Raw genomic sequence first — 57,527 nt, 5'->3', positions numbered from 1 at the left:
CGTTGCCCATCTCCATCTGGGCCAATGCGGCAGCTTGAGTGCCGACCTCCATGATCATGGCCTGGGAGCAGCCCTGCGCCCCGCCCATGTTGGCGTTGTTGCAGGCGGTCTCCAGGATGATGAGGATCTCCAGATCGGACAGCTCGCGATTGCCACCGCCGTCCTTGCGGCTCTTGAGCCATCCGGCCTTGGCCTTGTCGTACTCCTTGGCCAGCCGGAAAGGATCGTGCACGTCCTGGTTGAGCAGGCAGTAACCGTCGATACAGTAGGTGAAGTCCGTGTTCTCCCGAATGATCGTCAGCTCGGTCCCGTTGTCGAGGACGATGGTGTTGATCGAGGTGCCAGTCGTGTCGGGGTAGTTCATGTCATCGGCTTGCTTCTCGACCAGGCCGGTCGCGTCGCTCTTGATGATGGGGCTGTTGCTGGCGTAGGCGTAGCCGTGCCACTGCTGCGGCTCGGTCGGGTTCAGCAGCGGGTCGACGCTGATGAACCGCCCGAGTCGGGGATCGTACTCACGGGCTCCGAGGTGGGTCAGGCCGGTCGGGTCCTCCTCCGCGCCGAGAAAGCCCTTGCGGTCGGGCCAGAAGGCGGGCGCGGTCGGCTGGCGGGAGGTGCCGTAGGGCGTCGTGCGGCGCCAGGAGATCGCACCGTCGCTTGCCTTGATCGAGGCGCTGGCGGTGCCGTGGTGATCGGCGCCCTGGAAGTAGATCCCGGTGGAGTTGCGCACCGCGACCGTATGGCCGCCGAACCCATAGGAGCGGGTGCCGGTGACGACCGTGCCGGTCTGGGTCAGTTCCATGCCCGGCAGGAACAGCGTGGTGTTGCCACCCGGGTCCTTGCGGGCGATCCGGGTGCCCTCGGCGTTGTAGATGTAGGTGGTCGGCTGGCCGCCCGTCGGGGTGCTCGAGGCGAGGTGCCCCTCGGCGTCCCAGGTGAGGGACTGCTGCGCGACCTGGCTGCCGATTGTGCAGTCGTTGGTGGTCGTCGTCGTGTTCGGGCGGCAGATGGTGTTGCCGCCGGCGTCGTAGTCGTAACGGAAGGTGCGGTCGCCCCCGGGCCCGGTCTCGTCGACCCGGGTCAGGCTGTGCGGCCGATTCTGTCCTTCGCCCTGCGCCGGGTAGACGTAGGTGCGCTCGGTGTCGGTGCCGCCGGTGAGCGAGTGGATGGTCTCGGTCTTGCGGTTGCCGACCTTGTCGAAGGTCCAGCTGTGGTGGTAGGGGGCCGGACCTCCCACGCCGGTCTGCGTGACGCCGTCGTCGCAGGTCTTGGTGCTGCTCGCGGTCGACCACGCCGCCGTGATGCGGTTCAGGTAGTCGTACTCGAAACACTGGATGTCACGGGTGCCGCCGACCGGAAGGTCGGCGATGGACAGGACGTTGCCTGACTCGTCGTAGGTGTACTTCGCGTCCATGTCGAACACGGGCACGTTCTGACGGTTGATCTTCGTGCTGGTGAGGCGGCCGGTGCCGCGCTCGTAATTCCAGGTCAGCCAGGCCTTCTTGCCGCTGCCGGTGTAGAGCTCGGTCTGCAGCAGCTCTCCGACGTTGCTGTAGAGGGTCGAGGTCACATAGGTGGTGGCCCCGGTCAGTGCGGTCGGCCGAAGCAGGTCGTCGTAGGTCGCCGCCAACGCCTCGGCAGGAAGACCGCCCGCGGCGGGCACGCCGAACGACTGCAGCGTGCCGTCGGTGTTGTACGCGGCGGAGTAGTCGTAGTTCTTGCCCAACAGGGAGCCGACCCCGGCCGCGGCGCTGGGGAAGGAGTAGCGGGTCTTCGTCGGCCGGTACAGCTCGTCACGGGTCAGGTAGATGGTGTAGTAGTTCTGACCCTGGTTGATGCGCCTGCTGTAGTAGAGCTCGCCAAGGTTGCCGGGCGCGTCGTAGACCCAGGCCGACAGCTGTAGCCCGGAATCGAGTTCGCCCTGCCAGGTCTCGGTCTTGCGGCCGAGCGCGTCGTAGCGGTAGGACACCTTGACGTCGCGACCGTCGGTCACCGAGGTCACCCGGCCCGCGTCGTCGTACACGTAGCGGGTGTCGCCGGAGTCGGGGTGCTCGATGGTCTCCTGGAGCTGGCGCTGGTTGTAGTGGTAGCGCCAGACGTTGTCCTGCGGGTCGGTCAGCGTCGCGAGCTGACCAGCCGGGGTGTAGGTGTATTCGGTGACGTCGGCGGGGCCGGTCGGGCTCTCGCCGTGGTACTGGTGCAGCTCCGTCATCTGGCCTCGGGCGTCCCAGACCGTGGTGGTCGGCACGCCGCCGACCGGCGGGTCGACGTGCGTGCGGTCGCCCGCGTACGTCGTGGACGCCGACCACTTCTCGTCCCCGGCGATGGAGAACGTGTCGAGGATCGCTCGGCCCACGCCGTCGAAGGTGAACGTGTGCTGGCCGTTGACCGCGCCTTCCGCCGTCACCAGCGGTATGTCCCCGGCCACGCCGGTCGCCAGGTAGACGTCGTTGGATTTGTACGCCTGGCCGTTGCCATCGTGGAAGGTGTCGGTCAGCAGCCAGCCGCCCGGCCCTGGCATCTGCTTCTGCCTGGGTCGCAGCAGGCCGTCGTAGAGCTCGTAGCCGACCTGGTAGGTGCCGTCGTTCTTGATCGTGTAAGTGCTCACGACCGAGGTCTTGTCGTTGCGCACCTGGTAGCCGAACTTGCGGTTGGGGGTGGCACCGGAGGCCTTGCTGCGGTTGGGCAGCCAGACGTCGGTCAGCCGGCCGAGCGCGTCATAGGCCAGGTCGGTGCGCTTGCCGTTGACGTCGATCAGGTACAGCGGCTGCCCGGTCGGCGGGTCGACGACGGTCGTGGTGCTGAAACCGGGCAGGGCACGCGTCGTCGCGATCTGGGCGGCCAGCCCGTTGACGTCGACGTACTGAGTCGTGGTGGTGTGCCCGAGCGCGTCCTTCATCGCCTCCGGCCGACCGAAGTCGTCGACGTCGGTCACCTCGCTCTCGGTGGTGTACACGATGTTCGTGCCGTCGAAGTGGTGAAGGTTCTCCGACCGGGTGACGACGCCCTTGGTGGGGGCCTCGTCCCAGGCCTTCAGGTCGTAGCTGGTGCGCGTGGCGGAGATCAGCTGGGTGGCCAGGTTCGGGTTGGCGACGTCGCAGTTGACCGACACCGTCTGGGTGCGGTTGGCGTAGCTGTACAGATACGTGGTGGGATTGTCGCGGTAATAGGTCCGGGTGCACCGGTCGTCGCCGCTCTTGCCGGCACCGGTCTCGCCGAGGTCGTCAACGGCCACCGGGCGGCCCCACGTGGGGTCGTACTCGGTCTCGGTCCTGGTCTCCCGCCACACCGGGTTGCCCTGGGCGTCGACGGGCATCGCGGTGAAGTTGCGCACCACGTCGGTGCGGACGAACGCGGAGATGTTGGAGCCCCAGCTCTCGGTCTGGGTCCGAGTGACGTGCCGCCACGGCTGGTTGATCGTCTTGGTGACGATGTCGGCCCCGTTGTAGAGGACCGTCTCCAATTCGTGCCCGGACCACTCGTCGTGGTCGGTGTAGGAGGTGCCGGCGGAGTCCGTCACCGTGACCGTCGGCTTGCTGCCGTCGGCCTTCTCACCGCCGCTCAGGCCGCGCAGGAAGTAGTGGTCGGCCCGACCCGGCATGGACTGCCCGTCACCGGTGCGGACGATGACCTTCGCGTAGCCGCGCCAGTTGTTCCAGCTCAGGTCCTCGTTCTTGGTGATGCCGTCCGGCTCGCCCTTGCGCCAGGCCGCGTCGCCGACGTACTCGTAGGCGCTGACCATGTCCAGGTTGTTCGAGCCGCCGAGCAGGTCGTCGACGACCACGTTGTCCACGACGTACTTGTGGAACCAGTCGGTGACCTCGTCGTCCTCACCGCCGCCGAGCGGGTTCCAGATGATCGGGTAGCAGCGCCTGGTGGACGTCTCCGGGTCGGGCAGGTTGTCCTTGGCGCAGTCCGGCGCCTTGTAGTTGATCGTGATCTGGGCACCGGTGTCGGTCTTGACCGTGGCGAGTCGGTAGCGGATCAGCGGGCCGAAGTTGTCGTCGTCCAGGTCGATCCGGTTGGGCAGCTGGATGCCGTCGAGCTCGGTGGCGGGCATGGTCAGCGTGACGCCGTCGCGGTGCCCTGACTTGGTGATCTTCTTGAGCCACAGCGTACGGGACGCGTCGTCGTTGACCTTGAAAGCGTGCTCCAGAGCCCATGAGGCGACCGGGGTCCAGGAGGCGCCGTTGCTGATCTCCGTCTGGATCTTCACCAAGCGCTTGCGGGTGAAGAACGAGGCCGATGCCTGACCGATCTCGCAGTGCGTGCCCGCGGCGCAGATCAGGTCCTCCGGGACATCGGGCCAGGAGGCGGCGGTGTCCTCGTTCAGGTCCTCGGCATCGCAGTCCACCCCGGCGGCCGGGATGCAGCGCTCAACCGTGTCGAACACCACCCGGGCCGGCGCCTTCGTGCTGTAGACCTGCTGATCGCGCTGGCCGTAGTCGATCCGCGCGAGGTATCCGCCGCGGTGGTACTTCGTCCCGTCGATGGTGATCCGCGCGCCGCGGGCGTAGTAGTTGACCTCCCGGTCATAGAAGTAGGAGATCACGCTGCCGCGCGGGTTGACGACGTAGTCGAGGTTCCATCGCCACGCCTGGTCGCAGTAGGAGTCGTCGAAGCCGGAGGACTTGTTGCACGGTTCGCCGGAGTCGTCGCCGAAGACCGGCACCGTCCAGACCGACTCGGTCTCCTCCTTGTTCGCCGACCAGCCCGGCAGCCGGTTCTTGCCGAAGTAGTACTGCGTGCCGTCGGTCGTGGTGACCCGCCAGTGCTCCCCGTCGTCGTCGCCGTTGACGGCGCCGGTCAGGCGCTCGATCCTCGAGCCGTCGTCGGAGGAGAGCTTCCACAGGTTGTCGTTGACCTTGACCAGGGTCCCGGACCTGCCGCCGAGCATGATCGTCGCGTTGTGGAACGCCCAGCACTGATCCGCGGCGTTCTCGTGGCCGTCGTCGGCACACGGCTTGTACCTGCGCTCGATGTAGCCCGGCTCGTAGGTGAAGCCCTCACCGATCCATGAACCCTGGTTGTTGGTCATCGAAGTGCGCCCGTCCACCGCCTGCGACGAATAGGACAGCCCGACCTGCGGCTGAAGGCCACCCGGGACGGCCGGCACCTCGATCGGGTAGCTCCAGGAGAAGCCGCCCGACGCCAGCGCCGTGCTCCACGACGACGACGGCGCCAGCTTGGTCGCCGCAAAGTCCCCTTGCGTCGAGGAGGCACCGGCCGACATCGCCAGGACCGTCGCGCCGGTCGCGCCGGCTGCCGCATCGACCTCGGCGGTCACCGTACGAGCCGACGTGTCGTTCACCGAGGCCAGCGGTGTGGCCCTCCGGCACTCCGCCCGATCCGGCGAGGTCAGCGCGCAGGCCGGCAGCTTCACCAGCCGCAGCCGCGCCCCCCAGTCACCGCCGATCGCGTGCTCGAAGCCGGCGTACCGCACCGAGAGGCTCACCTGCCCGACCGCATCGACGCCGTCGGCACGCGACACCTGCAGCACCGGGCCGTCCACCCCGAGCCGTTTCGACACCGGCCGGTCGAAGACCTGCACCCGGGCCCGCTGCGGGGTGCCCTGAGCAGACCGCGAGACCGCACCGGACAGCCCTTCGGCCCGGGACACGTCCACAGCCAGACCGCCGACGGCGGCGAATTTCGCATCCACCGCTACCGCGTCGATCTCGACCGCCGCCGCCGTGGGCCATGCCACGGCATCCGCGCGCACCATGGTCTTGTCCGCCGTCGGATCCTGCGCAGGCGCCTCCGCCGGAAGGGCGGCGCCCCGCGCGGCAGCTGGTTGCGCCTGAACCGCGGGACGGCCCTCGTCAGCCGCCGCAGGCGCGGGTGCCGGCACCTGCGCCAGACCCGCCACCAGCGCCAAGGCTATGGCCGCGGCCAACGGACGCACAGGCCGCCCTGGTGAGAAATGTAGTCGGAATCGCCGTTGTGACGACACGCGTCAGCACCACCTTGATGGTCGATAAGGATGGGTGAAGCCAGTGGCCGACACCCCCGCAGGGGTGCCGGCCACTGGATGTCGGTGCTACAGGTCGGACTGGGCCGTGGTGCTAGCCAGTCGGATGACTGTGGTCTCGTCGAGCACGCCGCTGTAGACGCGGACCTCGTCGAGGACACCGGAGAAGTAGCCTCCGTATGTCGGCGTGGCCGTGGTGCCGTCCAGCAGGGCGCGGCCGACCTGGACGCCGTTGTCGGGGCCGTCCCACACCGGGGTGTGGCTGCCCATCGCGCTGGCGGCCAGCTCACCGTTGACATAGAGCAGCACGTCCTTGGTGAACGCGTTGTAGGTGACGACCAGGTGCTGTCCCAGCGGGTCGCTGGGATCGGGCAGGTGCGTGTCGTCGACCACGACCGTCGTCGCGGTGGCGGTGTCGTCGCCTGCGGCCACGCTTAGCTGCCAGCGCGGCTGTCCACCACCGATGTCGACGCACTTGACCTGGAACCGGCTGACCTCCGCGCCCGGCTGCGACAACACGACCTGGTCGGAGGCACACGCCGCGGCCAGCCGCGCCCGTGCCGCGACCGAGAAGCTGCCGGTCTGTCCGACCAGAGGCTTGGTGCTGGCGGCGTAATCGTCACCGCCGTCGAGGACCATGTGCCCGGCACCGGCCAGGGCCGGCTCGGCGAACGGGTCGTCGGGGTCGGGCACCATCAGCGCGGCACCGTTGTACAGCGTCAGTTCCTTCGTCTCGTCCGGGGTGGCGCCGTCGACGACGGTCTCGGCGCTGACGAACACGCCGGGGTTGTCGTCGGGCACGTCGGCGCTGTCCAGCGCCCAGTACACCTGGCGCTGCAGTCGCGGCGTGGCCAGCGCGCCGATCTCAGCAGGCGTAGCCAGCCGGTCGTATACGGCCACGTCGGCCAGCCCACCGTTCCAGCCCCACGCGTAACCGGTCTTCGTGACGCGGCGGCCGAGGTGGAAGTTGCCGTGCGAGGCCCACTGCGAGCGTGCCGCGGCGGTGTTGGACAGCCTGCCGTTGACGTACATCGACATGGTGTCCTTGACCGGGTCGAAGACCACAGCGAGGTGGGTCCAGCCGGTCTGGGCGGTGACGACCTCGGTGCTGGTGACCTGCCAGTCGCGGAAGGCGTTGACGTCCATGTCCGGGATGCCGAACAGCCACTTGCTGCTGGCCGGGCTGAACCCGAGGTAGAAGCCCGGCACACCGCTGCCGTCCTGCGACACCGCAGCCCGGTAGGCGGTCAGATCATCGAGCTTCACCCACGCCGCGACCGTGAACGGGCGGGCCGTGTCGACCAGCCCGGTCGCGGAGGTCGCCAGGTAGCTGTCGGTGCTGCTGCCCGTCAGCTGCACCGACGGGTGCGCCGCACCGCCCGGCCCGGGCTGGCCGAACGTGACCCCGGGCCCAGCCGACGCGGGGTTGGTGCCGCGCTCGTCGGCGGCCTGGGTCGAGCCGGGCGCGTCGGCGAGGTTCCACTGTGCGATCGATGGATCCCCGGCTGCGACGTTGAAGTTGCAGACGGAGGTGTCGCTCTCCTTGCCGGCCGCGTCGACCGCGATCACGGTGACGAAGTGCGGCGCCTCGGTCATCGGCGCCCAGCTCACGCTGACCGGCCCGCCGTTGGCGGTCGGGGTCAGCACGTTGCTCGGCGACGGGTTGGTGTCGAAGCCGTACTTGTACGACACGACGTCGGCGGCCGCGGAATCGAAGGTGAACGTGCCGTACCGACCCGCACCGTCAATCCACTCACCTGACTCCACACACGCCGGCGTGTTGTCGGCCGCGTCCGAGGCGAGGAACTCCGCCGAGTCGATGTCAGAACCCACCGGCTTGGTCTTGTCCAGGATGAACCCACAGGTCGCACTGACAAGGCTGGTGGCTGTGCCGTCGGATGCCTGTACCTTCCAGGACACGACCACGTTCTCCGGCAGGTTCGGCGCACCGGTGGCGGCGTCGGCCAGGTTGTAGTCGAACGTCGACTTGTTGGCCTTCTCCCCCGACGTCCACGTCTTGGTCTGCAGGCTGCCGCCCGGCGGGGTCCAGGTGACGGTGAACGTCGCGGTCAGCGGCTCAGCCGCGTCGGTCTCCGGGTCGGCCAGGTACGCCGACAGCTTCGGCACACTCGACACGTACCAGGTGTTGTCCGGGGTGCCGGTCTTGCAGGCGCCACCGGGGTTGGACGTCAGGTTGGTCGGCATGGCCGGCGGCCGGTTGTAGGTCACCGACAGCACCGCGTTGTCGCAGAACCGCTTGATGAAATACTTGCTGCCCTCGTCGTCGGCGCGGATGCCGAAGGTGGTCGTCGACCAGTTGTTGGCCGCCGCCTCCTGCGCGGCACCGGTGGCGGTGAAGGTGACGTTCTGGTTCGTCGTCGTGCACGAACCCTGGGAGACCGTCGGGTCCTGGGTGTCCTGCTTCTTGCTCCACGCCGGCTGGTTGTCCCAGTTGGTGGCCGAGGTGATACCCGCACCCATGCGATACAGCGAGGCGTTGCGCGCCGAGCCGTCGTAGGTAGCCACCATCGTGACTTTGAAGGTGGCGCTGGACACGACGATGGTGTCGTCCTGATACGGGGTCGGGATCGCATACAGCAGACGCTTGATGTATGAGTTGTTGCACTTGTTGCCGGAATCGGTCCGGTTGCACAGGCCGATGCGCTGGTCGCGGTCCCCGTCGAACTTCCAGTACTCCTCCTTCGGGTAACCGGAGTCGACCATCGCCCACGAGCTGTTGCTGTTCGGGGCGGTCATCGGGTCGATGTAGAGCGGGTAGCGCGCACTCGCATCCGCCAGCAGGCGCGCGTCCGAGGTCAACCGCAGCGTCCCGCCGTCGACCTCCACTCCGACCTCGGCGCGACGCGCCGACTCGGGAGCAGACCGCGTCGGCTCGACGTCGGCACCGGCCGTTGCGGCCTCGGCCGGGTCACCGGAGTCCCACATCTTCGGCGTCGGCGACGCGAACACCACACCGCCGGACCCTGTGTCCTTGGCGACCAGACGGCCCTCGGCGTCGGCCGAGAACGTCAGATTGGTCCCCTGCAGCCCGTAGGTCACCGACTTGATCTGCGGCAGGGCCGCCGCTTGCGGTGTCTTGACCACCAGCACGTGGGTGTAGCTGGTCGCCGTGGCATGCACGACTAGATCGACGTCCGGGAAGACGTTGCGGTAGGTCGCCGCGTCGCCCGACAGCACCGGCTCCGGCAACGCTGCCGGCCACGACAGCGACATCACGCGACCTGCGCGTGACATGGTGGCAAGGGGCATGGTGCCGCCGCCGGAGAACCGCATCGGCGTCTCGGCTGCCTTCGGCCCGACGCTGCCGTCCTTGTACCGGACCATGGTCGTGTCGACCGGCACCCACTTGCCGCGCTGCATGACACGGAACGGCGCGGCATGCGACTCGTGCGTGAACGAACCATCCGGATTCGCATACGTCACCTGACGGCCGGTGCCCTTGGCCGCCACCTCCACCTGCTTACCCGATTTGCGGGCGGCAGCCACCGCCTGCGGCTCGGTCCACGGCGCGCTCGCCGCCCCGACACCGTCCGGGCCCAATGCCTGTGGTCGGCTGCCTTGGTCGCGGCCGGGTGCCGCCGCCCAGAGTGTGGCAGCCACCAACCCGACCACCACCGCGGACGCCGCACCGCGTGCCCGCCACCGCGAACTCATACCAGCCATCCCCACCGTGCTCGTCGCCTTCACCTTCGTCTGATCCTGCTGCGTCATCGCCCGCTTCACCCGACCTGCGTGCCGAACGTGACCGCACCAGCCGGGATGCCTCCGGCACCAGGTGCCCATGTCGCCGACAGCGCCACGGTGCCGACGGCGAGCGACGACCAGGGCAGGGCCCAGACCGCCCGGTTCGCATACGGCGACGAGACATAGAGCTCGGTCGCCGAGGCGCCCATGCTCAGACCGACCAACTCCCGCATGCCGGGTGTGCCCGGCAGGTTCGCCGTCGCGGCCCGCTCCACCACCACATCACTGGTGATCGTCCCGACGCCACCGGCGAACACGCGGATCGAACCCGCGTCCAGAACGGTCCCCAGATCCTCGCCAGGCACCCCCACCGCCACCTGCAACGTCGCCGCGGTAGGCGCAACGCCCGGGTCCGTATTCACGACCAGCACCTTCTCGCCGAACAGGTCGCCCGCTTCGCTGCTGCCCGAGATCCCGGACGTCTCCTGATTCAGCGAAACGACCTGCGTCAGGGTCGTGCCCGACATGCGAAACTCGTGGATCATGCCCGCGTCCGCGCCCGGCACGGCGTCCTCGCCGGGCACGCCGACCACCAGCAGCGAGTCGCCCGCCGGCCAGAACGATGCCATCGCGATCGACTTGCCGAACGTGTCACCCGCCTCCATGGCGTCGGACACCCCCGAACTGTCCTGGTTGACCACACCGGTCTTGGTGGGCAGATTGCTGGTCAGCGTGTGGCTGTAAACATTGACCTGACCTGCGAACTGCGTGTTCACATCCATGCCCTCGCCTGGGGCCGAGGCCGCGATGTGGTACGGAGACGCCGCGACCGCGTAGCCGAACCTGTCATCCGTCTCGGCGTTGCCGCCGCCGCCATTGGTCTGGTCGAACGCGACCTTCACCGAGCCACGGAAGTAGTGCACCACTCCGGCGTCCTCGTAGCCGCCCACGTCATCGCCGGGCGCACCCACGACCAGGAACGGCTGGCCAGCCGCGGTCTGGCCCGCGGCCAGGGAGAAGCCGAAGTTGTCGTTGGCGGCCTTCGTGCCCGGCACACCGTTGGTGCCCTGCTCGTACAGGATCGCCGGCGCGCTGGTGCTCTTGTTCAACCCCGACGGCGAACCGAACAGCAGATGCACCTGGCCGGCGTCAATGATCGACCCGATGTCCTCGAACGGGACCCCGACCGCCACGTCCGCGCAGCCGTCGAGGTTCGCGTCATAGATCGCGAACGTCTGCCCGAACCTGTCCCCGGGCTCGGAGTCTCCGATCACCTCAGTGTCGTCCTCGGTGATGGCGCGGGTGGCGCCGTCGGAGCCGTTGACGATCCGCACCAAGCCCGCTTCCGCGTCGCCGTTCACCGTGGCCATCGGATCGGCGATGAGCACATCGCGCACCCCGTCACCGTTGAAGTCACCGGCCACGCCGCTCCCGCAACCCGGCACGGGCGGGGGCAGGACCATCACCTGGAACTCACAGTAGTCAGACCAGCTGCCGTTCAGGCTGCCGTCATTGCCGCGTACCCGCCACTGGTAGATGCCGCCCTCCGTGAAAGCGCCCGAGGGCACCGTCGTGGACAACGCCGTTCCAGAGGCTGCGGCACCGGTGACCGCCGAACCGATCTTGGCTCCGCCGCCGACGGCCCACCACTCGAACTCGGCCTTCACCGATGCGCCCGCATCGACATCGGATATCACCGCGGACAGCTGCGGCGTCACGGTGTTGATCACAGGCCGGCCGGTGCCGGTCACACACGCGGTGGCAGGGAGGGTCGACCGGCTCCCGACCGTCGGGTATGAGTTGTAGGTCACTGTCGCCTTCGGGGCGAAGTCCAGGTAGCTGGCGTGGTTGGCACGCACCTGCTTCCAATAGGACGAGTCCGTCTCATTCCCTGCCCGGATGCCCATGTCCGCGCTCGCATCGCCGGCAGTGGCAGCCGCTTGGAAGAAGTTCAAGGCGTCCACCGACACCCACCCGTCGCCACAGGAGGTGTCAAAACCCGTCGTCGCCGTCGAACTGCTCTGATTGGTGATCCAGAGGGGCTGGTTGTCCCACAAGACCCCGTTGGGGATCGAGCCGGTGGTCCACACCTGCCACGACCGGGGCGAACACGTCCCCGAGTAATAGTTGAACAGCTGCAGCGACGCCGACGTGATCGAAGCCCCCACCAGCACGCTGCTGTCCCAGCGGATGAACGCCCGCGCAGTCCCGGTAGAGATGTGCCCGAAGTGCATGTCGCTGTTGCCACCGTTGTGGGTGGTGTCGTTCTGCATGACGTAGATGTCGTAGGCGTTGGTGAGAGCGTTGATCGTCGGGTCGATCACCACCGGCCACGAGGTCGCCGCATCGGTCATCCACGCCACATCCGGGGTCATCCGCAATTCCAGACCAGGCTCGGCCTGCTGCGACCGCGCACGCTGCGCCACCGCCGACGCCCGCGAATTCACCACGCTCTTGCGTGCCGGGTCGTTGGCCGGTGTGCGGGCCGCATCCCACATCTCCGGCGCCGGCACCTCCGCCACCGCGCGACCCGCCCCGTCCACGATCGTCGCGTTACCGTGCAGGTCACGCCCGAACGACGCCGCGTTCTTGCCGGTGACCGGGAACACGACCTCACGCACCTGATTCACCGCAGCCGGGCTCTTCACGACCAGGAAGGTCTCCACACCCGTGCCAGTCGCCTCCACCACCAGGTCGACCCCAGGCCGCGCGTCGACGTAGGTCGCCTTGTTGGCCTGCAGCACCGGCTCTGGCAGCGCACCGTCCCAACCTACCGAGAGGCGGTCATCACCCTTCCCGAACGCGGCAAGCACGTGAGAACCCGCATGCTGTGCGCCCGCAAAGCGGGTGTCGTACGGGTCGGCCACCGTCCGGATCGAACCGTCGACGGGATCCTTGACCAGATTCAGGTCCATCGGCACCCAGCCCGCGTCCCGCCTGACCCGCACCGGGCCTGCGCTCAAGGTCGCCTCGAAGCCACCCTCCGGCAGCGCCCAGACCTCCGTCGTCTCCGACGTCAGCTCATCGACCTGCACCCGCCGCCCCGATGCGTGGGCAGCCGCCGACGCGTCTGCCTGCGCCCGTGCCACCAGGTCGACACCACCACCATCGGTCGACTCGACCACCATCGGCGTGGAGGGCGCGGACGGCTCTTCAGCCGACGCCGGCACCACCAGTAAGCCGATCGTCGTGACGATCGATGCCGACATGGCACCGAGCGACCGACTCATCCTCCGCCGCCCAACCGGGAGCAGACCCCGCATGACCAACCTCCAAGAACGCTTGGAGCGGCACGCTATGCCAAACAGCCCGCGCCCGCTGTCCCCTCGACTTCGACCAATCCGGACTCGACTTGATCCATATGTTCACAGCAACCAATGGTGGATACACCACGACCACGATCGATCACTTTCGGTAGGCGACGCAGGGACCGCCCCGAAAGTGCGGGAGCGCCATGTGAGATGTTTCACATGCGCCACCAGGGCCTGGCCATCGGCCACTGCGAGACGGGCCGCCACCACGACCGAAATCCATCAGCACCGTTCGGTATCGATGCCACACGAGCAGCAGGTCATCCGGCAGGATGCCACGGCAAGATCACCACAATCTGGTGCCCGTGACCACCTCCGCCTCGGACCATCTACCAGGTGAAACCTGGTGTGCGCCAGCAGAGAGCGGCTGGTCGCAGTGTCTGGAGTGCGGCCGGTGATTCATCCGGCTGGGCCACCACGTCGTCACCAAGCACATGCTCAGCTGTGACAAGTTCCGACAACGGCTTGGTGGCATACGACCTGGACACGGACAAGGCGACAGTCACCGAGAACGCGGACGTCGCGGACATCGCCGCCCGGGGCGCCGCTGCCGTCATGCATGACCCGAGCAGTGAAGTCATCGCCCCGCTCACGATCGTGTCGAGCGCGAGGTCGAGGCCGATCACGTCACGGTCCAGGGACGGGTGCGGCGGTTCACCCCACTGCTCGACTGCTGCACAGTCAGCGATCCCGGTCCGTCGTGTGGCGATAGGGGCAGCGAACGTGACCGTGTGCGGATGGAGCCGGCCGGGGCGACTACAGGGCGGCAGGCAGAAACCTCGGCCCCGCTTACGGTGGTTCGTGCCAGACCAATCGGGCATCACCCGCACATACGCCCCTACCGACATCGACGAACGAGCGAAGTCCCAGCTCACCGAGCTGGGACTTCGCAACGACGCAATATTCACCCGGACGAGGCAGGACGTCGGGAAACCGACGGGAGGTATCCGCGGGCACCGCGACGCCATCTGTCCCTTACGTAAGCCGTCACCGGACGGTGCAGCGACGAGGAGGACATCGTGACCAGCTCCAATGCCCAGCCCCCGAACACGTTCCAGGAGGTCTTCGCCGCCTGGGACGCCGCCCAGCCCACGCACAGCCTGCTGCACTACTACGACTCGCTGGACAAGAACTACAGCTTCGACGGCTCGTTCTGCTACAGCTACGAGGTGGTGCTCAGCGGGTGGCGCTACATCGTGCAGGCGCACGTGCACGTGGAGAGTGGCAAACCCAATTCCAGCGGCAAGGTCTTCGTCCCGGGCTTCAAGGGCACGGAGGCCCCGACGCCGGCGTGGCTGGTCGCCCTGGCACCCGCGTACAGCAAGCAGACGTACCCCAACAACTGGGACAGCAATGCGGCCTACCGCAAGCAACTCTACGACCAGGGCTACCGCTACCCGACCAAGCTCTGACCCATGTCGGACGCGCAGCGGCGCCAGTGGCCCCGGCCACTGGCGCCGGGTCGTCAAATCCGATCAGCGCTGACCACAAACAGTCTTGCTCATTGACATGGAACGATTGTGGAGCGGATTCGCCCACCGATGATCGAAGAAACTCGCTGGCGTTAATCGCTGACGAGCCTCTGTCACGCGGACAGGATCGTGAGGGCGGCGCATGCCACGCAACCCAGCTCGTGCCGGCCTCGCCACCCCGAACGGCCGTCCTGTAACTTGATCCACTCTCGCGTGCCCGCGCATGGTATGCGCCAGATGTGCGCATCCGGTCATGCCGCTGCGCGAGGTCGCCCAGCCAGTCTTGCCGGCGCCGATCGGGCTCGGACGGTGACAGGTCGCCGAACTCCGCCCCGAGCGCAGCTGTTCGCTGCGGCGGCCGGTGTGGTCCTGCCGGTCGTCACAGGCCCACGGCAGGAACGGTGTGGACGTCGAGCGCGGGCGACGGCGCGGGCACTTGACCGGAGCCGGGCAGTCCCGATTGAACATTGACACTTTTCGTTCCTCCAGTGATAGTAAGTGCACACTGTTCCCATCGGGTCTCTGACCTGAGGCCGGCGTAGCCGAGAGATCGACCTCTCCACCCCCGTCGCCGGCCGGCTCGGCCTGAGCCAGACCGCACGCCGACCACCGTCGCAGCCGTCGATGCGTCGCACCCGGGGAAGCGCCCCACCGCCACGCCCTTGGAGGGTGGAATGAGAAAACGGACAACGGTCAGCGCTGGGCTGGCGGCAGTCGTCATCGCAGCCACAACCGCGATCATGGCGTTCGATCCGACCCCGGCGGATGCCGCGGTCGGCGGATCCGGCCCGTACCCGGCCGACTACGAGACCTCCAGCACCCTGCCCAACCACACCATCTACCGCCCGCAGACCCTGCCGAGCGAACGCATGCCCGTGTTCGTCTGGGGAAATGGCGGCTGCTCCGGCAACGGCCTGGACCAGCAGAACTTCCTGCGCGAGATCGCCTCGCACGGATTCCTGGCCATCGCCAACGGCGCTCCCGGTGGATCGGGCAGCACCAACTCGTCGATGCACACGGCGTCCATGGATTGGGTCGTGTCGGAGAACAGTCGGCAGGGCAGCAAGTACTACGGAAAGATCGACACCTCGAAGATCGCCGTGGCCGGCTTCTCGTGCGGCGGCCTGGAAGCGTATGCCGTCGACAACGACCCACGGGTCACCACCGTCGCCATCTTCAGCAGCGGGTTGCTCAACGACGCCGATGACTACCAGCTGCGGCGACTGACCACGCCGATCGCCTACTTCATCGGCGGCCCCAGCGACATCGCCTACGGCAACGCCATGGACGACTGGGGCAAGTTGCCGTCCGGCCTGCCCGCGTTCATGGGCAATCTCAACGTCGGACACGGTGGTACCTACGGCCAGACCAACGGCGGCGAGTTCGGCCGCGTCGCGGTGCTCTACCTCAAGTGGCGCCTGAAGGGCGACATCTCCGCCGGCAGCAACTTCGTCGGCTCCAACTGCGGGCTGTGCCGCACCCAGTGGCAGGTGCTGCAGAAGAACCTCACCCTCGACACCCCACCGAGCAGCCCGCCGCCCAGCAGCCCGGCACCTGGCTCCACCGGTCCACTCCGCGGCGTCGCATCGAACCGTTGCCTGGATGTCAACGGGCGCAGTCAGTCCGACGGGGCGCTCACGCAGATCTGGGACTGCAATGGCGGCACCAACCAGACCTGGACGGCGACATCCGGCAACCAGCTGACCGTCTACGGCAACAAGTGCCTCGATGCCGCGGGCACCGCCACCGGGACCCGCCTCCAGATCTGGACCTGTCACGGCGGAGCCAACCAGCAGTGGCGGCTCAACTCCGACGGCACCATCACCGGCGTCCAGTCCGGCCTCTGCCTGGACGTGACCGGCGCGGGCACCGGCAACGGCACGGCCGTGGTGCTGTGGACATGCCACGGCGGCAGCAATCAGCGCTGGACTCGATCCTGACCCGCAACTGAGCGCACGAGTCTGCAATTACAGAATCCGGGGGTGGGAATTCCGACCAGGGATTCCCACCCCATTCCAGGCGGCGAGGATCGGGATCGCTGTCCCTACCTCGTCAGCGCGTGACCAGACGCACGAAGCGGCAGCGCACATGTGTGATACTCGGCCGCCCAGCGCGGTACCCGCCGCCGCGGGCGAAAGATTTCTCGACATCGTGACAGCACTCGCCCACGCACAGCGCGTCCTTCCCCGCGAGGGCTCACCCCGGGAGAAGTGAATGAATGCACAAGACGAGACCGGCTTTCGCGAATTCGTCGCCGGGCGCTCACCGGCATTGCTACGCACGGCGTACCTCCTCGTCGGCGACCGAGGACGGGCCGAAGACCTGCTGCAGACCGCGCTGGTGAAGACGTACCTGTCATGGGACCGGATCAGGGACGGCCAGGCGACAGAGGTGTACGTGCGCCGGATCCTGATCAACACCGCGACATCATGGTGGCGGCGGCGATGGAATGGTGAAACGGCCACCGACCGGCTGCCCGAGACGGCGGTCGCAGACGCCGCCGACCGGATAGCCCAGTCCGACGAGGTGCGCCGCGCACTGCTGCGCCTGCCCGCGCGGCAGCGCGCCGCAGTGGTCCTGCGCTACTACGAGGACCTCGGCGAAGCGGAGGTCGCCGAGGCGCTGGGCGTCTCCCGCGGCACCGTCAGCCGCTACCTCACCCGCGCTCTGCACACCCTGCGCACGAAACTGAACGAGGAGGTCATGGCATGAACACCCCGATCGAGGACCGCCTACAGGACGACCTCCGGCACAGCGTCGCCGACATGGGCGCACCGGTCTTCCAAGCCGACGACGTGATCCGGAAGGGCCGATCCGTGCGCTGGCACCGCACCATGTACACGGGCGGCGCGGCGGTCGCCGGTGTGGCCGCCGTCGCGGCACTGCTCGCCGCGACGCTCGACCGGCCGGTCACCCCACCAGAACCGGCGGCCAGCCAGACCGCGACCGCCGGACCGTCAGCGGGCGTCACCTGGCCGGGCCCGACCAGCCGCGGAATGTACCGGGACATGGTGGCCACGCTGGCCGCCGACGGCACCATCCGCCGGGGCGGCCACGTGGCCGCATACGTCCCGATACCCGAAGACGGCCGGGTCGTGAACGCCACCGGCGTGAGCGGAGGATGGGTCGTCGAGACGGCCGGCCCCGACGCGGCGGCCGGACACGTCACGTCATTCCTCACCGCCGCCGGCCAGCTGCGCGACTTCACGCCCCGGCTGGAAGGCGCCACCGTCGCCTTCGCGCCCGACGGCAAGGCAATGGCCGCCTACCAGTACCCGTACCTGCACATCTACGACCTGCCGTCGCTGACGGAGCACACGCGCATCGACGTACGGAAGAACTCGCACGGCAACCAACTGCAGGACATGTGGCTTCGCGAAGGACGGCTCGCGGTCAGCTGGAGGACGGCCGGCGGCGCACACCCTGGCGCGATCAACGGCTTGGTGGCATACGACCTGGACACGGACAAGGCGACAGTCACCGAGAACGCGGACGTCGCGGACATCGCCGCCCGGGGCGCCGCTGCCGTCATGCATGAAGGCGACAACTGCCTGCGGGTGGGCCGCTTCAACGGGCCGGTGAGCCTGGACGGAACGCAAACCTGCTTCCCCGGCTGGGAGATCCGGCACGTGTCACTGTCACCGGACGGAGTCGACGCCGCAGTGTTCCTGAACCGGCCGGGCGCCCCCGCCGACGGCGCGGAGCTTCGGATCATTCCCACCGGAAACCTGGCGCAAGGCAGATCCGACGCAGCCGCCACCCAAACCGGCAGGCTGCGGCCGGTCCAGTGGCCGCACATCGCCTACCTGGTCGCCGCCACCGACGGACCCGAGAACGGACCCTCCGTCGTATGCGGCATCGCCCCACCACAATGCGACGAAGTCACGCTGCTGACCATCCCGCAGACAGTCATCGCGGACTACGCACCTTGAACGAGGCCGTTGCGTTGACCTTTGGCGATCAAGGCAGACCCGAGCAGTGAAGTCATCGCCCCGCTCACGATCGTGGCTGTGTCGAGCACGAGGTCGAGGCCGATCACGTCACGGTCCAGGGACGGGTGCGGCGGCTCACCCCACTGCTCGACTACTGCACAGTCAGCGATCCCGGTCCGTCGTGTGGCGATAGGGGCAGCGAACGTGACCGTGTGCGGATGGAGCCGGCCCGGGCGACTACAGGGCGGCAGGCAGAAACCTCGGCCCCGCTTACGGTGGTTCGTGCCAGACCAATCGGGCATCACCCGCACATACGCCTCTACCGACATCAACGAACGAGCGAAGTCCCAGCTCACCGGGCTGGGACTTCGCAACGACGCAATATCCGTATTGTATTGGTGGACCATACCTGGCAGAATCCGAACCACATTGCAGCAGCTCACGGGCCGACCGTCACCGTACGGGCCGTCCGGACACGCCGAATGCAGCCAGTTCACGATGCGGGTGACGGGCGTCCGGGCACGACATTCGCCGTTGCCTGCCGGCCGCTCCTTCTCGGCCAGTGAGGCAGGCTACGGACCATCGTGGCGCTAGGACGAAGCCGGGGCTTCATGGACGCGACCCACTTCAGCAGGGCGTTCAAACACGCATACGTAATCTCCCCTCCGGCCTGGCGCGGCCGGAACCACCCCCGCCCCTCGGCGTAATGGTCTCTGCGCGGTCGCATTCCGGGACACGGACCGTCGATGCCGGTCTGGGCGCAGTCAGAGCGGCTGGACCATCAGTCGGTGGGGCAGTTCGACCGGCGCGACGTGTCAGCGAAAGGCGTCGATGTTGCGCGCAGCCCAGGCGGCGAAGGGGCGTGGCGATCGGCCCAGGACCCCGGCCACGTCTGGGCTGATCTGCTGCTCCCGTTCGGTCGGTGCGCTGAGGATCGCCAGCGTGCCCTCGACCACCGGCGGTGGCATGAACCGCAGCATCTGTTCGCGGGCCTGGTCGGGCGTCTGCTCGACGAAGCCGATCGGCTCGCCGAGCGCGGCGGCCAGGTCGGCAACCCGTTCGCGTGGCGTGCTCAGCGCCGGGCCGGTGAGCTCGTACGTGCGGCCGTCGTGCGCGCCGTCGCGAAGGGCGACGGCGGCCACCTCCGCGATGTCGTCCGGGTCGACCACAGGCAGGCCGACGTCGCCGAACGGTGCGGCCACCGTCCGTCCGGCCCGGATCGATTCAGCCCACGCGAAGGCGTTGGAGGCGAAGCCGCCGGGGCGCAGGATCGTCCAGCCGAGGCCGGATCGGCTCACGAGGTCCTCGATGGCGTGCAGGGGTGCGTGCGACGCCGAACCGGGCCGCGTGCCGACCGCTTGCGAGGACTGCAGCACGATGCGCTTCACGCCCCCGGCCGTGGCGACCCGCAGGATTTCGGGCATGTCGAGGTTCGCCCCGGCACCCTCCACGAGCAGGAACAGAGCCTCGGCCCCGGCGAGCGCCGGGCCCAGGCTCTCCGGCCGCTCAAGGTCCGCGCGGTAGTGGCGAAATCCGTCTGGCACGGCGACCGGGCGTCGGCCACGGGACACCGCCGTCACCGCGGCACCCGACCTCGCGAGGATCGACGAGAGCGAACGGCCGACGTTCCCGGTGGCGCCTGTCACGACAAACATGTCTTGTGTCTCCAGTTCGACCGCGTCGTCCGCGCGGCTGGAGAAGACGCTAGTAGCACGGATATAGTAGGTACCTAGAGGAAAGTAATGGAGATGTGATGGAGGGCACGTGGAACGGTCGACGGACCCTGAGCTGGCGTGCCCGGTCGCACCGGTCGTCGATATCGTGTTCAGTCGTTGGACCACGCCCATCCTGTGGGTTCTCCATGAGCACGGCCGGCAGCGTTTCGTGGAGTTGGAGCGCTGGCTGACCAGCATCACGCCGAAGGTGCTCACGCAGCGGCTGCGCCAGCTCGAACGCGACGGGCTCGTCGCACGCACCTACCACGCCGAAGTGCCGCCCCGAGTCGAATACGAGATCACCGAGCTCGGCGCCAGCCTCGGCCCGCTTTTCGCGCACCTGGCCACCTGGGCCGAGGCCCGCCTCGGAGACGTGGAGCGGGCACGGCGCACCTACGACGGTGGGCGATGAGTCTACCGATCTGATCATGCTGTTGAGCGGGCCGGACCTCCACGTCCACCAGCAGGCTTCGACTCCACGGTCTGCAAATCTGTGGTCGCCGAGGTGACCATGACCAGCGGTCGGCGCCACCTCCTCAGCATCCAGTTCTGATTCCGTCACCGGCGTTCAGTCCGGCCTCTGCCTGGACGTGACCGGCGCGGGCACCGGCAACGGCACGGCCGTGGTGCTGTGGACATGCCACGGCGGCAGCAATCAGCGCTGGACTCGATCCTGACCCGCAACTGAGCGCACGAGTCGGCAACAACAAAATCCGGGGATGGGATTCCGACCAGGGATTCCCACCCCATGCCTGTACCCATACTCCAGGCCCGCCCTGCCCGCTGGTCCGTGACGTAGCGGCCTACCTCGCCGCCAGCCGCCCGCACCAGCTCCCGGCTGGCAACCGGGGCCAAATCCTGATCACGTCCAGGGAGTGGATGACGGCATGGCTGAGTGCACCGGCTACACCGCCGCCCGGCGGCTGCCACGCGTGCAGTCTTGGCGATCGGAGCTGGTCGAGAAGGTCGACGAGCGGCAGCGATCGCGTCCTGCACCCCGCATGTGGTGCTCGCACACGGAGCGGACCGCCCGGACAACGCCCGCCGGATGCACGCCCTCGGACTTGCCGAGTGGCTGCCCGAGGCACGGTGGCAGGTCGACGCGGTAGCCGAGCTCATCATCCGCGTGCTGACCGAACCGGCATACCGCGACCGCGCGTACACATTGGCGACCGCATGGACCCGGACCGGACTGCCGCCGAGGCATGCATCCGCCTCGAGGCACTGCTCGGCCGGCAGGTCCACGGGAACTGATCGGGCTGCGGTGGGGTGGCCCACATCTTCCGGTGACCGCTGGCGCGCCGCCTCGGACCATCCGGCCCGACGTATCGGTGCAAGGGTCACCGGCCGGACGGGCCGCCGCGCCGCGACAACGCGGCACGGCAGACCCGAAACAGTCTGAAACTTTCGGAATCCCCAGGCCGTGCGTCGCCCCACTTTTTCGGGCTCGATATCGACATATCGACGTTTCCCAACACGACCGACCCCACGCCACTTCGATCTGTGAAACGTCCCGCCGGTCCAGCCAACCCGGGCATGATTTCCGAAATGTTTCCGGAAGTTGTTGACAGTCCGACAAGGTGGGATCCATATTTGCGATTGACAGACATCACTGTCGGTCCGGGCCAACCGCGGCCCGGCACTCCGGTCGTCGAACGCATGACGACTGGCCCCACCACCGCGTGGTACGGCCCGCGCACGGTGGCCCGACACCACGGCCACCGACAGTCCTACCGGGTCGTATCACCCCACACCTTTTCGCCAGCCTTCACGAGGAGGAAGCACGCACATGCACGAGGCACCCATCCAACAGAAGAGCCGCAGAGGCGGCCGCCTCAGAATGCTCATCGGCGGCGCCTGCGCCGTCGTGGCGGCCGTCGCCAGCACGTTGATGGCCACCAACGCTTACGCCGAGGCCGACCGGCAGGTCTGCTCGAACACCACCGGCACGCACAACGGGTTCTACTTCTCGTTCTGGAAAGACAGTGGCGACGCCTGCATGGTGCTGCGCGAGAACGGCCGCTACTCCAGCTCCTGGAGCAGGAGCACCAACAACTGGGTCGGCGGCAAGGGTTGGGCCACCGGTAGCCGGCGGACGGTCAGCTACTCGGGCACCTACAACCCGGGCAACAACAACACCTACCTCGCCCTGTACGGGTGGACGCGAAACTCGCTGATCGAGTACTACGTTGTGGAGAACTTCGGCAGCTACAACCCGAGCAGCGGCGCTCAGCGGCTGGGCACGGTCACCACCGACGGCGGCACCTACGACATCCTGCGCAGCCAGCGGGTCAACCAGCCGTCGATCGACGGCACCGCCACGTTCTACCAGTACTGGAGCGTGCGCCAGCAGAAGCGGAGCAGTGGCACCATCACCTTCGCCAACCACGTCGACGCCTGGGCCCGCGCCGGCCTCAACCTCGGCAGCAGCTGGGCCTACCAAGTCATGGCGACCGAGGGCTACCAGAGCCAGGGAAGCTCCGACATCACCGTCCGGGAAGGCACCAACCCCGATCCTGGACCCACCACTGGTCCGCCGAGCGGTACCAGCCAGATGATTGTGGGTCAGCAGTCCGGCAGGTGTCTCGACGTCCCGAACTCGAGCACCACCAACGGCACCCAGCTCCAGTTGTACGACTGCTGGGGTGGCTCGAACCAGCGGTTCACTCACACCTCAAGCAGGCAGCTGACGGTGAACGGCAAGTGTGTGGACGCCTCAGGCACCAGCAACGGCACCGCGGTGATCCTCTATGACTGCCACGGCGGCGCGAACCAGCAGTGGAATGTCAACAACGGCACCATCACCAGCGCGCAGTCAGGGCTGTGCCTCGACGCCGGCGGCACCGGCAACGGGACGAGGATCCAACTGTACAGCTGCTGGGGCGGGTCGAACCAGCAGTGGAGCTTCCGGAACTGACCCGGCGCCACGGGGCCAGGCACGGACCGGTCTGACACCGAAGGCAGGTGCAGCTGGGGTGCCGACGATGGTCGGCACCCCAGCCTCCGTGCGGGGCCATCCGGCAAGGTGCCCGGGATGGACGGCTCCGGTCACGAGCGGGTAGATCCTGTTCCCGGCAGGTGCGCCTGGGACAGGTAGGCAGCGGCCCGGCGCAGCACCTCGTTCTCCTGCTCCAACAGCGGCCCGCCGAGCGGCGCCCTATAGCGCTCGGTCAGGCATACAGCGCGAAGTAGATCGCTATGTGGTGACAGGTCGCGGCGATCACCGTGCAGGCGTGGAACAACTCGTGGTGGCCGAACACTGCCGGCCAGGGATTCGGCCGGCGGCAGGCGAAGAGGATGGCGCCGGCGCTGTATCCGACTCCCCCGGCTGCGAGCATGATCAAGGTGGCGGGGCCTCCCGTGTGGAGGATGTCGGGAAGGATCGGGATCGCCGCCCAGCCCAGAATCAGGTAAAGCGGTGCGCTCACCCAGCGCGGTGCGTGCGGCCATAGCGTCGACAGCGCGACGCCGGCCAGTGCGCCGCCCCACACCAGCGACAGCATCACGGCGGCCTGGCCCGGCCGCAAGAGCAGTACGCAGAGCGGGTGTAGGTGCCGGCAATGAACACGAAGATCATCGCGTGGTCGAGGCGACGCATAGTCAGATAGCCGCCCGGGCTCCATACGCGGCGGTGGTAGAGCGCACTGACGGCGAACAGGGCACACACGGTGGCGCTGTAGACCGCGGTGCTGACGACCGGCGCGACGCCAGGTCGGGACGCCGCGAGCACAACGAGGACTACGCCGCAGACCACCGCTGCGAAAAAGGCGTAGACGTGCAGCAGCCCGCGCATGCGGGGCTGGCCGAAGTCGGCGAGGGTGGCACGGTGGGCGGTCAGGGTCATGCCATCTGCCGCAATTGCGACAGGGTACGGGTCAGCAGCCGGGAGATGTGCATCTGTGACAGGCCCAGCTGTGCGGCGATCTGCGCCTGGGTCAGCTCGGCGTCGTAGCGCATCGCGATGATGCGCCGGTCGCGTTCGGACAGGCGACCCAGTCGGTTGCGCAATAGCATCCGGTCCTCGACCGACGCCAGCGCGGGATCGAGCACCCCGAGCACGTCGGCCAGCTGCCCGTCGTCTTCTCCGTCGCCGTCGGGGCGCGGCCGGTCCAGCGACAGCAGCCGGTAGGAGTTCGCAGCCAGGCGGGCCTCGCCCACCTCCCGCTCGCTGACGCCGAGCCGTCCGGCCAGCGCTGCCGGGCTGGGGGTGCGAAGCAGCTCGTGGGTGAGCTCGTCGTTGGCCACCGCGACCTCCCGGTACAGCTCCTGGACACGGCGGGGTACCCGGATGTCCCAGGTCGTGTCGCGAAAGTGCCTGCGGATCTCGCCGAGCACGGTGGGGAACGCGTAGCCGATGAACGGGACGCCGCGGCTGGGGTCGTACTTGTCGACCGCTTTGATCAGCCCGATGGTCGCGGCCTGGGTGACGTCGTCGGCGGGCTCGCCGTGGTTGCGGAACCGGCGGGCGAGGTAACCGGCCATGGGCAGGTACCACTCGATCGCGGTGCGGCGTGCGGCCGCCCTGGCAGGGTCGCCGGCAGGCATCGCGTGCAGCAGGACCAGCAGCGGATCGGTCTCGCGCAGTTCACCCAAGCCGGCTTCCACGCCGGTGCCGCGGGTCCGCGTTCGCGGCTGCCACTGATCGGTGCGCTCAGGCGACCTCGCGTACCCGCAGGCGGGCGACCGGTGTCGGCTGGCGGTATGCCGGGCGACCACGTACGGCACGGTCAGGAGTGCCGTGCTCGCCGTCGGGGGGTGGTTGATGCGGTCGTGGCCGTAGGCGATGTCGACCATCGCGTTCACGTTCCTTCACTGTGGCCGTGGATCAGGCTCTCGCGGCGTCTGCGCGGGAGTCTTTCGCAGGGGCGACAGGCACGTGCCGGGCGGACCGCCTGGTGAGGGCGGTGCGCGGGTTCCGGTCGGGAGGGGTCGCGGATAGGCGGCGGAGGACGGCCCCCAGGAATCCGGGCGACGTCCGTACTGTACGCCCGTTTTGCCGTCAAGTGTTAGTGGGCCGAGCAGGTCCGTCCGGATGTTCGCGGGACGCAGGTGAGCCGTATCCCTACTGCGCACCCTCGATCGGCGACTGAACGCGGCGAAGGACTCTTCCCGCCCAAGGAAGCGCGCTCCGCACTTGAGCCGCACGAGCGCAGGCCACTGACCGGCGACGACGCGCCAGGCATGTAAGGAGCAAGGTCGGATTGACTCATTGACGGGGGGGCATTTGTGGAGCAGATTTGCCCACCAACAATCGAAGAAGCTCGCTAGCATGATCGCTAGCGAGCTTCTGACCTGCGTACATCTGTGGGCGATACTGGGATCGAACCAGTGACCTCTTCCGTGTGAAGGAAGCGCGCTCCCGCTGCGCCAATCGCCCGCAACGGAATGGAACTCTACAGCACCCGCGGCACCCCGCGCACCTCGGTACCCCTCCCGCGTGTCGGATCCGACAAACCCCCCGAAACAGCACGAGACGAGGTGCTCATCGCGAGCACCTCGTCGGAGTGCTGACCGGGTGTCCGGTCGGAGTTGCCTGGTTCAGGGAGTGATCATCAGGGCTGACCGCCGCTGGTCAGTTGCTGATCATCGACCGGCGAGCAGCCGGTTGACCGCCGCGTCGACGTCGAGGTGGTCGGTCTCGCGACCGCGGGGTACCACGACGTAGGTGCGGCGCAGGAAGCGTACGAGCACGCTTCGTGGGACTTCGAAGAGCGCGTTGCCGTCGGGCGACGACAGGGCGAGCGCGACGAAGTCGCCGCGCGGGGTGGCCCAGGGCCAGACCCGCACGTCGCCGATGCCGGCCGGTTCGTCGAGTCCGGTGACCAGCAGTTCACGGGCGAACGACCAGCTCACCGCCTCGCCGCCGGCGGACTCGGCGTGGAAGAGCACATGCACCGCGTACGGGTCGACCGGGTCGTAGCGAAGACTCGCCCGCACCGGAAGCGAGGTCGCGTCGGGCGCGACCAGCCGCAACGATGTCTCGACCTCGACGGTCGTAGGACGGATAGCACTCATGGACGTACTCCCCCCGGCACTGCGGCGGAGCTTGACCGCCCCGCCCCTCCCATACTCAAGGTGACCCTCCCCTATACGCTCCGTCATCGTACGATCTCACCCGATAGCGGGAAGATCGATGATTACGTGGGCACGGACCCACCACAGGGAGTAAGATGCCGTGCTTTTGCCCGGTATTGCCGATCGTGCGATGCCGGCCAAGACCGTCGACACACTCCGGTAACGTCCAGTCATCGGGGTTGGTGACGGGTGATTCCGCGACCCCGACGACATGGGCGACAAGGGTGGGGAGATGAGCGACAAACCGGACTTTCCGCGGGGTTCCAGCACCTGGCGGGACCGGGCGCGGATAGCGCATCAGACCGTTCGGGCTAATCCGACCGGGGCAGCCGTCCTCAAAGTGATCATCGGTGCGCTGGGCGCCGTCGTGGTGGCGGTCGGCATCCTGCTGATCCCGCTGCCGGGGCCGGGCTGGCTGATCGTGATCGGCGGTCTGGCGATCTGGGCGATCGAGTTCGTGTGGGCACGGCACCTGCTGCAGTTCACCAAGGACAAGGTGCGCGGCTGGACCGAGTGGGTCAAACGCCAGTCGCTGCTGGTACGCCTGCTGATCGGGCTGGCCGGGCTGGTGTTCGTGGCCGCGGTGCTCGTCACCACGCTGCGCTACAGCCTCGGCATCGACGTGGTCAGCCAGGCCTGGGGATACGTCACCACGCACTGAGATCGCCGCAACACCCGCTGACACCGCACGGAAACATGCCGGAAGCAGGCGCGTGACCACCGGTGAGAGGCACGGCCGAGCGCTCCGGACAGCGGGGGCCGTACGTCCGGAGGACTTGACCGGACGCCCGGCAAGCGGTGTGATCAGTGTGATCCGGCCGCGCCCGTCAACCTCCCCAGGTCAGCGCGGCCGGGTCCGTGCGTTGTGGCTGATCCGCGGCTCAGCGGCCCATCTTCTCGATGATCGGCTGCAGGTCGCGCCGTTCGATCGCCGCCGCCATCAGTTCCGGGAACGCGTCCGGTGTGCACGCGAACGACGGAACCCCCATCGCCGCCAGCGCAGCGGCGTTGCTGTGGTCGTACGCCGGCTGGCCTTCATCGGACAGTGCGAGCAGGACGATCACCTGCACCCCGGCGGCGGTCATCGCCGCGACGCGGCGCAGCATCTCCGCCCGCACCCCGCCCTCGTAAAGGTCGCTGATGAGGATGAAGATGCTGTCCCGAGGCCGGGTGATCAGCCCCTGGCAGTACGCGATGGCCCGGTTGATGTCGGTGCCGCCGCCCAGCTGGGTGCCGAACAGCACCTCGACCGGGTCGTGCAGCTGGTCGGTGAGGTCCACGACCGCGGTGTCGAAAACCACCAGCGACGTGCGCAGGCTTTTCATCGACGCCAGCACTGCGGCGAACACTCCGGAGTAGACGACCGACGCCGCCATCGAACCGGACTGGTCCACGCACAGCACCACGTCACGGTGTACGGCCTTGGTGGAGCGGCCGTAACCGATCAGCCGTTCGGGCACCACGGTGCGGTGTTCGGCCTGGTAGTGCTTGAGGTTGGCGCGGATGGTGCGGTTCCAGTCGATGTCGCGGTGGCGCGGGCGGGTGATCCGGGCGGCGCGGTTGAGCGCGCCGGTGACCGCGGCCCGGGTGCGCTGCGCGACCCGCCGTTCCAGCTCCGCGACGACCTTCGCCACCACCATGCGCGCGGTGGTGCGGGCCTTGTCCGGCATCACCTTGTTCAGCGACAGCAGCGTGCCGACCAGGTGCACGTCCGGTTCGACGGCCTCCAGCATCTCGGGTTCGACCAGCAGCCGGGTCAGGTTGAGCCGCTCGATCGCGTCGGCCTGCATCACCTGCACGACCGTCGACGGGAAGTACTGCCGGATGTCACCGAGCCACCGGGCCACCTTCGGCGCGGAACCGCCCAGCCCCGCGCTGCGCCCGGACCCGCCCTCGCCGCCACCGTCGCGGTAAAGGGCCGCCAGGGCCTCGTCCATGCCTTTGTCCACCCCGGCCAGCGTCACCCCGGTGCCCTCGGCGCCTTCGCCGCCGAGCACCAGGCGCCACCGGCGCATCCGCTCGTCGTCGCTCACCGTGCTCCCCTTCCCGCTGCCAGCAGCAGTTCCAGTGTCGGCAGCACCCGCGCGACCCGCGCCGGGTCCAGTTCAAGTTCGTCCACATCGGACGTCACATGCGTGCCGCCGCTGCCCAGCCGTCGGACCTGCTCGCCGACCGCGCGCCGTTCCGGGGCCGCGAACGCGGCGAAGGTACGCCGCAGCAGCGGCAGCACCGCCGTGAACACGTCCGGGGCCAGCCCGGACAGCCAGCGGTCGGTCAGGGTCAGCAGCGCCTCGTCGTGCACCAGCAGCAGTCCCCCGCCCGACAGGAAGCCCTCGACATACCCGGCCGCGGTCACCGGCGGCACGCCGACGGTCAGCGCGCGGGCCAGCCGCAGTTCGGCGGCGTCGGCGTCGAGGGTGCCCGCGTCGCGCAGCATCCGCAGCAGCCGACCGGCGAGCAGGCCGGGCAAGTCCGGCCGGTCGACGAGCCGGGCCAGGGTGTCCATCCACTCCTCGCGCAGCGGCAGCCGCTCGGCGAGCAGGCTCAGCGCCTCGTGCGTGGTGTCCAGGTGGGCGCGCATGGCACGGGCCGCGTCGTCGTCGAGGCCGGTCAGCGCGCCGGGCAGGCCCAGCCGGATCCGGGTGACCAGGCCGGTCAGCACCTCGGCGAGCGCGTCGGTGCTGGTGGCGCGGACGTCGCCGTAACGCAGGGTGCGGGCCAGCGCGGGCACGGCCGCCATGAGCTGTGCGACGTCGGTGTCCAGTGCCGCCCGGTCCGACAGCTGCCGCAGCACCGCGGGCTGCGCGTCGGGCAGCTGCGCGAGCAGGCACGACTCCAGCAGGCCGGTCAGCGCGGCCAGGTCGGCGTCCGCGGCGGCCTCGACGGCCTTGGCGGTCGCGGCCTGCTCCACGGTCGTGCCGTAGGCGCTGGCGGCGATGAGGTCGACCGCGTACTCCGGGTGCCATTGCAGCTGCCAGGACTCCCAGAAGGTGCCCTTGCCGGATTTGCGCTGCACGGGGGTGCCCCAGCCGACGCCGAGCAGGCGCAGCCGGTGCAGCAGCCGGCTGCGTTCCAGGTCGTTCGGTTTGCGCAGGTCGAGGTCGTGGTCGGTGACCAGGGCCTGCTGGGCGAGCTTCAAGCGGCGGGCGGTCGCGTCCAGGTCGCGGGCCAGCGGCACCGCAGGGGCATCGGGGGGTACGGCGCCCAGCCGCTCCCCCACCACGACCCGCCGCTGCACCAGCTCCAGGCGGGTGTCGTCGCCCTCGCACAGCACCGCCCGGGTCGCCTCGGTCACCTCGGCCAGACCGGGCACCGGCCGTCCCCGCAGCACGGCCAGGGTGTCGGCCAGCCGCGCCGACTCGATGACGTGCGCGCTGGACACCGCGATGTCCTCGTCGCGCAGCACCCCGGCGACACCGACCAGCCACCGCTCGACCGGCTGATCTTCGGCGGTGAACAGGTGGTGGTACCAGCCCGGCGCGGTGACGCCCGCGCCGTAGCCGCTCCACGACGCCAGCCGCCCGTGCGTCCACGGCACCCACGTCACCGTCGCCGGAACGCTCGGCAGGCCCCTGAGCAGCGCCGCGTCGTCCTTCGCGGGCGGCAGGTCACCGGCCAGCGCGGGCACGTGCCACGCGCCGCAGACCACCGCGATCCGCTGGTGGCCCTCCTTCAGGGCGGCGCGCAGCGCCTGACGCATGTACGCCTCACGCACCAGGTCCTCGGCGATCGCCGGGGCGAACTCGCGGACCGCCGCCATCGCCTCGGCCACGGCCTCGAACGGCGGCACGTCGCGCCGGTGCTCGATCACGTCCTCCCACCAGCGCTCCGGGTCGTCGTACCCGGCCGCGTGCGCGAGCCCCGCGATCGGGTCGACCCGCAGCTCCTCCTCGACCGCCTCACCCTCGGGCAGGTCGCCGGGCGCCGCGGCCGGGTCCGCCAGGGCGGTCCCGTCGAGCGGCCCGGCCGGTTCGGTGGCGCGGGCGGCGAAGCGGTGGCCGGCGGGCAGGTCGCAGAAGCGCAGCGGCACGTCGTGGGCCACGGACCAGCGCAGCGCCTGCCACTCCGGCGAAAACACCGCGAACGGCCAGAACGACGCGTTGCGGCTCTGCTCTCCCTTGGCCGCGTTCGTCGGGTACGCCAGCAGCGCCACCGGCGGTTCGAGCCGCTCGTCGGCGGCCAGCGCGACCAGGCCGTCGGCCTCGGGCGGCCCCTCCACCAGGATGATGTCGGGCTTCAGCTCGTCCAGCGCCCGCACCAGGGCCCGGGCCGAACCCGGGCCGTGGTGACGGATGCCGAACACGTGCACCCGGTCGGTGCTCACTCCGCCTCCCGGGCGGCGCGGTAGAAGTCCTTCCAGCCGTCGCGCTCGCGCGCCACGGTCTCCAGGTACTCCCGCCAGATGACGGCGTCGGAGACGGGGTCGCGGACCACGGCCCCGCGAATACCCGCCGCGACGTCGGCGGCGCGCACGGTGCCGTCGCCGAAGTGCGAGGCCAGGGCCATGCCGCTGGTCATCACCGAGATCGCCTCGGCGGTGGACAGGGTGCCGCTGGGGCTCTTCAGCTTGGTCCGCCCGTCGGCGGTCAGCCCCTCGCGCAGCTCCCGGAACACGGTCACCACCCGGCGGATCTCGCTGATCGCGTCCGGCACCGCGGGCAGCTCCAGCGCGCGGCCCAGCGACGCGACCCGCTGCGCGACGATCTCGACCTCCTCCTCGACGGTGCCCGGCACCGGCAGCACGACGGTGTTGAACCGCCGCCGCAGCGCGCTGGACAGCTCGTTGACGCCCCGGTCGCGGTCGTTGGCGGTCGCGATGACGTTGAAGCCCTTGACCGCCTGCACCTCCTCGCCCAGCTCCGGCACCGGCAGCGTCTTCTCCGACAGGATCGTCAGCAGCGTGTCCTGCACATCGGACGGCACCCGGGTCAGCTCCTCGATCCGGGCGATCGCGCCGGTGCGCATCGCGCGCATCACCGGGCTGGCCACCACCGCACCGGCGGTCGGGCCCTCGGCGAGCAGCCGCGCGTAGTTCCAGCCGTAGCGCATCGCCTCCTCCGGGGTGCCCGCGGTGCCCTGGACCAGCAGCGTCGAGTCGCCGCTGATCGCCGCGGCCAGGTGCTCCGACACCCACGTCTTGGCGGTGCCGGGCACGCCGAGCAGCAGCAGTGCCCGGTCGGTGGCCAGCGTCGCCACGGCCACCTCCATCAGCCGGCGCGGCCCGATGTACTTGGCGCTGACGTCCTTGCCGTCGCCGAGCAGGTACGTCACCACGGCCTGCGGGGACAGCCGCCAGCCGGGCGGGCGCGGCAGGTCGTCGGCCGCGGCGAGCTGCTCCAGCTCGGCGGCGTAGAGCTGCTCGGCGTGCGGGCGCAGCACCGTGGGCGTGGCGTCGAGGGTGGCGGTCATGAAAGCTCCCGAGTGATGTCGTGGCGGATCTGCAGCATGGTGATGAAGCGGGCCAGCAGCTGCTGGTCCGGGATCGGCAGGGAGTCGTGCAGGGCGCGGGCCTGCGGCGCGTACGCCGGGTCGAAGCCCCATTCGGCGTGGCGCAGCAGCTGCCACCAGCCCGAGCGGCGGCGCTCGGCGTCGGCCAGGCACTCCAGCACCGCCTCGGCGACCGGCGCGGCCCACGGCGTGGGCAGCACGTCGAGCAGCCGGGTGGCGATGTCGGCCTTGCGCCGCAGTTGCGCGGCGATCAGTTCAGCCAGGTCCTGCTCGGGCAAAACGGCGGCGAGTTCCCGCAGCTCGTTCATGTCCCGGCGGCCGAGCCCCTCGTGGATGAGCACGGCGGCCCAGGCTCCGTTGCGCTGGGTGATCGCGGCGCGGGTGAGCCCGGCGTGCAGCACCGGACCCCAGGTGTCGTCGAACTTGCGGCCCAGCAGCCCGGCCGGGGTCTCGTCGAACGCCGTCCAGCAGTCCAGCGGCGCGTACTCGATGAGCTGGCGCAGCCAGTGGGTGCGCTCGCCGACGCTCTGCGGCGGTTTGACGCTGATCCCGTCGCGGCGCATCGACTCGTCGCATTCGGCCGGCGCCGTCGCGACCAGCTTGCGCGCGGCGACGTGCACGCATGCGAGGGCCCGTTCGGCCATGCGCTGCCGCCAGGCTGACCCGGGCAGCACCGCGAGCAGCCTCGCAGCGGCCTCGCGGACCTGCGCGCGCCGGTCGTCGAGGGCCTTCTCCAGCCACGGCTCGTCGTCGGGCCCGAGCCCGGCGGCGCAGGCGGCGATCAGCGCGGCCAGATCGGACGCCTTCTCCTGCGGCCACGCCTCCAGCAGCAGGTCCCGCCCGGCGGCGGCGTCGCGGGCGCGCAGCTCGCCGAGGTGGCGGACCCGGTCGGCGACCCGGCCGGTGTCCCAGTCGGCGGGCTGCGCCGCGTCCTCCGGCTGCGCGGCCCAGGCCCAGCGGCCCGGCCCCTGCAGGGCCAGCCAGCTCAGCCTCGTCCCGCCGACGGCGCGCACCGCGGGGCGCACCGAGGAGTCGGAACTGCCCAGGTCCAGCAGCGCGACCAGCAGGCCCGGCTCGGCGAGCAGGCCGCGCCCGGCGGCGATGCGCAGCCACTCGCCGGCAAGTTCCCGGGTCGTGGTCCGGTCCAGTTCGGCGTCCCCGCCGGACAGCAGGGCCGCGACCCGCTGCTGCGCGGCGGCCGACGCGTACGGCGCGGTCTCGGCCGCGGCCGGGTCGGATCGCTGCGGCCGGGCGGGGACCTGCCCCGCGCGGCGGGCGACGGTCACCGCGGCCGCGGCGGACAGCAGCCCGTCGGGGTCCAGTTCGGTGCCTAGCGAGGCCAGTACCTCGGACAGCGGGCCGTCCACGCCGGTCAGCACCGGCCTGCGCCGGTCGGTGCCGACGAGCGCGCTGGACATCAGATCGGACCAGATGCTCGTGTTCATGCCCGCCGTCCCTTCGACCGCGCGCCGTAGATATAAGGAGTCATGCGCGGACCACCTCCGTGCCGTCGTACACCGCGAGCGGCCGCAGCCCGGCGGGGCCCCACTCGGCGGCGAGGGTGATCTCGTGTCCGCCTGCGACGGCGGCCAGCCGCCACGGCTCGCCGAGCGCCGGGTCCAGGGGCAGCGCGTCGCCGTCGGGGTCGACCAGGTGCCAGGGGGTGCCGGGGGCGAGCACGCCGCGCACCAGCACCGGCCACTGGAACAGCCACGGGTCGCCGGCCAGCGCGGCGCCGACCTCGTCGAGCGCCTGCGCGACGGTCTGCGCCGGGCCGGGTGCCGGGCACGGCGCGGGCGCGCCGTGGCGCGCGGCGACCAGGGCGCGCAGCGGGGCCGCACCGGGGTAATAGGTCAGTTCGGCGTCGAGTTCGGTGCCGAGCACCAGGTCGACGGGCAGGGCCTGGCCGGGCATCGCGAACGACAGCACCAGCGCGGGGCGGCCGGTGTCGCGGCCGCGCAGCCATACCCGGCGGCTGGTGAGCTTGTCCTCCGTGTCGTCGCGGACGCCGACGACCTGCCACCGGTCGCGCACCGGGGCTGAGGCCAGGACCTGCTCGGTGGGCACGGCCTGGCCGACGCGGCTGTGCACGGTCGCGGCCAGGTCCTCGGGCAGTGCCTCGGGGTTCGCGGCGGCACCCGACAGCAGGTGCAGCAGCGACAGCTCGGCCAGCAGGCGCTGCTCCCAGCCGGGCCCGGAGCTGGGCACCGGGGCCAGGCGGCGCACCGCGCCGGCCAGACCCGGGGCCTGAGCGTCGACGAGCCGGGCCGCGACCTGCTCGAACGGGCGGTAGCCGGCCTGGTCGAGCCCGGCGATACCGTGCCGGACCTGATCGGACAACCAGGTGCGCAGCTCGGCGATGCCCGCGGCGACGGACTCGGCGCGTTTGTCGGCGCGGCGCTGCGCGGCCCGCTCCTGGGCCTCGGTGCGCGGTGCGGCGGCCTGCTGGGCCTTCTTCTCCGCGCGGGCCCCGCGGGAGGTGGTCCAGTCGGTCATGAACTGCGGGGGCTCGTCGGCCGCGACCTGGCCCGACGACCAGCGCAGCAGCAGCGCGAGCGCGTGTTTGCAGGGGAACTTGCGGCTCGGGCAGGAGCAGCGGTAGGCGGGCTCGTCCAGATCCACGCAGATCTGGTACGGCGTGCTGCCGCTGCCCTTGCACAGCCCCCACAGCCCCGCCGGGGTGCCGCCGTGGCCGGTGGCGCTCCAGCCGGACGCCCCGGCGAGTTTGCGGGCCGCGGCGAAACTCGACGCGTCGGGGGCCAGCCCCTGAACCTGTTCGGCGGTCCAGGGCGGCTCGGTCGGTTCGGACATGCGCGCCACCGTAGCCACCCCGTCCGACAACGACGGTCGCGGCCTGTGCAACCCGCGCGCCACCAGTTCGCATGGAGTCGGTATGAGCGACAGTCACGAACGAGACCACCGACCGGAGGGCGGATGAACGACTTCCGCGAGTACGCCGGCTCCCGGCGGGCCGCCCTGCGCCGCACGGCGTACCTGCTGTGCGGGGACTGGCACCAGGCCGACGACCTGGTCCAGGACGCCCTGGCCGGGCTGTTCGTGCACTGGCGGCGGGTGCGGGCCGGCGGCGACGTCGACCCGTACGTGCGCCGCATGCTCGTCAACGGCTACCTGGCCACGCACCGCCGCAAGTGGCGGCGCGAGGTGGCCACCGCCGACCTGCCCGACACGGCGGTCGCCGACCCGCACGACGACGGCACCCGCGACGTCCTGCTGCGGGCGCTGGCGCGGTTGCACCCGTCGCAGCGCGCGGTTGTGGTGCTGCGCTACTGGGAGGACCTGTCGGTCGAGCAGACCGCGGCGGCGCTGGGGTGCAGCACGGGCAACGTCAAGAGCCAGGCCTCCCGTGGCCTGGCGCACCTACGCGAGGCGCTGGCACGCTCCGGCGCCCTGGAAGGAGAACCGGCATGAGCGAAGACGAGGACGTCCGGTCGGCCCTGGCCGCTTTGGTCGCCGACGAACCGGACCTGCCCGGCGGCACAGCCGACATCGAGCGACGCGGTGTGCGCCGCCGCAACCGCCGGTACGCGGTGATCGGCGCGCTCGCGCTGACGCCGCTGCTGGCCGGGGCGGTCGCCGTGGCGGCCTGGCCGAGCGGGCCGCCCGCGCAGGTCACCGCGCAGCCGTCGCCGTCGGCGGAGCCGGTGTTCGACCCGAACGCCGGAACGCAACTGGCCGTGGGCTTCCCGCTGGGCAGCGCGGTCGACGCCGTGGCGGGCGCGCTGCCGCCCGGGGTCGCGCTGGCGGAGCTGCCGATGGACCTGGGCTGGGGCGAGGGCGGCATGCTGGTGCTGCCGCTGGCCTCCGGCGGCACGCTGACGGTGACGGTCGCCGACGGATCCTGCGGGGTCGTCACCGAGCAGCTGAGCCCCGCACAGGCCACGGCTGCCGCGGACGCGGTCTGCGCGGCCTGGGTCGCGGCCGGTTCCCCGCCGGTGCTGCCCGCCGACCCGAACGCCTCCGAACGGCCGGACCTGGCCGCCCAGTGACCCGCCGGGTGCAGCAGCGGCCGTACCTCGCCGCCTGCTGAACCGCCGGGGCAACGCGGCGGCCGGGCCCGGCCGCCGGAACAACGCGCCGCGTCAGGTCAGGACGCGGGCAGGAAGGGTCCGTCCGGCGCCGGGCGGACGTTTCCGTTTCCCCTGCGCGTGAACGATTGCCGCAGAACGCCTCAGCTGCCCGCTCAGAGCGCGGCGGGTGCGGCCTGCGTGCCGGGTGCGGCCTGCGCGGGGGTGGGCTCGATCAGTTTGGCCCGGTCGTCGGGCAGTCGGGTGCGCGCGGGGTCCAGGAAGTCGATCAGGTCGATCAGCGCGTGCTGCGCGCGGACCAGCCGCTCGTTGCCTGCCCAGTCGTGTGCCACGACCTCGGCGACCTCGTCGACCAGCCGACTGAACCAGCGGCGGAACTCGTCGTTGTTGTCCAGCTGTGAGCAGAACGCCGGGTAGGTCATGCTGTCGGCACGGCCGTTGGTGCTGACGATCATCAGCTCGCCGATGGCTCGCTGCTGGCCCTTGAACAGCCGGAAGTGGTTGCCGGGCAGCCGCAGCGAGGCGAACGCCGAGCTGACCAGGGTGAGGTGCCGGTTGAAGGTGCGGTTGCTGACCTCGTCGCCGAGGTCGAGGAACCGCAGGTCACGCCGGAGGATCTCGACCCAGCAGAAGTAGTCGGCCAGCACGTAGACGGTGTAGTCGCGGGCGTAGCGGCGCTCGTTCTCGTCCTCGTGGTCGATGTATTCGCGCATGTAGACGCCGCCGACGGCGTTGTGCAGGCGCGACTGCAGGTTGAACGCGGCCAGCAGCAGCGGCTCGCGGTAGCGGCTGATCACCTCCTGGGCCTGCTCGGCTTTGCTGGCCTCGTGGCGTTCGGCGGCCAGCCGGTGCTCGAACATGGCGTTGCGGCGCGCCGACCAGGTGGTCATGACGCCGGCGACGATCGCGCCGAGCACGGACAGTGCCGCCGAGACCACGGTGACGATGTCGCCCATCGTTGATCCTCCAGGTATGAGGCCGAATCCGTGCGACAGTGTGCCGGGCGGTCGGCGACCGTGCCAAGCCGGTGCACCCAAAGCAAGCACTCCATCGCCATAAGTGACCTTGTCCACAATGGACATCCACCGCAGTGGACAGGAACTCAAGAGCCGACTAGGTTCACTGCCCGGAGGCATTGTCAGATAGCGACCTGTGGCGTGTCATGGTTCCGCTTCGTGCACCGGTTGGCCCCCGGGACACGATGGTGACGTCGCGGTGAGCCGTACCTTGGACGTGGTCAGTGTGAGAAACCGTGGCTGGAGCATTCGCGCCAAGATCATGACCCTGGCAGTGGTGCCGTTGGTGGCGATCACCGGCCTCTCCGTCTTCGGAGTGGCGGTCAGCGCGGGCGACGCGCTGAACCTGCTGGCCGCGCGCAACTACGAGCAGGTCTTCGGCGGCTTCGGCGAGCGCCTCATGGTCGAGATCCAGAAGGAGCGGCGGCTGTCGGTCGCCGAGAAGCCCGGCTCGACCGTGCTCGGCGACCAGCGCAAGGCCACCGACGAGCGCGAGCAGCAGTTCCGCGGCAGCCTGAGCAGCAGCAAGCTGCGCGACGAACTGCCCGCCGACCAGCTCCAGAACGTCGACGCCTTCGTCGCCGCCCTGAACAAGCTGCCCCAGCTGCGCCTGGACGTCGACAGCGGCAAGGCCGAGCCCGCCGGGGTCGTGCGCGACTACTCCACGATCGTCGACACGCTCTACCGGGCCTTCACCCCGATGACCAAGCTGGCCGACCCCGACCTGGCCGAACTCGCCCACGGCATCTTCGCCATCAGCCGCGCCCGCGAGATGATGGCCCGCGAGGACGCCGTCATCACCAGCGTCGTCGTCGACGGCAAGGTCACCGTCGCCGAGCAGAACTACCTGCTGCGCACCATCGGCGCCCGCCGCCAGGTCCACGACGAGGCGCTGGGCTCGCTGCCCTCGCCGCACAACGAGCAGTTCCGGCAGATCTTCGACAGCGAGACCTACCGCACCCTGTACGCCATGGAGGAGACGCTCTCCACCACGCGTCCCGGCAGGGTCCTGATCGACGCCGCGATCTGGCGCAGCACCAACGACGCCATCTACAAGCAGCTCGACGCCACCGAGGGCGCGGCCGCCGGGGCGACCTCCGACCTGGCCAACGAGCTGGGCATCGCGGCCTTCGCGCAGACCATCGTCGCCGCCCTGCTGGGCCTGCTCTGCGCGGCGATCTCGCTGGTCCTGGCCCTGCGCACTGGCCGCTCCGTGGTCCGCCGCCTGGAGCGCCTGCGCGTGTCGGCCCTCGAGGTCGCCCACGAGCGCCTGCCCCGCGCCATCGCCGCGCTGCGCCAGCCCGGCGCGCTGGTCAACGACCCGTCGCTGACCGACGTGCCGCTGGTCGCCGTCGGCACCGACGAGGTCGGCCAGGTCGGCCACGCCTTCGGCGCCGTGCAGCGCACCGCGGTGCGCGCCGCCGTCGACGAGGCCGTGCTGCGCCGCGGCATCAGCGAGGTCTTCCTCAACATCGCCCGCCGTTCGCAGGCGCTGCTGCACCGCCAGCTGACCCTGCTCGACCGGATGGAGCGGCGCACCACCGAGCCGCAGGAGCTGGAAGACCTGTTCCGGCTCGACCACATGGCCACCCGCATGCGCCGCCACGCCGAGGCGCTGGTCATCCTCGCCGGCGCGGCTCCCGGCCGCGGCTGGCGGCACCCGGTGCCGGTCATCGACGTGGTGCGCGGCGCGACCTCCGAGATCGAGGACTACCAGAGGGTCACCATCGACCGCCTGCCCGACGTGAAGGTCGTGGGCCGGGCCGTCGGCGACGTCATCCACCTGCTGGCCGAGCTGCTGGAGAACTCCACCTCGTTCGCCCCGCCGCACACCCGGGTGCGGGTCTTCGCCGAGCAGGTCGGCAACGGCCTCGCCCTGCATGTCGAGGACCGCGGCCTGGGCATGAGCGACGCCGAGCTGGCCGAGGCCAACGGCAAGCTCGCCGAGCCGCCCGCGTTCGACCCGGCCAGCAGCTCCCGCCTGGGCCTGCTCGTGGTCGCCCGGCTGGCCGCCCGGCAGGGCATCACCGTGCGGCTGCGCTCGTCGTCGTACGGCGGCATCACGGCCGTCGTGGTCATCCCGGCCGAGCTGGCCCTGACCGACCCGACCGACAAGGGTGAGCCGCTGGGCATCTTCGCCCCGCGCGCCCCCCGCGCGGTCGAGGCGGCCGCGGCCGCGCCGGTCGAGGAGCAGACCGTCGACCTGGGCAACGGCGGCGGCGACGAGACCACCACGGTGTTGCCCAAGCGGGTGCGCAAGGCGAGCGTCGAGACCGCCCCCGCCGCCGAGGAGACCACGATCTCCCTCGGCGAGTCCGCCCCGGTCCCCCGCCAGCGCAGCGCCGACCAGGTCCGGACGATGATGTCCGCGTTCCAGTCGGGTACCGTGCGCGGGCGTGCGAAGGCCAGCACCGAGAGCACCCCCAGCGGGGACGAACCCGCCACAGCACAGACCCCGCAAGACAGCGCCGGTATGGAAGACAGCTCCACCCTGGAAGGACGTGCCTGACGTGGTACCGACGACGACCCGACCCGCGACCGACTGGCTGCTCGACGACCTGCTCGCGCGAGTCCCACAGGCCCGCTGCGCCGTCGTGCTCTCCGTCGACGGCCTGCTCACGGGAGCCTCGAGCGGCCTGTCCCGCGACGACGCCGAGCACCTGTCGGCGGTCGCGTCCGGGTTCTCCAGTCTCGCCACCGCCACCGGCCAGCGCTTCAAGGGCGGCCAGGTGCGCCAGACCATAGTCGAGATGGAAGAGGCGTTCCTGCTGGTGAGCACGGCCGGGCAGGGCTCCTGCCTGGCGGTGCTGGCCGACCCGGACAGCGACCTGGGCATCCTGGCGTACGAGATGGCCATGCTGGCGACCCGCGTGGGCACGCACCTGGCCACACCGTCCCGGCCGGGCACCGATGTCCACTGACCCGCTCGACGGTGTCGAGGAAGGCCCGGCCTGGTGGGATCACGAGGCCGGCCCGGTGGTGCGCCCCTACATGGTCACCGGCGGGCGGGTCCGGCCCGTCACCGTCGACTTCGACCTGATCACCTACCTGGTGGCCACGGCGACGCTCGCAGCGGACACCCCCAGCCCGGAGCACCAGGCGATCCTGGCGCTGACCCAGGAGCCCCGCGCGGTGGCCGAAGTGGCCTCCCGGGTGGACCTGCCCCTGGGTGTCGTCCGCGTGCTGCTGTGTGATCTGCTTTCGGACGGGCTGATCGCCCGCTACGATCCTCCCCCCACAGACCATCTCCCCAACGTCGAAACCCTGCAGGCGGTGATCCATGGACTCCGTGCGCTCTGAAACGGCACCGGTCCCCCAGGCGCTCAAGATCCTGGTCGCCGGAGGCTTCGGCGCCGGCAAGACGACCCTGGTCGGAGCGGTCAGTGAGATCGCTCCACTGCGGACCGAGGAGGTGCTGACCACCGCGGGCGTCGGCACCGACGACACCACCGGGGTCGCCACCAAGACCACCACGACGGTGGCGATGGACTTCGGCCGGATCACCATCAACCCGAGCCTGGTGCTGTACCTGTTCGGCACCCCCGGGCAGAACCGGTTCTGGTTCCTGTGGGACGAGCTGGCCACCGGCGCGCTGGGCGCGGTGGTGCTGGCCGACACCCGGCGGCTGGCCGACTCGTTCGCCGCGATCGACTACTTCGAGCAGCGCAACACGCCGTTCGTCATCGCGGTGAACTGCTTCGACAACGACCAGCGCTACACCGCCGAGCAGGTGCGTGAGGCGCTGGACGTGGACGGCCACGTGCCGGTGCTGCTCACCGACGCCCGCGACCGGATGTCGGTGAAGAACGTGCTGATCACGCTGGTCGAGCACGTGCTGACGATGGTCCGCAGCTCCGTCCCGGCCTGACCTGCCACGACAGACGCCGGTGGGCGCGCCCCGCGCGCGGCCACCGGCGTCTTCGCGTCACCTTTTGCGCTTCATCACCATGACGACGGCGATGACGATGATCGCTACCACCGCGAGGCAGCAGATCGCGCCGAACAGCCCGAAGCCGCCGAAGCTGATGCCCTTCTTCTTGCGCACCACGTCGGCGACGCCGGACTCCTCCGCCCACGCGACCGCGGGCACGAGGACACTGGCCAGGAAACCGGCCACCAACGCGGCCCAAACACGAGAGATACGTTCCATGCGCGCCAGCGTAGAGGGCACGCGCCACGGTGGGTCCGCACTACGTCGGCATTCTGCTACCGTCGCGCCTGTGGATGATCTTGAGATTCGCCGGGCCGCGCTCGCCGACGTGCCCGTCATCGTCGCGATGCTCGCCGACGACCCGCTCGGCGCGACCCGTGAAAGCGACCCGGGCGATCCCGCGTACGCCATGGCTTTCGCCGCGATCGACGCCGACCCGCACCAGCTGCTGGCCGTCGCCGAACGCGGCGGCGAGGTCGTCGGCACGCTGCAGGTCACCGTCATCCCGGGGCTGAGCCGCCGCGGCATGTGCCGGGCCCTGATCGAGGCCGTACGGGTACGCGCCGACCAGCGCGGCCACGGCACCGGACGGCAGCTGGTCCAGTGGGCGATCGACCACGCCCGCAACCAGGGCTGCGGCCTGGTCCAGCTCACCACCGACCGCTCCCGCACCGACGCGCACCGCTTCTACGAGGGTTTGGGCTTCGAGGCCACGCACCTGGGTATGAAACTGGCACTGTGACCGCGCCCGCGCCCCGCCCGCTGCTCGTCGTCGACGCCGCCAACGTCGTCGGCTCCGTGCCCGACGGCTGGTGGCGCGACCGCCGCGGGGCCGCCACCCGGCTGCGCGACGCGGTCGCCCGCATCGCCGACGACGGCCTGCCGCAACTGCCCGGCCCGCTGGACGTCGTGCTCGTCGTCGAGGGCGCGGCCCGCGGCGTCGCCGACACCCCCGGGGTGCACGTGCTCGCCGCGCCCCGCAGCGGCGACGACGCCATCGTCGACCTGGTACGCCAGGAGACCGCGTTGCGTCCCACCATCGTCGTCGCCACCGCCGACCGCGGCCTACGGGACCGTGTCACCGCCCTCGGCGCGCAGATCGTCGGGCCCCGCACCCTGCCCTACCCCTGACCCCGCCGACGCGCGTACGGCCCGCCTGCGGCGGCGCAGCAGCAACACCAGCAGCACCGGCGGCGTCAGACAGGCCGGCAGGCAGCCGAACACCCACGGCTGGGCGGCCAGCGGGTTCGCCGAATGACTGGTGAACGTCCCGCGCTCGACCAGGTCCCGGGGCACGTTCAGCGCGCCGGAGCCCCCGGCCAGGGTCAGCAGCACCCGAGCCGAGCCGTCCGCCTCGGCCACCACCAGCTTCTCCGGCTCGTCGGTGTCGGCGCCCCAGTGCACGAACACCGGCGCGCCGTCCCGCCAGCCCACGAGCCCGGCCGGTCGACCCTGGCGTGCCATGGCGGCCCCGTCGGTGACCTTGCCGGTGACCGGGTCCACGTACTGCATCCGCCAGCCCTGCAGGCTGCCCATACCCGTGTCGCAGTCCGCCCAGGCGCACCCTTCCGAGGCCAGCAGCACGACCGAGCGGCCGTCGGGCGTCCACGCCGCCTCCCCGGCCAGCCGCTGCCGGTCGGTCAGCTCGTCCAGGAGGTTCGGCGTCCCGGTGGCCAGGTCGACGACCACCAGCCGCTGCGGCTGGGAGTGCTTGCCGGTGGTGAACGCGACCCGCTGCCCGTCCGGCGAGAACACTCCCTCCGGCGTGTCCGCGTCAGTGGTCAGCAGGAACGTCGTCTTGCCGGTGTCCAGGTCGAAGTACCCGATGTCATCCGGGTTCGAAGGGTCGCTCTCGCTGCCGTCGGCGCGGTACTCGATGTAGCCGTCGTCGCGGTCGACGACCAGCAGCAGCCGCCGGCCGTCCGGCGACCACGCCAGGGGCAAGGCCCGGTCCACGGTCGGGATGCTGCGCCCCGTGGTCAGATCCACGATCTCGGACCAGCGCGCCAGGTGACGGCCGTCCGGCGAGACGAAACCGAACTCCTCGCCCGGGTTCATCGGGAACAGCCGGTATGAGCCGTCGCGGCCCACCAGCACCCCGGTCGCCTCCAGGTAGATCGTGCCCGGGTCGATGAACGCCGCCACCACCGGCCCGTTCAGGTCCTGCTCGTACGACAGCTGCCACGGATACGGCCGCCCCAGCGCCGCCGGAGCCGGGCCGCCGTCGGCCGGCTGCAGGACGACACTGCCCCCGACCAGGCCCGACAGCGTCGCGAGCCCGGCCGCCAACAGCACCCCGGCCAGCGCCGTCACCGCCCGGCGCACCCGCCTGCGGCGGCGGCCCCGCCGCCACAACTGCTCGCCCAGCCGCGGCGCGGGCGCGGACTCCGCGGCCCGCCGCAGCGCTTCCCGCAACGTCTCGCTCACCGGTTCACCCCCACCAGCGACCCCGACAGTTCCGGGGCGATCACCCGCAGCCGTGCCAGCGCGTCCCTGGTCTGGCTCTTCACCGTGCCGACCGCGACCCCGAGCACCGCCGCCGTCTCCGCCTCGCTCAAGTCCTCGAAGTAGCGCAGCACCAGCACCGCCCGCTGCTTCGGGGCGAGCCTGGCCAGCGCCTGGCGCACCGCCAGCGCGGTCGCGGCCTGGCTCGAGAAGTCGGCGGCGGCCCGCTCGGGCAGCACGGCGACCGGCAGCGCCTCCCGGCGCACCCGCCGCCACCAGGACACGTGCTGGGTGTAGAGGATCCGGCGCACGTAGGCGTCCGGCTCCCGCGCGGCGGACACGTGCTCCCAGCGCGACGCCAGCCGCAGCAGCGTCAGCTGCACCAGGTCGTCGGCCAGGTAGGCGTCGCCGGTGAGCAGGTACGCGACCCGGCCCAGCATCGGCAGCCGGGAGCGCGCGTACTCGTCGAACGACTCGGCGTCGGTCATCAGCACCTCCGCCTCGTACACGCGCCGGGCGGGCTCCGCGGAGGGGTGCCCCGGCGACCTATTCGATCGACTGATCCGCGGGGCGCGGCTAACGTGAGCCGCGACATGGACGTGAAGAAGATAAGCAAGCAACTGGCGTACGTGCTGCGGCACCGCCCCGACACCATCGGCATCACCCTCGGCCCCGGCGGCTGGGTGCCGATCGACACCCTGCTGGCCGCGCTGCGGGCCCACGGCAAGGGCATCAGCCGCGCCACCCTCGACGCCGTCGTCGCCGACAACGACAAGCAGCGCTTCGCGATCGAAGGCGACCTGATCCGGGCCAGCCAGGGCCACTCGGTGGAGGTGGATCTCGGGCTGACCCCGATCGCCCCGCCCGCCCTGCTCTACCACGGCACCGCCCGCCGCAACCTCGACTCGATCATGGCCGAGGGCGTCCACCGCGGCGCCCGCCACCACGTGCACCTGTCCGGCGACACAGGCACCGCGCACAAGGTCGGCAGCCGCCACGGCTCCCCCGTGATCCTGATCGTCGACGCCGCCGCCATGGCCGCCGACGGCCACACCTTCTACCGCAGCGCCAACGGCGTCTGGCTCACCGACACCGTCCCCGCCCCCTACCTCCGCAGCGAGGCCCCACCCGCGCCATGATCATCCGACTTGCCTGGCAAGTGGGCGAAAGCGGGCTCAGGATACGCACAGGTGCCGGGCAAGTCGGGCGATCATCAGGGCCCGCGGACCGGCCCCGGAAAGGCGAATCGCCGGTGACCCGTGGGGTCCCGGCGATTTCGGTGGAAAAGAGAGCGGATGACGAGACTCGAACTCGCGACCCTCACCTTGGCAAGGTGATGCGCTACCAACTGCGCTACATCCGCATGTCCCTCAGCCGACCTCGCGGCCCGCTGCCTGACAGGACAGAACTCTAGCGGGTCGTCCGGCGGCCTCGCCACCGGGTATCCCTCTCCGCGCCGGGAACCCGGTCGAGACGGTGATGCGAAACGCCCTCACCTGCCCGTACCCTCGTGCCGTGACGACCCCCCGCGCCGCGCGCCTCGCCCTCGCCCTGACCCTCGTCGCGGCCCTGGCGGCCTGCTCGGCCGAGGAGCCCGCCGTCTGGCAGCCCGCCGGCACACCCCCGGTGCCCGCGCCCGCCGACAGCGCCGCGCCCAGCAGCGCCCCGCCGGCCGAGGAGATCACCCTGGCGTTCGCCGGTGACGTGCACTTCACCGGGCGCACCCTGCCCCTGCTGAACAACCCCGACACCGCCTTCGGCCCGTACGCCGAGCAGCTGCGCGCCGCGGACTTCGCCATGGTCAACCTGGAGACGGCGGTCACCGACCGGGGCACCCCGCAGCCCAAGGAGTTCCACTTCCGGGCGCCGACGACGGCATACGCGGCGATCCAGGCCGCCGGGATCGACCTGGTCTCCATCGCCAACAACCACACCCTCGACTACGGCCAGGTCGGCCTGCTCGACACCCTCGACTCCGCGAAGACCGCCGGCATGCCGATCGTGGGCGCGGGGCACAACACCACCGAGGCGTACGCCCCGCACCTGGTCACCGTGAAGGGCGTCCGGCTGGCGGTCATCGGCCTGTCGCAGGTCCACGAACTCAAGGAGCAGTGGAAGCCCACCGCCACCCGGCCCGGCATCGCCATGGCGTTCGACCGCAAGCTGTCCGTCGCCGCCGTCAAAGCCGCCCGCGCGCAGGCCGACGTGGTGATCGCCTTCATGCACTGGGGGACCGAGGGCCAAGGCTGCCCCAACGGCGACCAGAAGAGCATCGCCAAGGCCCTGTCCGACGCCGGCGCCGACCTGATCATCGGCACCCACGCGCACGTGCTGCTCGCCGACGGCTTCCTCGGCGGTGCCTACGTGCACTACGGCCTGGGCAACTTCCTCTGGTACTCGACCTCCAAGAGCACCGACACCGGCCTGCTGACCGTGACGATCAAGGACGGGAAGGTCAAAACCCGGCAGTTCACCCCCGGCGTCGTCGCGAACAACGGACAGCCCAAGCCCGTCACCGGAGCGGCGCTCAAGGCCGTCCAGGGCAGGCTTGACCAGGCCGCACGCTGCACCGGGCTGGCGAAGAACCCCGCTGCGTGACGCGCCGGGGGACCCCGGTTTGTCAAGACCTCTGCGGACCGGCTAAAGTTCTCATCCGTTGGGCAAGCACGCCGGAAGGCGGGCAAGCATGACAAGCGGATGTAGCGCAGTTGGTAGCGCATCACCTTGCCAAGGTGAGGGTCGCGAGTTCGAGTCTCGTCATCCGCTCGGAGAACCGCCGCAAGGCGTCACCACGGTGGAGTGGCCGAGAGGCGAGGCAACGGCCTGCAAAGCCGTGTACACGGGTTCAAATCCCGTCTCCACCTCGCAGTACAGCACGGGCGATTGGCGCAGTGGGAGCGCGCTTCCTTGACACGGAAGAGGTCACTGGTTCAAACCCAGTATCGCCCACCAGCTCAGAGGGCCTGTCCGATAGACGGACAGGCCCTCTGCGTATGCCTGAGTGACTAACTGAGCGACCAGGCGTCCGGAGCAGCGGAGGTCATGGCCGCCGGAGCCACGTGTAGCCAAGCATGACCCGAAGCCTTCCTTCAGTGCTGCCATGCTGCGCGCGCATCGACGACAGTACGACCGCTCTTGCCCGGCCCGGCCATGCTGGACAGGATGATCCCAGCCTGCATAGAGGAGCCGAGATGACAACACCACCGCCGGCGAAACCTGATCGCCCGCCAAGGAAACCAGAGCATCCAGCCGATTCCATGAGCCTGGCGGGTTTGGGCGTGGCATCAGCACTCGTCGGGTTGGGTCTCCTCTGGTCGGGCTCGGAGGGCTATATGACTCCGCTGGGCGTTGGGGCTGCCGCACTGTTTCTGGGTTTAGGTGTCGTATTGATCGGTGGACAGATCGCGGCCGGAATCGCCAAGCAGCACACGCTGTGGCGCGAAGGCAGAGATCAGCAATAGATCGCGCGCGGGGGCCATCCCACAGGGCTGGCTCACCCGCCGATGCCCGCAGAACCGAGTGACCATCGGGGCGCACAACGGCGGACGACCACGCACACCAGCGGACTGTTTGTGCAGGTGAGAACCCACATCTTACGAGATCAACAGTGCGTGATCCTTGCTTGACACAGAAGAGGTCACTGGTTCAAACCCAGTATCGACCACCAGCAAGAACGAAAGCCCCTCTCCGGAGGGGCTTTCGCCGTTCCTGCCGGGTGTCGGCGTCAGTAGAGCAGGCTCCACAGCGCGTACGGCACCGCGCAACCGCCCTGGATCAGCGGGGTGCCCGGGTCCTTGCCGGGACGGGACAGGCACTTGCCGGTGGACACGTTGGTGAACCGCAGCGCGTTGCCCGATCCGCTGCCGGTCCACTGCTGCGCGGGACCGCCGTTGCAGGTCAGCTGCTGCACCGGCGATCCGGTCGTGGTGCCGACCGCGGCCAGGCACTTGCCGCTGCCGAAGTTGGCGATCCGGTAGACCCCCGAGACGATCTCGGTCACGTTCCACAGTTTGAGGTTCACGTCGGTGCAGATCTCCTGGGTGGCGGCCGAGCCGTCGGCGGCGTCGGGAACCGCGACGCAGGTGCCGGCCCACTGGCTCTCCAGGAACACGGCGGTCCACGAGGCGGCGTGTGCCGGGGTGGCCGGCAGCGCCAGGGCCGACAGCGCGACCAGTGCGGCCAGCAGCGTTCGGGTGGTACGGGCAATCATGGGCGCCTCCAGCTAGGGACTGACAAGTCAGCATCCTAAATTGAGGTACCTCAATTTGATAGATATGAATCCCATCAGGCTCATCGCATGCGGCCCCGGAAGATGTCGTTGAGGTCGTTCTGGCCGACCTGGTCGTCGGCGTACATGAAGGTCCCATGCTCGGTGGCAGCCGGGCACGGTGTCGCCCTGGTGCCGGCGTCCGCGCTGATCGTCGCGGTGCCCGGGGTCGTGGTGAGGCCGCTGCGCCCGGTGCCCCCGCCGCGCCGGATCTGGGCGGTCACCCCGGGCGAGCCCGCCGCCCCGGCCGCGCACTTCCTGGACTGCCTGACCGCGACCGCGGCGGGGCCGGCGCGAGCGAGCTGAGTTCGGGCTTGATCACGTGAGAAACGTCCGGCAGGCGCCCGCCCATTCTCGCGATGGGCGGGCGTCTCGCCGTCATGGCTGGGGTTCGGCGTCGGCGGGATACCAGCGCAGCTCGACGGTGTTGTGGTCGGGGTCCTGGACGTAGAGGGAGGTGGCGGTGCCTCGGGCGCCGAAGCGCTGCACCGGTCCCTCCAGGACGGTGAACACGCCGGAGGCGATGACGGCGTGCCAGTCCAGGGGGTCGACGACCAGGCAGAGGTGGTCGACGTTCGACTCGCCGCGGGGCCGCCGTACCAGGTCGATGATGGTGTCGGCGGTGACCCGCACGGAGGGGAAGCCGACCTGGCCGGCGCGCCACTGCTCGACCCGGACCGGTTCGAGGCCGAGCAGCCCGCAGTAGAACCCCAGTGCGCGTTCGACGTCGGTGACGTTGAGGACCAGGTGGTCGAAGGCTTTGACACGCATCAGTTCGCCTCCAGGGCGCGCGCCTGGCGCAGCCAGTCGGCGAACAGGACGGGGTCGATGTCGGCGGCCGAGCGCAGCTTCACCGACGCCATCTGCCGGGCTCCGGCTTCGAGCCGCCCGGACGGGTCGGTGATCTCCTGCCCGCGCCACAGGCCGAAGGTGACATAGGAGGTGTACGCCTTCAGCAGGCAGATAGGCCTACGGCCGGGATTCTCGCCCAGGCCCCACACGGGGTGGCCGTGCCACATCGCGCTGCCGGCGTCGGGCAGGGCGCCGTCGATGACCGGCCGGGCCTGCTCGCCGACCTCGCGCAGGGCGGCGTCGAGACCGGTCAGGTAGTCGGTGATGCTCGTCGTCATGGTGGTTTCCTCGTCCATGAGAGGTCGGGGGCGGGTCCGCTCCCGGTCTGTCCGGATGACCCGGTGACACCTCTTACGATTCGCCATCCGGCGGGTCCGACCAAGCCATGATCGGACTACGATCGTTTACTCGGATTCAACGAACCGGAGGCGGCATGCTGGAGCGGCACGAGCTGGAGACCTTCCTGACGCTGGCCGAGGAGCTGCATTTCGGCCGCACGGCGCAGCGCCTGGGCGTGACGACCGGCCGGATCAGCCACGTGGTCAAGAAGCTGGAGCGGCGCGTCGGCGCACCGCTGTTCGAGCGCACCAGCCGTGTCGTGCGGCTCACGGCCATCGGCCGGCAGCTCGCCGACGACCTGGCCCCGCTGGTGGCGCAGATGGACGAGGCGCTGCGCCGGGCCGTCGACGCCGGGCGGGGCGTGGCGGGGCGGCTGCGGGTGGCTTTCCTCGGTGAGTACCTCGCCCCGGTGCTGTCCAAGGCGGTCGGCCTGTTCACGTCCCGGTTTCCCGAGTGCGAGGTCGAGGTGCACGAGGTGCAGCTGTACAACTCGCGGGCGAGCCTGCTGGACGGCTCGATCGACATCCTGGTCGCGGCGTACCCGTTCGACGGGATGGCGCGCGGTCCGGCGCTGATGACCGAGCGGCGGGTGCTGGCGGTGCCCGCGGCGCATCCGCTGGCCGGGCAGGAGTCGGTGCCGCTGGAGGTGCTCGGCGACCACCCGGTGGTCCAGTATCCGGCGGTGACGTCGGCGGAGTTCAAACGCGACCGCACGCCCGAGCACACGCCGTCGGGCCGGCCGGTGCCGAAGGGGCCGTCGGGCCGGACGTTCTCGGAGATGCTGTCGCTGGTCGCGCTCGGCCGCGGGGTGCTGCCGGTCGGCGAGCAGACGCGGCACTACCACCCGCGGCCGGACATCGCCTACGTGCCGATCTCCGACGCGCCGCCGATCGAGCGGGGCCCGGTGTGGCTGGAGTCGAACACGACGGCCCGGGTGCGCGAGTTCGTCCGCGCGGCGGCGGACGCCAACACCCCGGTCGCGAACTGAGCATCCTCCGATTTGGCACATCGAAGACCTTGACCACACGGCGATCAGCCTCCTTAATCTTCCCTAAGGGAAACGCTGTTTCACCAAGGGAAACCGGAGGCATCATGTCGTTCCGCAGAGCCGCCCTGGTCCTGGCGCTGGCCGCCAGCTTCCTCACCGCTCCGGCCGCCGCGTCCGCCGCCCCGGGCGTCGTCGAGGTCAGCAACACCGTCGACATCCGCTGCGCGTTCTACACCATGAAGGCCAACGCCGACTGGTACTTCCCGGCCGGCACCCCGCGCGGCCTGGTCTACCTGCAGCACGGGTTCTCCCGCAGCAACGGCAACGTGCAGGACCTCGCCGAGCACTACGCCACGGCGGGCTTCGTGGTCTTCGCGCCCACGCTGCCCTCGGCCAACCTCTACGGCTGCACGGTCAACAACATCGGCAACAACACCGACTTCCTCGACAACGTCGCCGACCTGCTCGGCAAGGCCGCCGACAGCACCGACAAGCTCGGGCGCAGCTTCGCCGACGCGCGCACCAGGGCCGGGCGCGCCGGGCTGGCGCTGCCGAGCAGCTACGTCCTGTCGGGGCACTCCGCGGGCGGCGAGGTCGTCTCGTATGTCGCCAACCGGCTGCGCACCTCGTACACCTCCCAGTTCGCCAAGGTGAAGGCGCTGGTGCTGCTCGACCCGGTGAAGTCGCCGGTCGGGCAGAGCATGGCCAACGCGTTCAACGGGCTGAAGACCACTTCGCTGCCGATGTACGCGATCTCGTCGCCGCCGTACCTGGCCAACAGCAACGCCAGCGGCACCGTCGAGCTGACCAACGACGTGCCCCGCCCGTTCCTCGGCGTACGGCTGAGCACCGGCTGCCACTGCGACGCCGAGGGCGCCAGCACCGACGGCCTGTGCACGCTGACCTCGGGCACCCCGCAGGCGCAGAACGTCGCCGCACTGCAGACCCTGGCCGTCACCTGGGCCGTCGACGGCGTCGCCGGCACGACGACCGCCACCCACTACCCCGGCGGCGCGTACTACGACGGCCTGCTCGCCGCCGGCGTCACCCAGACCCTCAGCGGCCTCTGACCAGCACCGCAGCACGACGCCCGTTAGGAAGGGCACCTTCTACAACGCGGAGCGTTGTGAAGGTGCCCTTCCTTCGACTTCGGGCAGCTCGTCGTGGATCTGCTGGGTGAGGGCGGTCATCGCGGCTCGGGCGCGGTCGGCGTCGCGGCGCTGGATCGCCTGGGCGACGTCGGCGTGCAGGGTGAGCGCCCGGCGGTCGGGATGGACGGGCATGAGGTGGTAGTGGTGGCGGCCGGTCAGCGACTCGGCGACCAGTTCGTGCAGGCCGGCGAACATCTCGTTGCCGGAGTGCAGCAGCACCCGCCGGTGGAACTCTATGTCGGCGGCCAGGAAACCCGCCTCGTCGCCGGACTCGGCCGCCGCCCACAGCTTCGCGGCGAGCGCGACCAGGTCGGCGGCGTCGGTCGGCGACGTGCGCTGTGCCGCGAGCAGGGCCGCCTGCGGCTCGACGGCGGCACGCAGTTCGGTCAGCGAGCGCAATTGCGCCAGCCGCTGGTCGGAGGCCAGCCGCCAGCGGATCACCTGCGGGTCGAAGACGTTCCAGTCGGCGGCGGGGCGGATCCGGGTGCCGACCCGGCGACGCGCCTCGACCAGGCCGAGGGCGGCCAGCACCCGCAGCACCTCGCGGACCACCGAACGCGACACGGCGCACCGCTCGACCAGCTCGTCGACGGAGAGCACGGTGCCGGGCGGGAACGTCCCGCCGCAGATCGCGACGCCGAGTTCGTCGAGCACGCGGGCATGCAGCCGGGACGCGGCGGGTGGGGTGTCCATCCCATACAACATACCAGTTTGTGGGTTGGCCTTGATTACGTCTGATTTATGGGCCTAGCATCGCTGGTCGGCCCGGAACCGTCCTGAAAGGGCACCTCGTGAAGATCGTCGCCGCGGAAGTCATCGTCACCAGCCCCAGCCGCAACTTCGTCACGCTGAAGATCACGACAGAGGACGGGATCACCGGCCTGGGCGACGGCACGCTCAACGGCCGCGAGCTGTCCGTCGCCTCCTACCTGACCGACCACGTCATTCCGCTGCTCATCGGCCGCGACGCCCACCGCATCGAGGACACCTGGCAGTACCTGTACCGCTCGGCCTACTGGCGGCGCGGCCCGGTCACCATGGCCGCCATCGCCGCCGTCGACGTCGCCCTGTGGGACATCAAGGCCAAGGCCGCCGGAATGCCGCTCTACCAGCTGCTCGGCGGCGCGTCCCGCAACGGCGTCATGGCGTACGGGCACGCCTCCGGCCGCGACCTGCCCGAACTGTTCGACTCCGTGCGCAAGCACCTGGCGCTGGGCTTCAAGTCGATCCGCATCCAGACCTCGGTGCCCGGCATCAACGCCGTCTACGGCGTCGCCGCGCAGACCGAGGGCGAGCGCTACGACTACGAGCCCGCCCAGCGCACCCCGCTGCCCGTCGAGGAGGACTGGGACACCCGCGCCTACCTGCGCCACCTGCCCGGCGTCTTCGAGGCCGTGCGCAACGAGTTCGGGCCCGAGCTGCCGCTGCTGCACGACGGCCACCACCGGATGACCCCCATCCAGGCCGCCCGGCTCGGCAAGGACCTCGAACCCTACGACCTGTTCTGGCTGGAGGACTGCACCCCGGCGGAGAACCAGGAGGCGCTGCGCCTGGTCCGGCAGCACACCACCACCCCGCTGGCGATCGGCGAAGTCTTCAACACCGTCTGGGACTACCAGACCCTGATCCGCGAGCAGCTCATCGACTACGTGCGCAGCGCGGTCACCCACACCGGCGGCATCACCGCCATGCGCAAGCTGCTCGACTTCGCCGCGCAGTACCAGATCAAGTCGGGCATCCACGGGCCGACCGACATCTCCCCCGTCGGCATGGCCGCCGCGCTGCACCTGGACCTGGCCATCCACAACTTCGGCATCCAGGAGTACATGCAGCACAGCCCGCTGACCGACGAGGTGTTCCGGCAGTCGTTCACCTTCACCGACGGCTACCTGCACCCCGGCGAGCAGCCCGGACTCGGCGTCGAACTCGACGAGCAGGCCGCCGCCCGCTTCCCGTACGTGGCCGCGTACCTGCCGGTCAACCGTCTCAAGGACGGCACCGTCCATGACTGGTGACGACGTACATCCGGCCTGGCTGCCCGACGAGGCGTCGCGGGCCGTCGGCTCCCGCCGCGTCCTGGTCCGCGCCGACGGGCCGCTTGCCCAGGCCGTCGTGCAGGAGGTCACCCGGGCCGTCGCCCGTCACGGCGGCAGCCTGCGAGCCGACCCCGCAATCGCCGGCGGCGTGGGCGATGACGGCGGGGACGGCCGGTTCGACCTGGTGCTGGCGCTGACGGACGCGGACGGCCTGCCGGATGCGGCAGCGCGGGTGCTGGCGGAGCTGGACTCTCGCTCAGGCCGGGGCACGCTCGGCGCGGAAGGCTTCGCCCTCGCCCGGCGTGACGGTGTCACCGTGGTCCTGGCCGACGGTGCGGCGGGGCTGCTCTACGGACTGTTTCACGTGGTCCGGCTCGGCGCGGCAGCGTTCGGCGCGGCGTCGGCGATCGACGTGCAGCACCCGGTGACGGCGCGGCGGATGCTGAACCACTGGGACAACATCGACACCCACCCGGTGATGGGCCAGGTCGAACGCGGCTACTCCGGCGGCTCGATCTTCTGGCGCGACAGCGGGCTGACCGGTGACCTGGACCGGATCCGCGCCTACGCCCGGCTGCTGGCCTCGGTCGGCGTCAACGCGATCACCGTCAACAACGTCAACGTGCACGCCACCGAGGCGCACCTGCTCACCGACCGGCTCGGCGATGTCGCGGCGCTCGCCGACGTGCTGCGGCCGTACCACGTCCGGGTGCACCTGTCGGTGAACTTCAACTCCCCCGTCGCGCTCGGCGGCCTGCCCACCGCCGACCCGCTCGACCCCGACGTGCGGGCCTGGTGGGCGGAGACCACCCGGCAGGTGTACGCGGCGATCCCCGACTTCGGCGGCTACGTCGTCAAGGCCGACTCCGAGGGGCAGCCCGGCCCGTTCAGGTACGGCCGCACCCACGCCGAAGGCGCGAACACCCTCGCCGCCGCACTGGAACCGTACGGCGGCGTCGTGCACTGGCGCGCCTTCGTCTACGACCACCGCCAGGACTGGCGCGACCGCTCCACCGACCGGGCCCGCGCCGCCCACGACCACTTCGCGCCGCTCGACGGCCGCTTCGCCGGCAACGTGATCCTGCAGGTCAAGCACGGCCCGATCGACTTCCAGACCCGCGAGCCGGTGTCCCCGGTGATCGCCGCCATGCCGGCCACCCACCTGGCCGTGGAACTGCAGGTCACCCAGGAGTACACCGGCCAGCAGCGGCACGTGTGCTACCTGGGCCCGATGTGGAGGGAGGTGCTGTCGTTCACGCCCTGGGGCGCGATGGGGCCGACCGTCGCCGAGGTCGCCTCCGGGGTCGCCCACGGCGACGAGCGCACCGGATCCGGCCGGCGGCCGTCCGGGCAGGGCGGCCTCGTCGCCGTGTCCAACGTGGGCGATGACCGGTTCTGGACCGGCCACCCGCTCGCGCAGGCGAACCTGTACGCCTTCGGCCGCCTCGCCTGGAACCCCCTGCTCGACCCGCTCACGCTCCTCGACGAGTGGATCGACCTCACCTTCACCCCGGCCGCGACCGCCGACCCCGACCTGCTCCGCCGGACCCTGCACGAGGTCATGGACGACTCGTGGCACACCTACGAGTCCTACACCGCGCCGCTGGGCGTCGGGTTCATGGTCCGGCCCGGCAGCCACTACGGCCCCGACGTCGACGGCTACGAGTACACCCCGTGGGGCACGTACCACTTCGCCGACCGCGACGGCATCGGCGTCGACCGCACCCGCGCCACCGGCACCGGCTACACCGGCCAGTACCCGCTGCCCTGGTCGGACGTCTACGAGTCGCCCGCCTCATGCCCCGACGAGTTGCTGCTGTTCTTCCACCACGTGCCCTACACCCACGTGCTGCGCAGCGGCACGACGGTGATCCAGCACATCTACGACACGCACTTCGCCGGCGCCGAACAGGTGGCGCGGATGCGCTCGCGGTGGGCGCGGCTGGGTGACGCGGAACTGGTCGCCCCGGACGTGGACGCCCGGATCCGCGAGCGTCTCGACGAGCAGGTGCGGTGCGCGCAGGAGTGGCGCGACCAGATCAACACCTACTTCTACCGCAAGTCGGGCATTCCCGACGCCCACGGCCGTCGCATCCACTGACTACGTGCTGATGATCCGTTTTTGTGGACGCTGGACGCCCCCATAGGGGCATCAGGCGTCCACAGAAACGGATCATCGCGAGCGGGGTATGCCCACCGGCGGCACCCGCACCCAGTGGATCACAGCGTGTCGTCGCACCGGATCACCATGACGCCCGCAGGATCGAGGACCAGCGGCTGACCGCGCGACACCCGCTCCCCGGTCAGCAGGTCGAGACCGGTTGCGCAAGCGGCCACCTCCGCCGGGGCCGTCGCATGGTTGAGCAGGAACAGCAGCCGGGTCCCGTCCGGAGCGACCCGCACCGCGGCCTCCAGGTCGGGCACGTCGGCGTACGGCCCGAGCAGGTCGTGCCGGGCCAGCACCTGCCGCATCACCCACGACACGCCGTCCTGCTCCAGCCCGGCGGCGACGTACCACCCGTGCCCGGCCCCGAACGTATTGCGGGTGACGGCGGCCGTGCCCGCGTAGAAGTCCGCCCGGTATGTCCCGACGATCTCGGCCCCCTGCGGGATGACCAGCTCGAACAGCAGCCGCGACGCCACTTCGAGGCGGTCCTCGCCGGACTCCAGCAGCACCGGGTTGACCACGTCGGCCTCGCGGGCGTCCCACTCGTCGACCCGTACCCCCGTCAGGGTCCCGAGCGGGCCGGGCACGTCGGTCAGGAACACGTTGTCGTCCTCGTCGACCCGCCCCGACAGGAACGTCGTCACCACCGAGCCCCCTCGCGCCGCGACCATCTCCAGCCGCTGCGCCAGATCACCCTTGACCATGTGCAGCGCGGGCGCGACGACGACGTCGTAGCCGCTCAGGTCGGCGGTCACCGCCACCACGTCCACGTCGGCCCCGGCGTCCCACAGCGCCCGGTGGTAGGCCAGCACCACCTGCTGGTAGCGGACCAGCCGCGACGGGCCGTCCGAGATCTCCAGCGCCCACCAGCTGTCCCAGTCGAACAGCAGCGCCACCCGGGCCGGGGTCCGCGCGCCCAGGCTGACGCCGCCGAGCCGGTCCAGTTCCGCGCCGAGTTGCGCGACCTCGCCGAACACGCGGGTGTCGGCCCGGCCCGCGTGCCCGATGACCGCGCCGTGGTACTTCTCCGACGCGCCGCGGGAGGCCCGTAGTTGGAAGTACAGCACCGCGTCCGCGCCGTGCGCGACGGCCTGCCAGCTCCACAGCCGGTTGATCCCGGGCCGCTTCAGCGGGTTCACGTCGCGGCAGGCGGTGAAGCTCGGGGTCTGCTCCATCAGCCAGAACGGCTGCCCGTCCTTGAGCCCGCGCATCAGGTCGTGAGTCAGCGCCATCCGGGCCGCGGACCGGTCGTCGGGCGGGTAGTTGTCCCAGGACGCGAAGTCCAGGTGCGGAGCCCACCGGTGGTAGTCGAGCGGCCGGTACATGCCCATGAAGTTCGTGGTCACCGGGGTGTCGGGGTCGGACTCGCGGATGGCGGCCTTCTCGTCGGTGAAGTTGGCCAGCATCGCGTCCGACATGAACCGCAGGTAGTCCAGGGTGATGCCCTGGAAGGCGGTGTGGTCGGGGCCGCGCCAGTGCTCGGTCAGCGCCGACGGGGCCTCGACCTCGTCCCAGTCGGTGAACCTGTGCGACCAGAAGGTGGTGCACCAGGCGTGGTTGAGCTGGTCCAGGGTGCCGTACTTCGCGCGCAGCCAGTCCCGGAAACCGGCCGTGCACAGCTCGCAGTAGCAGGCCCCGCCGTACTCGTTGCCGACGTGCCACGCGACCACGGCCGGGTTGGCGGCGTAGCGGGCGGCGATGCGGCGGGCCAGTTCGGCCGACAGCCGCCGGAACACCGGCGAGCTGGGGCAGGAGTTGTGGCGCTGGCCGAAGCGGTGCCGCCGGCCCTCGAAGTCGACGCGGGTCACCTCGGGGTGGGCGCGGGCCAGCCAGGCCGGGTGCGCGCCGGTGCCGGTCGCCAGGCACACGGCCCGGCCCTCGGCGGCGGCCTGTTCGACGATCGCGTCGAGGAGGGTGAAGTCGTACACGTCCGGCGCGGGCTGGGTCAGCGCCCAGGTGAACACGCCGACGGTGACGGTGTCGATGCGGGCGAGGTCGAACAGCTTGTGGTCCTGCGTCCACACGTCCTGCGGCCACTGCTCGGGGTTGTAGTCGCCGCCGTAGGGGATCTTCGAGGTGGCGGGCAGGGTCATGCGGTGAACTCCGTCCGGATCTGGCCGACCATCGGGCGGCAGTTGCGCAGCAGCACCAGGACCAGCACCGCGCCGAACAGGGTGAGCACCGCCTCGGACAGCAGCACGGTGAGCCCGGCCGCCGCGACGAGCACGCTGAGGTTGCCGAGGGTCACCGCGGGGCGGCGGACGAGGAAGTACGACGCGAGCCGGGCGGCGTCGCGGACCCGGAACGCGAACAGTGACGTGATCACCAGCAGGTTCGCCGCCCACAGGACCGCCACCACGGCGAGCACGACCAGCAGCGCCGCCCACCAGCGGGGCACCGCTGCGGCGTCGAGGTGGGCCAGGTTGACCGCGACGACGGCCAGCCACAGCAGCAGCGGCGCCCAGACCCGCAGCACCGGCAGAGCGTTGAGGCGATAGCCGCGCCAGAACGCCGACGAGGGCGTCAGATCGGCCAGGTCGGCCCGGTGGTGGTGCAGCGCGTACAGGGCGGCGGACACGGCCGGGCCCAGGGGCAGGGCGCAGGCCGCGTACAGCGGGATGTTGCTGGTATCGCGGGCCAGCAGCACCAGCGGCACCAGCCCC

45 protein-coding genes, 5 tRNA genes and 2 pseudogenes (2 of these 52 running past the window's edge) are annotated in these 57,527 nt (G+C 70.3%); 28 read left to right on the top strand and 24 right to left on the bottom strand.

The window, feature by feature from the left end:
* The 3 genes from AB0B66_RS15230 to AB0B66_RS15220 form a co-directional block, all read right to left on the bottom strand.
* On the bottom strand, positions 1-5,722 hold the 5' portion of the coding sequence (locus tag AB0B66_RS15230) for a polymorphic toxin-type HINT domain-containing protein (protein ID WP_360528864.1). It extends 953 nt beyond the left edge of the window; the window shows 5,722 of its 6,675 coding nt (coding positions 1-5,722); the start codon lies at positions 5,720-5,722; its stop codon lies beyond the left edge, outside the window.
* Between the two features lie 315 nt (positions 5,723-6,037).
* Positions 6,038-9,589, bottom strand: coding sequence for a LamG domain-containing protein (locus AB0B66_RS15225; RefSeq protein WP_360528861.1), 3,552 nt, complete (start codon positions 9,587-9,589; stop codon positions 6,038-6,040).
* 119 nt (positions 9,590-9,708) lie between these two features.
* Positions 9,709-12,882, bottom strand: a complete 3,174-nt coding sequence (locus AB0B66_RS15220) for a DNRLRE domain-containing protein (RefSeq protein ID WP_360528858.1) — start codon at positions 12,880-12,882, stop codon at positions 9,709-9,711.
* 1,121 nt (positions 12,883-14,003) lie between these two features.
* On the opposite strand from AB0B66_RS15220, the gene AB0B66_RS15215 reads away from it, so the two are divergent.
* The 4 genes from AB0B66_RS15215 (at position 14,004) to AB0B66_RS15200 (ending at position 18,388) form a co-directional block, all read left to right on the top strand.
* Positions 14,004-14,396 carry a hypothetical protein gene (locus AB0B66_RS15215; RefSeq protein WP_360528855.1) on the top strand — a complete coding sequence of 131 codons (393 nt, stop codon included), beginning with the start codon at positions 14,004-14,006 and terminating at the stop codon, positions 14,394-14,396.
* A gap of 734 nt (positions 14,397-15,130) precedes the next feature.
* On the top strand, positions 15,131-16,396 hold the full coding sequence (locus tag AB0B66_RS15210; protein WP_360528852.1) for a ricin-type beta-trefoil lectin domain protein: 1,266 nt from the start codon (positions 15,131-15,133) through the stop codon (positions 16,394-16,396).
* A 274-nt stretch (positions 16,397-16,670) separates the two neighbouring features.
* On the top strand, positions 16,671-17,168 hold the full coding sequence (locus tag AB0B66_RS15205) for a SigE family RNA polymerase sigma factor (RefSeq protein ID WP_360528849.1): 498 nt from the start codon (positions 16,671-16,673) through the stop codon (positions 17,166-17,168).
* Positions 17,165-18,388, top strand: a complete 1,224-nt coding sequence (locus AB0B66_RS15200; protein WP_360528846.1) for a hypothetical protein — start codon at positions 17,165-17,167, stop codon at positions 18,386-18,388. The genes AB0B66_RS15205 and AB0B66_RS15200 overlap by 4 nt, the downstream gene beginning before the upstream one ends.
* An 815-nt stretch (positions 18,389-19,203) precedes the next feature.
* Here the strand turns inward: AB0B66_RS15200 and AB0B66_RS15195 are convergent.
* Positions 19,204-20,043, bottom strand: coding sequence for an NAD(P)H-binding protein (locus AB0B66_RS15195; protein WP_360528843.1), 840 nt, complete (start codon positions 20,041-20,043; stop codon positions 19,204-19,206).
* 109 nt (positions 20,044-20,152) lie between these two features.
* Between AB0B66_RS15195 and AB0B66_RS15190 the strand changes: the two genes are divergently transcribed.
* From AB0B66_RS15190 to AB0B66_RS15175, 4 genes and pseudogenes are all read left to right on the top strand, one after another.
* Complete coding sequence (locus tag AB0B66_RS15190; protein WP_360528840.1) at positions 20,153-20,515, top strand: helix-turn-helix domain-containing protein; 363 nt, start codon at positions 20,153-20,155, stop codon at positions 20,513-20,515.
* A gap of 157 nt (positions 20,516-20,672) precedes the next feature.
* A pseudogene (locus AB0B66_RS15185) lies at positions 20,673-20,780 on the top strand (RICIN domain-containing protein); the annotation flags it as partial.
* 218 nt (positions 20,781-20,998) lie between these two features.
* On the top strand, positions 20,999-21,505 hold the full coding sequence (locus tag AB0B66_RS15180) for a nucleotide disphospho-sugar-binding domain-containing protein (protein ID WP_360528837.1): 507 nt from the start codon (positions 20,999-21,001) through the stop codon (positions 21,503-21,505).
* Between the two features lie 438 nt (positions 21,506-21,943).
* Positions 21,944-23,020: a glycoside hydrolase family 11 protein gene (locus AB0B66_RS15175; protein WP_360528834.1), complete on the top strand. Its 1,077-nt coding sequence runs from the start codon at positions 21,944-21,946 to the stop codon at positions 23,018-23,020.
* Between the two features lie 253 nt (positions 23,021-23,273).
* Here the strand turns inward: AB0B66_RS15175 and AB0B66_RS15170 are convergent.
* The 4 genes and pseudogenes from AB0B66_RS15170 to AB0B66_RS15155 all read right to left on the bottom strand — a co-directional run bounded on the left by AB0B66_RS15170 (position 23,274) and on the right by AB0B66_RS15155 (position 26,118).
* A pseudogene (locus AB0B66_RS15170) lies at positions 23,274-23,947 on the bottom strand (hemolysin III family protein).
* Positions 23,944-24,897 (bottom strand): SigB/SigF/SigG family RNA polymerase sigma factor, encoded by a 954-nt coding sequence (locus tag AB0B66_RS15165; RefSeq protein WP_360528987.1) that lies wholly within the window; start codon positions 24,895-24,897, stop codon positions 23,944-23,946. The pseudogene AB0B66_RS15170 and the gene AB0B66_RS15165 overlap by 4 nt, the downstream one beginning before the upstream one ends.
* Positions 24,898-25,408: 511 nt before the next feature.
* Positions 25,409-25,480: transfer RNA gene (locus AB0B66_RS15160), tRNA-Val, on the bottom strand.
* A 206-nt stretch (positions 25,481-25,686) separates the two neighbouring features.
* A complete protein-coding gene (locus AB0B66_RS15155; RefSeq protein WP_120318938.1) occupies positions 25,687-26,118 on the bottom strand; it encodes an SsgA family sporulation/cell division regulator in 432 nt (143 codons plus the stop codon).
* A gap of 292 nt (positions 26,119-26,410) precedes the next feature.
* Here AB0B66_RS15155 and AB0B66_RS15150 point away from each other — a divergent pair, with 292 nt between their 5' ends.
* Complete coding sequence (locus tag AB0B66_RS15150; RefSeq protein ID WP_360528831.1) at positions 26,411-26,839, top strand: TIGR02611 family protein; 429 nt, start codon at positions 26,411-26,413, stop codon at positions 26,837-26,839.
* Between the two features lie 220 nt (positions 26,840-27,059).
* On the opposite strand, the gene AB0B66_RS15145 is transcribed toward AB0B66_RS15150, so the two are convergent.
* From AB0B66_RS15145 to AB0B66_RS15125, 5 genes are read right to left on the bottom strand one after another with little or no spacing between them, the layout of a single operon-like run.
* Positions 27,060-28,211 (bottom strand): VWA domain-containing protein, encoded by a 1,152-nt coding sequence (locus tag AB0B66_RS15145; RefSeq protein WP_360528828.1) that lies wholly within the window; start codon positions 28,209-28,211, stop codon positions 27,060-27,062.
* Positions 28,208-30,502, bottom strand: a complete 2,295-nt coding sequence (locus AB0B66_RS15140) for a DUF5682 family protein (RefSeq protein ID WP_360528825.1) — start codon at positions 30,500-30,502, stop codon at positions 28,208-28,210. The genes AB0B66_RS15145 and AB0B66_RS15140 overlap by 4 nt, the downstream gene beginning before the upstream one ends.
* A complete protein-coding gene (locus tag AB0B66_RS15135) occupies positions 30,499-31,587 on the bottom strand; it encodes an AAA family ATPase (RefSeq protein ID WP_360528822.1) in 1,089 nt (362 codons plus the stop codon). The genes AB0B66_RS15140 and AB0B66_RS15135 overlap by 4 nt, the downstream gene beginning before the upstream one ends.
* Positions 31,584-33,071: a DUF5691 domain-containing protein gene (locus tag AB0B66_RS15130; RefSeq protein WP_360528819.1), complete on the bottom strand. Its 1,488-nt coding sequence runs from the start codon at positions 33,069-33,071 to the stop codon at positions 31,584-31,586. Before AB0B66_RS15130 ends, AB0B66_RS15135 begins: the two co-directional genes overlap by 4 nt.
* Before the next feature lie 40 nt (positions 33,072-33,111).
* The gene (locus tag AB0B66_RS15125) at positions 33,112-34,437 is read right to left on the bottom strand and encodes an SWIM zinc finger family protein (protein ID WP_360528816.1); all 1,326 of its coding nucleotides are present in this window, start codon (positions 34,435-34,437) and stop codon (positions 33,112-33,114) included.
* Between the two features lie 123 nt (positions 34,438-34,560).
* On the opposite strand from AB0B66_RS15125, the gene AB0B66_RS15120 reads away from it, so the two are divergent.
* Positions 34,561-35,055: a SigE family RNA polymerase sigma factor gene (locus AB0B66_RS15120; RefSeq protein WP_360528813.1), complete on the top strand. Its 495-nt coding sequence runs from the start codon at positions 34,561-34,563 to the stop codon at positions 35,053-35,055.
* Positions 35,052-35,633, top strand: a complete 582-nt coding sequence (locus tag AB0B66_RS15115) for a hypothetical protein (RefSeq protein WP_360528810.1) — start codon at positions 35,052-35,054, stop codon at positions 35,631-35,633. Before AB0B66_RS15120 ends, AB0B66_RS15115 begins: the two co-directional genes overlap by 4 nt.
* 194 nt (positions 35,634-35,827) lie before the next feature.
* On the opposite strand, the gene AB0B66_RS15110 is transcribed toward AB0B66_RS15115, so the two are convergent.
* Entirely contained in the window at positions 35,828-36,628 is an 801-nt protein-coding gene (locus AB0B66_RS15110) for a hypothetical protein (protein WP_360528807.1), read from the bottom strand.
* 322 nt (positions 36,629-36,950) lie between these two features.
* Here AB0B66_RS15110 and AB0B66_RS15105 point away from each other — a divergent pair, with 322 nt between their 5' ends.
* From AB0B66_RS15105 to AB0B66_RS15090, 4 genes are read left to right on the top strand one after another with little or no spacing between them, the layout of a single operon-like run.
* Positions 36,951-39,197 (top strand): nitrate- and nitrite sensing domain-containing protein, encoded by a 2,247-nt coding sequence (locus AB0B66_RS15105; RefSeq protein WP_360528804.1) that lies wholly within the window; start codon positions 36,951-36,953, stop codon positions 39,195-39,197.
* Between the two features lies 1 nt (position 39,198).
* On the top strand, positions 39,199-39,609 hold the full coding sequence (locus tag AB0B66_RS15100; protein WP_230686981.1) for a roadblock/LC7 domain-containing protein: 411 nt from the start codon (positions 39,199-39,201) through the stop codon (positions 39,607-39,609).
* Positions 39,599-39,988 carry a DUF742 domain-containing protein gene (locus AB0B66_RS15095; protein WP_360528801.1) on the top strand — a complete coding sequence of 130 codons (390 nt, stop codon included), beginning with the start codon at positions 39,599-39,601 and terminating at the stop codon, positions 39,986-39,988. Before AB0B66_RS15100 ends, AB0B66_RS15095 begins: the two co-directional genes overlap by 11 nt.
* Entirely contained in the window at positions 39,969-40,556 is a 588-nt protein-coding gene (locus AB0B66_RS15090; RefSeq protein WP_360528798.1) for an ATP/GTP-binding protein, read from the top strand. The genes AB0B66_RS15095 and AB0B66_RS15090 overlap by 20 nt, the downstream gene beginning before the upstream one ends.
* 57 nt (positions 40,557-40,613) lie before the next feature.
* Here the strand turns inward: AB0B66_RS15090 and AB0B66_RS15085 are convergent, their stop codons facing one another.
* On the bottom strand, positions 40,614-40,838 hold the full coding sequence (locus tag AB0B66_RS15085) for a hypothetical protein (protein ID WP_360528795.1): 225 nt from the start codon (positions 40,836-40,838) through the stop codon (positions 40,614-40,616).
* Between the two features lie 70 nt (positions 40,839-40,908).
* Here AB0B66_RS15085 and AB0B66_RS15080 point away from each other — a divergent pair, with 70 nt between their 5' ends.
* Together AB0B66_RS15080 and AB0B66_RS15075 are read left to right on the top strand one after the other, a co-directional pair.
* On the top strand, positions 40,909-41,361 hold the full coding sequence (locus AB0B66_RS15080) for a GNAT family N-acetyltransferase (RefSeq protein ID WP_360528792.1): 453 nt from the start codon (positions 40,909-40,911) through the stop codon (positions 41,359-41,361).
* Entirely contained in the window at positions 41,358-41,750 is a 393-nt protein-coding gene (locus tag AB0B66_RS15075; protein ID WP_360528789.1) for a hypothetical protein, read from the top strand. The genes AB0B66_RS15080 and AB0B66_RS15075 overlap by 4 nt, the downstream gene beginning before the upstream one ends.
* Here the strand turns inward: AB0B66_RS15075 and AB0B66_RS15070 are convergent.
* Positions 41,685-43,046, bottom strand: a complete 1,362-nt coding sequence (locus AB0B66_RS15070; protein ID WP_360528786.1) for a hypothetical protein — start codon at positions 43,044-43,046, stop codon at positions 41,685-41,687. The two genes, AB0B66_RS15075 and AB0B66_RS15070, sit on opposite strands and share 66 nt — an antisense overlap.
* Positions 43,043-43,552 (bottom strand): SigE family RNA polymerase sigma factor, encoded by a 510-nt coding sequence (locus tag AB0B66_RS15065; protein WP_360528783.1) that lies wholly within the window; start codon positions 43,550-43,552, stop codon positions 43,043-43,045. Before AB0B66_RS15065 ends, AB0B66_RS15070 begins: the two co-directional genes overlap by 4 nt.
* Before the next feature lie 105 nt (positions 43,553-43,657).
* On the opposite strand from AB0B66_RS15065, the gene AB0B66_RS15060 reads away from it, so the two are divergent.
* On the top strand, positions 43,658-44,203 hold the full coding sequence (locus AB0B66_RS15060; RefSeq protein ID WP_360528780.1) for an RNA 2'-phosphotransferase: 546 nt from the start codon (positions 43,658-43,660) through the stop codon (positions 44,201-44,203).
* A gap of 151 nt (positions 44,204-44,354) precedes the next feature.
* Here the strand turns inward: AB0B66_RS15060 and AB0B66_RS15055 are convergent.
* Positions 44,355-44,427: transfer RNA gene (locus AB0B66_RS15055), tRNA-Gly, on the bottom strand.
* 152 nt (positions 44,428-44,579) lie between these two features.
* On the opposite strand from AB0B66_RS15055, the gene AB0B66_RS15050 reads away from it, so the two are divergent.
* The 5 genes from AB0B66_RS15050 (at position 44,580) to AB0B66_RS15030 (ending at position 46,525) form a co-directional block, all read left to right on the top strand.
* Positions 44,580-45,662 (top strand): CapA family protein, encoded by a 1,083-nt coding sequence (locus AB0B66_RS15050; RefSeq protein ID WP_360528777.1) that lies wholly within the window; start codon positions 44,580-44,582, stop codon positions 45,660-45,662.
* Positions 45,663-45,757: 95 nt separating this feature from the next.
* Positions 45,758-45,830: transfer RNA gene (locus AB0B66_RS15045), tRNA-Gly, on the top strand.
* A gap of 27 nt (positions 45,831-45,857) precedes the next feature.
* A tRNA-Cys gene (locus tag AB0B66_RS15040) sits at positions 45,858-45,928 on the top strand.
* Positions 45,929-45,941: 13 nt separating this feature from the next.
* A tRNA-Val gene (locus AB0B66_RS15035) sits at positions 45,942-46,016 on the top strand.
* A gap of 239 nt (positions 46,017-46,255) precedes the next feature.
* The gene (locus AB0B66_RS15030; RefSeq protein ID WP_360528774.1) at positions 46,256-46,525 is read left to right on the top strand and encodes a hypothetical protein; all 270 of its coding nucleotides are present in this window, start codon (positions 46,256-46,258) and stop codon (positions 46,523-46,525) included.
* Positions 46,526-46,788: 263 nt separating this feature from the next.
* Here AB0B66_RS15030 and AB0B66_RS15025 read toward each other — a convergent pair whose 3' ends face one another.
* Positions 46,789-47,274, bottom strand: a complete 486-nt coding sequence (locus AB0B66_RS15025) for an RICIN domain-containing protein (protein ID WP_360528771.1) — start codon at positions 47,272-47,274, stop codon at positions 46,789-46,791.
* Positions 47,275-47,361: 87 nt separating this feature from the next.
* On the opposite strand from AB0B66_RS15025, the gene AB0B66_RS15020 reads away from it, so the two are divergent.
* Positions 47,362-47,637 carry a LysR substrate-binding domain-containing protein gene (locus AB0B66_RS15020; RefSeq protein ID WP_360528768.1) on the top strand — a complete coding sequence of 92 codons (276 nt, stop codon included), beginning with the start codon at positions 47,362-47,364 and terminating at the stop codon, positions 47,635-47,637.
* 72 nt (positions 47,638-47,709) lie between these two features.
* Here the strand turns inward: AB0B66_RS15020 and AB0B66_RS15015 are convergent, their stop codons facing one another.
* Both AB0B66_RS15015 and AB0B66_RS15010 read right to left on the bottom strand, forming a co-directional pair.
* Positions 47,710-48,102, bottom strand: coding sequence for a VOC family protein (locus AB0B66_RS15015; RefSeq protein ID WP_360528765.1), 393 nt, complete (start codon positions 48,100-48,102; stop codon positions 47,710-47,712).
* The gene (locus tag AB0B66_RS15010; RefSeq protein ID WP_360528762.1) at positions 48,102-48,461 is read right to left on the bottom strand and encodes a DUF1801 domain-containing protein; all 360 of its coding nucleotides are present in this window, start codon (positions 48,459-48,461) and stop codon (positions 48,102-48,104) included. The genes AB0B66_RS15015 and AB0B66_RS15010 overlap by 1 nt, the downstream gene beginning before the upstream one ends.
* Positions 48,462-48,616: 155 nt before the next feature.
* On the opposite strand from AB0B66_RS15010, the gene AB0B66_RS15005 reads away from it, so the two are divergent.
* Both AB0B66_RS15005 and AB0B66_RS15000 read left to right on the top strand, forming a co-directional pair.
* Positions 48,617-49,510 (top strand): LysR family transcriptional regulator, encoded by an 894-nt coding sequence (locus AB0B66_RS15005; protein ID WP_360528759.1) that lies wholly within the window; start codon positions 48,617-48,619, stop codon positions 49,508-49,510.
* Positions 49,511-49,614: 104 nt separating this feature from the next.
* Positions 49,615-50,580, top strand: a complete 966-nt coding sequence (locus tag AB0B66_RS15000; protein WP_360528756.1) for an alpha/beta hydrolase — start codon at positions 49,615-49,617, stop codon at positions 50,578-50,580.
* A 39-nt stretch (positions 50,581-50,619) separates the two neighbouring features.
* Here AB0B66_RS15000 and AB0B66_RS14995 read toward each other — a convergent pair whose 3' ends face one another.
* Positions 50,620-51,354: an FCD domain-containing protein gene (locus AB0B66_RS14995; RefSeq protein ID WP_360528753.1), complete on the bottom strand. Its 735-nt coding sequence runs from the start codon at positions 51,352-51,354 to the stop codon at positions 50,620-50,622.
* A 98-nt stretch (positions 51,355-51,452) separates the two neighbouring features.
* Here AB0B66_RS14995 and manD point away from each other — a divergent pair, with 98 nt between their 5' ends.
* The gene (manD, locus tag AB0B66_RS14990) at positions 51,453-52,676 is read left to right on the top strand and encodes a D-mannonate dehydratase ManD (RefSeq protein ID WP_360528750.1); all 1,224 of its coding nucleotides are present in this window, start codon (positions 51,453-51,455) and stop codon (positions 52,674-52,676) included.
* Positions 52,666-54,798 (top strand): alpha-glucuronidase, encoded by a 2,133-nt coding sequence (locus tag AB0B66_RS14985; RefSeq protein ID WP_360528747.1) that lies wholly within the window; start codon positions 52,666-52,668, stop codon positions 54,796-54,798. Before manD ends, AB0B66_RS14985 begins: the two co-directional genes overlap by 11 nt.
* A gap of 119 nt (positions 54,799-54,917) precedes the next feature.
* Here the strand turns inward: AB0B66_RS14985 and AB0B66_RS14980 are convergent, their stop codons facing one another.
* A complete protein-coding gene (locus AB0B66_RS14980) occupies positions 54,918-56,957 on the bottom strand; it encodes a beta-galactosidase (protein ID WP_360528744.1) in 2,040 nt (679 codons plus the stop codon).
* Positions 56,954-57,527: the 3' portion of a hypothetical protein gene (locus tag AB0B66_RS14975; protein WP_360528741.1), read on the bottom strand. The gene runs 104 nt beyond the window's last position; 574 of the gene's 678 nt are visible here — the last part of the coding sequence; its start codon lies beyond the right edge, outside the window; its stop codon occupies positions 56,954-56,956. Before AB0B66_RS14975 ends, AB0B66_RS14980 begins: the two co-directional genes overlap by 4 nt.

It is taken from the genome of Catellatospora sp. NPDC049111 (genome assembly GCF_040648615.1).
GTDB classification, from domain to species: domain Bacteria; phylum Actinomycetota; class Actinomycetes; order Mycobacteriales; family Micromonosporaceae; genus Catellatospora; species Catellatospora aurea.
This window is presented reverse-complemented; position numbering and strand designations above follow the sequence as displayed.

What these genes read in the sequence shown, in the direction of transcription:
- AB0B66_RS15005 (WP_360528759.1), top strand. Translation starts at nt 48,617, where the DNA reads ATGCTGGAGCGGCACGAGCTGGAGACCTTCCTGACGCTGGCCGAGGAG.
- AB0B66_RS14980 (WP_360528744.1), bottom strand. Translation starts at nt 56,957, where the DNA reads ATGACCCTGCCCGCCACCTCGAAGATCCCCTACGGCGGCGACTACAAC.
- AB0B66_RS14985 (WP_360528747.1), top strand. Translation starts at nt 52,666, where the DNA reads ATGACTGGTGACGACGTACATCCGGCCTGGCTGCCCGACGAGGCGTCG.
- AB0B66_RS15210 (WP_360528852.1), top strand. Translation starts at nt 15,131, where the DNA reads ATGAGAAAACGGACAACGGTCAGCGCTGGGCTGGCGGCAGTCGTCATC.
- AB0B66_RS15090 (WP_360528798.1), top strand. Translation starts at nt 39,969, where the DNA reads ATGGACTCCGTGCGCTCTGAAACGGCACCGGTCCCCCAGGCGCTCAAG.
- AB0B66_RS15060 (WP_360528780.1), top strand. Translation starts at nt 43,658, where the DNA reads ATGGACGTGAAGAAGATAAGCAAGCAACTGGCGTACGTGCTGCGGCAC.
- AB0B66_RS15125 (WP_360528816.1), bottom strand. Translation starts at nt 34,437, where the DNA reads ATGTCCGAACCGACCGAGCCGCCCTGGACCGCCGAACAGGTTCAGGGG.
- AB0B66_RS15085 (WP_360528795.1), bottom strand. Translation starts at nt 40,838, where the DNA reads ATGGAACGTATCTCTCGTGTTTGGGCCGCGTTGGTGGCCGGTTTCCTG.
- AB0B66_RS15115 (WP_360528810.1), top strand. Translation starts at nt 35,052, where the DNA reads ATGAGCGAAGACGAGGACGTCCGGTCGGCCCTGGCCGCTTTGGTCGCC.
- AB0B66_RS15020 (WP_360528768.1), top strand. Translation starts at nt 47,362, where the DNA reads ATGCGGCCCCGGAAGATGTCGTTGAGGTCGTTCTGGCCGACCTGGTCG.
- AB0B66_RS15110 (WP_360528807.1), bottom strand. Translation starts at nt 36,628, where the DNA reads ATGGGCGACATCGTCACCGTGGTCTCGGCGGCACTGTCCGTGCTCGGC.
- AB0B66_RS15150 (WP_360528831.1), top strand. Translation starts at nt 26,411, where the DNA reads ATGAGCGACAAACCGGACTTTCCGCGGGGTTCCAGCACCTGGCGGGAC.
- AB0B66_RS15120 (WP_360528813.1), top strand. Translation starts at nt 34,561, where the DNA reads ATGAACGACTTCCGCGAGTACGCCGGCTCCCGGCGGGCCGCCCTGCGC.
- AB0B66_RS15030 (WP_360528774.1), top strand. Translation starts at nt 46,256, where the DNA reads ATGACAACACCACCGCCGGCGAAACCTGATCGCCCGCCAAGGAAACCA.
- AB0B66_RS15155 (WP_120318938.1), bottom strand. Translation starts at nt 26,118, where the DNA reads ATGAGTGCTATCCGTCCTACGACCGTCGAGGTCGAGACATCGTTGCGG.
- AB0B66_RS15130 (WP_360528819.1), bottom strand. Translation starts at nt 33,071, where the DNA reads ATGAACACGAGCATCTGGTCCGATCTGATGTCCAGCGCGCTCGTCGGC.
- AB0B66_RS15220 (WP_360528858.1), bottom strand. Translation starts at nt 12,882, where the DNA reads ATGTCGGCATCGATCGTCACGACGATCGGCTTACTGGTGGTGCCGGCG.
- AB0B66_RS15065 (WP_360528783.1), bottom strand. Translation starts at nt 43,552, where the DNA reads ATGACCGACGCCGAGTCGTTCGACGAGTACGCGCGCTCCCGGCTGCCG.
- AB0B66_RS15025 (WP_360528771.1), bottom strand. Translation starts at nt 47,274, where the DNA reads ATGATTGCCCGTACCACCCGAACGCTGCTGGCCGCACTGGTCGCGCTG.
- AB0B66_RS15010 (WP_360528762.1), bottom strand. Translation starts at nt 48,461, where the DNA reads ATGACGACGAGCATCACCGACTACCTGACCGGTCTCGACGCCGCCCTG.
- AB0B66_RS15200 (WP_360528846.1), top strand. Translation starts at nt 17,165, where the DNA reads ATGAACACCCCGATCGAGGACCGCCTACAGGACGACCTCCGGCACAGC.
- AB0B66_RS15175 (WP_360528834.1), top strand. Translation starts at nt 21,944, where the DNA reads ATGCTCATCGGCGGCGCCTGCGCCGTCGTGGCGGCCGTCGCCAGCACG.
- AB0B66_RS15095 (WP_360528801.1), top strand. Translation starts at nt 39,599, where the DNA reads ATGTCCACTGACCCGCTCGACGGTGTCGAGGAAGGCCCGGCCTGGTGG.
- AB0B66_RS15135 (WP_360528822.1), bottom strand. Translation starts at nt 31,587, where the DNA reads ATGACCGCCACCCTCGACGCCACGCCCACGGTGCTGCGCCCGCACGCC.
- AB0B66_RS15195 (WP_360528843.1), bottom strand. Translation starts at nt 20,043, where the DNA reads ATGTTTGTCGTGACAGGCGCCACCGGGAACGTCGGCCGTTCGCTCTCG.
- AB0B66_RS15105 (WP_360528804.1), top strand. Translation starts at nt 36,951, where the DNA reads ATGACCCTGGCAGTGGTGCCGTTGGTGGCGATCACCGGCCTCTCCGTC.
- AB0B66_RS15165 (WP_360528987.1), bottom strand. Translation starts at nt 24,897, where the DNA reads ATGGTCGACATCGCCTACGGCCACGACCGCATCAACCACCCCCCGACG.
- AB0B66_RS15205 (WP_360528849.1), top strand. Translation starts at nt 16,671, where the DNA reads ATGAATGCACAAGACGAGACCGGCTTTCGCGAATTCGTCGCCGGGCGC.
- AB0B66_RS15015 (WP_360528765.1), bottom strand. Translation starts at nt 48,102, where the DNA reads ATGCGTGTCAAAGCCTTCGACCACCTGGTCCTCAACGTCACCGACGTC.
- AB0B66_RS15000 (WP_360528756.1), top strand. Translation starts at nt 49,615, where the DNA reads ATGTCGTTCCGCAGAGCCGCCCTGGTCCTGGCGCTGGCCGCCAGCTTC.
- AB0B66_RS14995 (WP_360528753.1), bottom strand. Translation starts at nt 51,354, where the DNA reads ATGGACACCCCACCCGCCGCGTCCCGGCTGCATGCCCGCGTGCTCGAC.